This is a genomic window from Spiroplasma sp. TIUS-1, assembly GCF_010365785.1.
GTDB lineage: Bacteria > Bacillota_I > Bacilli_A > Mycoplasmatales > Mycoplasmataceae > TIUS-1.
The window spans coordinates 1-57671 of record NZ_CP048387.1 but is presented as its reverse complement, the minus strand read 5'-3'; the positions used below and the strand labels follow the sequence as shown (position 1 = coordinate 57671).

The window sequence follows — 57671 nt, the reverse complement described above, 5'->3', positions numbered from 1 at the left end:
ACCTCATCAATTGATGAAGCAAACATAAAGTGAGATTCAGCAATGTGATCTACTTCTCCTAAAATAATTGATTTAAATGATCTAACATTATCTGAACTTGAAACATATGCCCCTGGTCTACCTGTGAACTTTTCCCCAACAGTAAATAGCTGTGACATAAAGTTTCTTAAACGACGAGCTCTGTTAACGATTGTCTTATCTTCATCAGATAATTCATCCATACCAAGAATGGCAATAATAGATTGTAGTTCTTTATATTTTTGTAATGTCTCTTGAACTTTAACAGCTGTATCATAATGTTCTTGTCCAACAATTTTTGGGTCAAGCATTCTTGATGATGAGTTTAATGGATCAATAGCTGGATAGATTCCTAAAGCAGCAATTGAACGATCAAGAACAATTTTTGCATCCAAGTGCGCAAATGTTGTTGCAGGAGCTGGATCAGTTAAATCATCAGCTGGAACATAAACTGCTTGAACTGAAGTAATAGAACCTTTTTTAGTAGAAGTAATTCTTTCTTGTAAAGCTCCCATCTCAGTTGCAAGTGTTGGTTGATAACCAGCAGCTGAAGGTAGTCTTCCTAATAAAGCAGATACTTCAGAACCAGCTTGAGTAAAACGGAAAATGTTATCTACAAATAATAGTACGTCTTGATTTTTTTCATCACGGAAATATTCGGCAATAGTTAAACCTGTCAAAGCAACTCTCATACGAGCTCCTGGAGGTTCGTTCATTTGTCCAAACACTAACGAAGTTTTATCTAAAACTCCAGCTTCTTTCATTTCAAAATATAGATCGTTCCCTTCACGAGTTCTTTCTCCAACTCCAGCAAATACTGAAATCCCTCCATGAGCTTTGGCAATGTTATTAATTAATTCTTGAACTAGAACTGTTTTACCAACTCCAGCTCCTCCGAATAATCCAATTTTTCCACCTTTTGCAAATGGTGTAATTAAGTCTACGACTTTAATTCCAGTTTCTAAAATATCTGTAGTTGTAGATAAATCTTTATAACTTGGAGCTTCTCTATGTATAGGCATAACTTTTTCACCAGTTAATTCTGGTAGCCCATCGATTGGTGCTCCCAATACGTTGAACATTCTACCTAAAACTTTTTCACCGACAGGGACACTAATTGCATGACCTGTGGCGATTGCCTCAGTTCCTCTTGAAAGACCTTCTGTTGAACCCATAGCAATTGTTCTAACTAGGTTATCACCTATGTGTTGAACTATTTCTAGGACTTCTGTTTTTCCTTGTAATTGAATTTCAATTGTTGAATAAATTCCAGGCAATTCACTTGTCTCAAATCTAACATCAACAACAGATCCCATAACTTGGACGATTGTACCTTTTAAATTCATAATGAGTCCCTCCTATTGTTGAGCTGTCGAACCTGCGACAATCTCTGTAATTTCTTGCGTAATGTTTTCTTGACGTTTTCTATTAAATTGACTTTTCAATTCCTCTACTAAGTCTTTTCCATTTTTTGATGCATTATCCATAGCTTGTCTACGACTTGCTTGTTCTGATAATTGTGATTCCATAATTGAACCAAAAATTATTGTACTCAAATAAAAACTAATTGAGCTTTTTAATATTTCTGAAGCACTTGGTTCAAAAATAACCTCTGAATTGCTACTTGGTTTTTTAAGTTTTACAATTGGAAGAATGTCTAAAACAGTTTCTTCAAACGTAACGTTGTTTATAAATTTTGTATATATAATTTTAATTGATTGGATTGTTTCATTGTTATATGCAGAAATTAAATCTGCTGTTAAACCATCTGTAACATCTTGGATTGTGAATTTTTCATCAACAGAAAGAAACTCATTCACAATATTTAAATTTTCAGCTCTACAAAAATTTCTCATTTTGTTTCCGACAACTACAAAGTCGTCATTTTTATTAATGTGCTTTTTAGCTAACTTTATGGCGTTTGAATTATAACCACCACATAGTCCTAAATTTGAACCAACTAGAATTCATAATGTTTTTCCAGGCTTAAACCCTTCATCACACATGTATTGAGATTGGCTAGTATTTGCAATAATATCTACAAATAATTTATATGTATCGCGTATGTAATCTTGCATAGACAATACTCTATTACTTAATTTTTTGAATTTAGATGTTGCCACCATTTCCATAGCCTTAGTAATTTTATTTGTATCTTGAGTATTTGCAATTTGACTTTTTAGTTCACTTAAATTTGCCATTAGAATTTATCGTAATCTTCTATTTTTCCAAACTCTAAAGGATTGTAATCTGGAATAGATGTGATTATTTTTTTAACCAATTTTTTGATTTCTGTAATAGCTGCTTGTTTTGTACTATCGTTAAATGAATTAGATGCTCTAACTTCATCAGCGATTTTAATACCAGTTGGATCTTTTCTAAAGAATTTAATAATTGCTAGTTTTAATGTTTCTACTTTTTCAACAGGAATTCATTTAACTAATCTTTCATTAATAGCCATTAGTACAAAAGTTTGAATAACTTGATCTAATGTTTTACCTTCTGGTTGTCTTAAGATTTCAACAATTTTTTCTCCCTGAGATAAAATTGCTCTTGTGTTTTCATCTAGGTCACTTCCAAATTTTGAGAAAGCTTGTAGTTCATAGTATTGAGCTAATTCTAATTTCAGTGTTGAAGCAACTTGTTTCATTGCTTTAATTTGAGCTGATGAACCAACACGGCTAACACTTAAACCTGTATCAACAGCTGGTCTGATGTTTGAGTTAAATAGTTTTTCTGATAAGAATATTTGACCATCTGTAATTGAAATAACATTAGTTGGAATGTATGCAGAAATATCTCCTGCAAGTGTTTCAATAATCGGTAAAGCTGTGATTGATCCTCCACCAAATTCTTGAGTAACTCTAGCTGATCTTTCAAGTAATCTTGAGTGTAAATAGAATACATCCCCTGGGTATGCTTCACGCCCCGGTGGTCTTCTTAATAATAATGATAGAGTTCTATATGCTTGAGCATGCTTAGATAAATCATCATAGACAATCAATACATCTTGTCCACTGAACATTCATTCTTCAGCTATTGTTACTCCAGTATATGGAGTAATGTATTGAATCGGAGCTGATTCACTAGCTGAAGCAGTAACAATAACTGTATATTCAAGAGCTTCTGCTTTTCTTAATCTTTCTACAATTTGTGTAACTGTTGATTCTTTTTGACCAATCGCTACATAAACACATTTAACATTTTTACCTTTTTGGTTAATTATTGCATCAACTGCAATTGTTGTCTTACCAGTTTGACGGTCCCCGATAATTAATTCTCTTTGACCTTTTCCAATTGGTATCAGTGCATCAATGGATACAATTCCAGTTTCCATAGGCTGATCAACTGATTTACGAGACATAACTCCCGTTGCAATTCTTTCAACTGGTAAAGTTTTAGTTGCATTTATTTCACCTAATCCATCAATTGGGTGTCCTATACCGTTAACTACTCTTCCTAATAAAGCATCACCTACTACAGTTTTAACAACCTCTTTAGTACGCTTTACTTTATCACCTTGGACAATTTTTGATGTATCACCCATAATAACAACACCAACCGCTGACTCTTCTAGGTTCATAGCCATTCCAGCTACTCCTCCAGGAAACATCAACAACTCACCGTTCATTACATCTTCTAATCCAGAAACAGTTGCAACTCCATCACCAATTGATAGAACTACTCCTTCTTCTGATTTAATAACTTTTGAACCGTAGTTTTGAATTTGTTGTTTAATTACTTCAGATATTTGATTTAATTTAATACTCATAACTAACCTTCCATTTTTTTTATAGATTCTTTCAAATCTTCAAATCTTGATTTTAGTGATCCGTCGTAAACGACATCTCCCACTACCACCTTAATTCCAGCAATCAGACTTTCGTCAATTTCTTGAATGAAGTGTATTTTTTTGTTAAATTTGTTTTCCATCTTAGAGGTAATTTTATCAATCACATCTTTTGACAGCAATTTTGTAGAATATATTTGCCCAAAAGCAAAGTCTACATTTGTTGATAATAATTGTTTTTTTGTTAATTCAAATATTTCACGAGCTCCAACAAAAGCATCACATTCCACCATATATTTAATTGCATTAATTAAAATTGGGTCGATACCTATTGAACCAAAAGTGTCATGAATTAATCCATCGACATTATCTTTTGATAATTTATCAAGAGATAACAAAGTTGTTAAAGAGGGGTTGTGATTTAAACCATAACATATTGCATTTATTTGTTCTAGCATCTCTGATTGTTTGTTACTTTCAATAGATAACTGATAAATTGCATGTGCTCAGTTTTGAATTACTTTGTGTTTCAGCATACTAATCTAGATCTTTTAAAAACTCATTAATATATTGTTCATTATCTGATTCACTAACCTTAGCACCAATTAATTTTTTAGCAACTTCTAATGAGATGTCAATAACTTCTTGTTTCATAGTTTGTTTTGCTTCACGCTTTTGTCATTCAATATCATTTTCAGCTTTCATTTTTAATACCATAATTTCAGATTGGGCACTTTTTTGAATTAGTTCCTTTTCTTCATTGGCACCAACAATAGCATTTTGAATAATCAAGCTTGATTCTTCATGAGCTTTAGCTAATACTAATTTTGATTCAGTCTCATTTTCAGATGCAATAATTTGTTTTTCAACAGCTTCGTCTAAAAGTCTGTTAACCTCTTTTCTTCTATCGATGATCATTTTTTTAGCTGGCTTGTACATTAGTTTTGTAAGTATTATTACTATAACAATAGTTGCAACTATATGTGCAATAAAGTTTGGGATGTTCGGGAATAATGACTCAATGATATTTGGAAGACCTGGTAGTCCTCCTGATTCTTTTGCTTCTGCAAAAAACAATCCGCTATATTCCATAATTATCTATTTCTATACTACGAATAAAATTAAGATTGAAATAACCAATCCGTAGATAGCTCCTGATTCGGCAATTCCGGCGAATACCATCCCTGCTTTTGTAATTTGCCCATTTGCTTCTGGGTTTCTACCAATTGCTGTACATGCATTTGCCCCAATAATACCTTGACCTAAGGCTGCCCCTGTATAAGAAACAGCTGCAATTCCTGCTCCAAGGTATTTCATTCCTCAGTCTGTTACACCATCACCGCTTGCTCCTTCAGCAGCAGTTGCCATAAACATTGGCATGAATACGCTTCAAAATGAAGCATAGTTAATTAATAAATTTGAAAATACGTCTAGTATCATAATTTCTTCTCCTGTTGTTTGTAGTGGTTTATATTGTTTGTTCCATGTGAGCTAATCCTTTATCATCCACAGAAACGCTCTCTTCTTCTTCAACACTTTCACTTCAATAAGTTAATGTTAATGTTATAAATACAAATGATTGCAACCCACCCTCAAAAAAGTCTAGGTACAAGTGAATAAATGGTGTTATTAATACTGAACCAATATTTAGACCTGCCAATAAGTATTCAGCTTTCATTTCACCATTTCAAATACTTTCAGCCGGATTTTCACCGCCTAAAAATAATGAGCCTTGAATTCCAATAATCATTCCATAGACCATACCAAGAATAATTGATCCCCCTAGTATATTTCCAAATAGACGAAATGATATAGAAATTAAAGGAACAAATTGTCCTATTAATTCCATTGGATTTATAAATTTTCTGAAAAATCTAAATCTTTGAACTTTTAATCCAAAGTAGTAAATTCCAAAGAATGTTACAAGTCCCATTGAAAGAGTTACAGTTAATGACGTAGTATGCGGTTCAAAACCTAGCAATGATAACATCGATCCTGTAAAGATATACATTACAATGTACATCGCATATGGTGTTAGTTTAGAATACTTTTTACCCATTGCATCAACAACCATTCCTTCCATTGATTTTACAAATGTCTCAACAATAACCAAAAAACCTGGCATTGGTTGATTTATATTGTAATTTCTAACTTTTACATTATAAACAATTGAAATTGTACAAATAATGATAGTAGTTAAAATAATCGATGTTAGCTGTGGTGTCAAATGCCAAAGAGTTTCTGACATATCTGCAAAAAACATTTTATCTCCTTGTATTTTTGTATTTGTTAAAAAAGATTAATCCATTTAAGAATAGAGAGTTTACTAAAACTCCAATCAGTATTCCGTAAGTACTGAATACTGATTCTATATATATACAAAATATAAACGGAACCAAATAAAGGCCATGAATTAGTATCATAAAGAATAAAAACAAATATATATTTGAATATAACTTTAAGCTTTTATCTTTAAACGTTTGTAAATAAAATACCACTAATATGAATGCTGAACCAACAATATATCCATATGTTCAGTTCATTCCAATTACCTTCGTGATAGATAATATAAACAAGATAACAAGCACGATCCCCATTACTGTAGAAGTCATAATTAGCTTCCCTCGTAATGCATTCATATGTCCCCCTTGATTACGCATGTGTATATATTACTCCTATTTATTTCTCGGTCAAGTTTTTTTAAATAAAAAAATAACACTCTAATGTGTTATTTTGTACCGAAAATTCTATCACCGGCATCTCCCATTCCTGGTTCGATATAGCCATGTTTATTTAATATTGGATCTTTACATGCTAAGAAAATATCAACATCAGGATGAGCTTTTTGAAGGGCATCTATTCCTTCCTGAACTCCAACAAGTCCAACAAATTTAATATTCTTTGCTCCCTTGCTCTTGATAATATCTATCGCCTTTACTGCACTTCCACCAGTTGCCAACATAGGATCAACAACAATTGTATATGAGGAATCAATATCGGCTGGAGCTTTTGCATAATACTCCACTGGCTTCATAGTTACTTCATCTCTATATAAACCAACATGGGCAATTTTTGCAGTTGGAATAATTTTTTGAATTCCATCAACCATTCCTAATCCAGCTCGAATAATAGGAACTAGAACAACTGGAGTTTCAATTGTGTATCCCTTTGCTTTTTTTACTGTGGGTGTTTTAATTGAAATTTCTTTTAACTTAACGTCTCTAAAAATTTCATAAACCATTAACATTCCTATTTCATTTAAATTTTCTCTAAAATCTTTTGAAGAAGTTTCCTTTCTTCTCATTCTAGATAGTTTATCCAAAATTAAAGGATGATCAAATATTGTGATAGCCATATTTCGTTTTCCTTCCTAGTATTTTAAATCTTTATAGATTGGGAAGTTTTTGCAAATTGCATAAACTTCTTTTTTAATTGAATCTCAGTTTTCTTGAGTTCTATCGCTCAATGCGCTTGTGATTCATTTTGCTAATAACGTAAATTCTTTTTTACCAAATCCACGTGTAGTCATTGCTGCAGTTCCTAAACGGATACCTGAAGTTTTAAAAGCTGATTCTGTATCAAACGGAATCATATTTTTGTTAGAAACAATACCTATATCATTTAATATTGTTTCAGCTTGTCGCCCAGTAATTCCAAACGATTTTTTAACATCAGCTATTAATAAATGATTATCGGTTCCACCTGTAATAATGTCTAATCCATTTTTTGCCAATTCTTCAGCAAATATAGAACAGTTATCAATTACATTTTTGATGTACAACTTAAATTCCGGTTTTGTTGCTTCAATGAAAGCTTGAGCTTTACCAGCAATTACATGTTCCAATGGTCCACCTTGAATTCCAGGAAAAACTGCTGAGTTTAATTGCTTTGCATATTTTTCTTTTGCAAGAATTAAACCTCCTCTTGCTCCGCGTAATGTTTTATGAGTTGTTGAAGTAACAACATCTGCATACTCAACTGGGTTTTGGTGTAAACCCACAGCTACCAATCCAGCAATGTGGGCCATGTCAACCATTAAAAGTGTATTGTACTTATCAGCTATTTCTCTAAATTTTTTAAAATCAATGGCACGTGGATAAGCACTGGCACCAGCAACAATTAGTTTTGGTTTTTCCTTAGCTACAATTTTTTCTATTTCATCATAATCTAATAAGTAAGTTTCTTTATTAACACCATAATGTGCAAATACATAATCTTTTCCAGAAAATGAAACACTTGAACCATGTGTCAAATGCCCTCCGGCATCTAGATCCATGGCTACAATTTTGTCGCCTGGTTTTAAGAATGCTTGGTAGATCGCCATATTTGCTTGACTACCTGAGTGAGGTTGTACATTTGCATATTCAGCTTTGAAAATTTCTTTTACAGTATCAATTGCTAACTGCTCAATTTGATCAACAAATTCACATCCTCCATAATATCTTTTAAATGGATATCCTTCAGCATATTTATTTGTAGCAATTGAACCAGTAGCTTCAAGTACTGCTTCGCTTACATAGTTTTCACTCGCTATTAATTCAATATGATTTTGTTGTCTTTCTAACTCTTTATTTAGTAATTCTTTAATTCTTTTATCCATTGTATTCGTTCAGAACTTTAATTCTGTCCTCGTGTCTTCCACCTTCAAATTTTGTATTTAAAAACTCATCTACAATTTCAGCAGCCTTTTCATTTGCAATAAACCTTGCTCCAAGTGCAATAACATTTGCGTCATTATGCTGTCTTGCTAAATGTGCTGATTGTATTTCATAAACAAGTGCTGCACGTACTCCATGAACTTTATTTGCTCCAATAGATATTCCGATACCAGAACCACAAATTGCAATCCCTAAACTTCCTTTATCTTTTGCAACCGCTTTTCCTAAAGCAATTCCATATTCAGCATAATTACTTGATTTACCATCAGTATTACCTAAATCAATTACTTCAATATTATTTTTTTCTAAGTGTGCTTTTAAAAACTTTTTCATTTCAACAGCTGTGTGGTCATTTCCAATATATACTTTCATTTTCTACCTCTTTAGTGCTCTGTTATATATTTTATCTACATTTCTTAAGAAATACTTGTTTGAGAATAAGTTTTCAAGTTCGACTTGATCTTTAATAAATTTTGCAATTCCTTTATCTTTTAAAACTTGTTTAAAGTCTAGATTATTCATTTGACATAATAACGTACATTCTTGAACAAAGTCATAAACCTCTTCTCTTGAAAAATTGTAATTTAAAACAATATGAGTCAAAACTCGTTGTGAAAAATAAATATTATTTTGATGTTTAATAGTTTCATCAATTCTTGAATAGTTAATTACAATATTCGATAATGTACTATTAAGTCTTTTCAATGAATAAGATAAAGCATTAAATATATCAGGAAACATAATTCTTTCATTTGACGAATGACTTATATCTCTTTCATGTCATAAAACGTTATTTTCATAAGCCATATTCACAAATGATTTAATATATCTTGATAACCCAGAAATATTTTCAGAACTAATTGGATTTTTCTTGTGTGGCATAGAAGAAGAACCTTTTTGATTTTTACCAAATCCTTCTAATATTTCACCCACTTCACTTCTTTGGAACAATCTAATTTCAACAGCTATCTTTTCAAGTGTTGATGCAATATTTCCGAATACTGAAATTAAGAAAGCATGTCTATCTCTTTGTGTAACTTGTGTTGAAAGAAAATCTACATTCAAATTCATTTTTTTAGCAACAAACTCTTCAATATCTAAATCTACATTTGCATAGTTTCCCATTGAACCTGAAATTTTAGTAACTTCTATTTGTTTTCTTGCTAAACCAAATCTTTCAACTTGTCTTTTAATCTCTTCAAATCATAACAAGAACTTCAATCCCAAACTTGTTGGTTCTCCAAAAATACCATGTGTTCTACCCATTATTAATGTATCTTTATTTTGTAAAGCTAGATTTTTTAATGTTATTAAAAGATTGTCCAAATCACTTTCTATGATTTCATTCGATTGTTGAATCATCTTATTTTGTGCAGTATCTACAACATCAGTTGAAGTAAGGCCTAAATGAATTCACTTCTTTTCATCTCCCAAACTTTCAGAAATCATTCTGGTAAAAGCTACCACATCATGTTTAGTGATTTCTTCAAGTTCCAACATTCTCTTTCTGTCAACAATACTTTTTTCTAATACTTTCTTCATATCTTGTTTAGGCACTACACCTTTTTTAGACCAAGCTTCAACAACACAAAGTTCAACCAATAATCACATATTAAGTTTATTATCTTCACTTCAAATTTTGTCTATTTCTTTAACTGTATATCTTTCAATCATTGCGTACCTCTAACTAAATAATATTTCTTTTAATTATTGTTTGTGTTCTATCTGGCCCAACTGAAAATCCAATCACTTCAATTCCACAAACAGCCTCTATTTTTTTTAAGTACTCAATAGCTGCTTTAGGTAATTCCTTGAAAGTTTTAACACCAGTAATATCTTCAGTTCAACCTTTCATAGTTTTATAAATAGGAATACATTTTTCATATTGAGAATTGGTTGATGGAATTATTGATGTTCTTTTACCATTCAACTCATACTCTGTACAAATTTTAATTTCTTCTAAACCAGTTAATACATCTAGTAATGTAATAAATGCATAATCAATTCCTGATGTTCTAATTGCATTTTTTAAAGCAACACAATCTAATCATCCAACTCTTCTTGGTCTACCAGTATTTGAACCATATTCATTACCTTTCTCACGAATGTAATCTCCAATTTTGTTGTCTTGTTCTGTAGGAATTGCTCCAGCTCCAACGCGAGTTGTATAAGCTTTAACTACACCCATAACATTGCTTATCATTTTATTAGGTAAACCTGAACCAGTTGATGCATTGTTTGCAGTTGTGTTTGATGAAGTCACAAATGGGTAAGTCCCGTGATCAATATCTAACATTACACCCTGAGCACCCTCAAATAAAACTTTTTTACCAGCTTTAATTTCATTGTATAAATATTCACCTGTATCGATTACATTAACTTTAATGATTTCAAATAATCTCATCAATTCTTTATATTCAACATCAACATCAATTTTTGGTGACTTATAGATTTTTGAAATATATTGATTTTTTTCTTCCATGAAAGAATAAAATCTTTCCTTAAAATTTGGTTCTGATAACTCTCCTAATCTTATTCCAATTCTTGAAACCTTATCTTGGTAAGTTGGTCCAATTCCACGTTTAGTTGTACCAATTTTATTGGCACCCTTTGCTTCTTCTTGAAGTCCATCAATTTCTTTGTGCACATCAAAAATAAGATGAGCTCTATCTGATATATACAATTCACCCAATTCTAAACCAGTTTCTTTAATTTTGTTATATTCATTAACTAAACTTTTTAGGTTAACAACACAACCATTTCCAATGACATTAACTATATCTTTGTTAAAAATTCCTGAAGGTATAATTGTGACTTTATGTTTTTGTCCATTAAACTTGATAACATGCCCTGCATTATCTCCACCTGCAAATCTTGCAACGATGTTAGCTTGTTGAGCAAAGTAATCGGTCATTTTACCTTTTCCTTCATCTCCTCATTGGGTACCTACTACGGTAAGTGTTTTAAATTTTTCCATTTTACTCCTCTTTGCTTCAATCATATTTATTGAATTTTTCTATATCAACAGATATAAGCGCTGGTAGATTTCTAAATTTTTGAGCATAGTCTAATCCATATCCCACAACAAATTCATTTGAAATTTTAAATCCAACTCAGTCAACATTAACTGCTATTTGTCTTCTTTCTTCTTTATCGAACATTGTCACTATTTTGATTGACTTTGCTCCTCTATTTTTTAAATGCCTACTTATGAATTCCAAAGTATATCCTGAATCAATGATGTCTTCAACAATTAAAACGTCTTTATTTTCTATGTTCTGGTTTATATCTAATAAAATTTGTGGTGTAGTTGATGACTTGTCACTGTTACCATAACTTGCAACAACCATATATTCAGTAGTTACACCAACAGACATATACTTCATTAAATTAGCCATAAAAGGAACACATCCTTTTAATAAACCAAGCATTACTATATTATTTATATTTTTTTTGTGATAAGAATCTGATATTGTTTTAGCCAGTTCTATACATTTATTGTCCAGTTGAGATTCAGTAAACATTACCTCTTTCATTACTGGGTGCAATACGATATTTTTTTCCATTTTTTGTCCCATTACTAATTTACTATACTTTTGCTTTAATATTTATAAAAATTTAAAATAAAAAAATCCCAAATGGGATTTTAATTATTATTCTACTTCGTTAACTTGAATGTTTATAACTTCATCTTTTAAAGGTATTAAACCTGTTCCTGCTGGAATCAAGTTACCCAACATAATGTTTTCTTTCAGACCTTCCAATTTGTCAACTTTTCCACGAATAACTGCTTTAGTTAACACTTTGGCTGTATCTTGGAATGATGCTGATGATAAGAATGAATCTGATTCAAGTGGAGCTTTTTTAATACCAAATACTTTTGGTTTTGCATTAGGGGGTTTAATACCCTTAATGATTGCTGCCTTAACTTCTGCTTTGAATGTATTAACAGATACTATCTCACCAGGTAATAATTTTGTACCACCGGCGTCTGTAATCTGAACTTTTGATAAGATTTGTTTTGTAATAATTTCGATATATTTATCTGAAATCTCAATACCTTGTAAGCGGTAAACTTTTTGTACTTCTTTTAAGATATAGTTTTGAACAGCATTAACTGTTGAAACTTCAAGAAGATCTTTAATATATATTGCACCCTCTGTTAGTTTTTGACCAGCCACAACTGTGTCACCTTTGGCAACACGCAGGATTGCTCCATATTGTGATTTGTGTTCTTTAATATCATTTTTAGATTTAACAACAATTGTAAATATTCCATCTTCAGATTCAATATCTGTAACAGTACCTTCTAGTTTTGAAATAACTGCTGCTGCACCTTTTGGTTTTGTAACGTCAAATAATTCTTTAATACGAGGAAGACCTTGAGTAATATCTGCTTCACCAGCAACCCCTCCTGTATGGAAAGTACGCATAGTTAGCTGAGTACCTGGTTCACCAATTGATTGAGCTGCAATAACTCCAACTGGTTCACCAATTGTAACAAGTTCTCCTGTCGCAAGGTTTAGACCATAACACATTTGACAAACACCACGTTTAGCGTCACATGTTAATACTGATCTAATTTGAGCAGTTTTTACACCTGCATCAACTATTTCTCTAGCTTTAGTTACATCAATGATGTTGTTTGCTTCTATTAAAACTTTTGAACCCGCTTTAATATCTTCGTGGGCATAACGTCCAACAAGTCTATCAAATAGAGGAACAATAATACTATTGTTTTTTGTATCAACAATATTTTTAACTGTAAATCCTTTTTTCGCGTGACAGTTATCAACTGTAACAACAACTTCTTGAGATACGTCAACAAGTCTACGTGTTAGGTAACCTGAATCGGCAGTTTTCAGCGCAATATCGGCCATACCTTTACGAGCCCCATGAGTTGAAATAAAGAACTCAGAAACTGTTAGTCCTTCACGGAATGAAGATTTAATTGGTATTTCTTTAATATCACCTTTAGGGTCATTCATCAATCCACGCATACCTACTAACTGTGTAAAGTTAGATACGTTACCACGAGCACCTGAATCAGCCATCACAAAGATTGGATTTTTAAGATCTTCACGTAAAACGTTACTTAAATCTTTTTGAATTACATCTTTAACTTTTGATCAAACATCAATTACACGACGTTTTTTCTCACGACGTGTCAACATTCCTAGAGAATAGTATTCTGTAATTTCTGCAACTTTTTTGTCAGCAATTTTAAATGCTTCGAATTTTTTGTCATACACAACTGCATCTCCAGCAGAGATTGTTGTACCTGATAATGTTGAGAATTTGAATCCTTGATCTTTCATGTTGTCTAACATCACTGAAGTTAATTCAGATCCATTTTCATTGAAGTATCTTAAAATGATTGCTGATAATTCTTTTTTCTTAATTTGTTGTTGAACTTCATATTTTTTAGAAATATATTCTGAAATGTTTGTTTCTTCAGAAACTAAGAATTTTTTAACTTCTTCTTCTGCACCATTAATGTTTCCATTTGAGATGTATGGGAATTTGTTTCCAAAAATTGAAATGTTGAAAATTAATTTTCCTACTGATGAAATTAAATATTTATTTTTATCTGCTTCATCTCAAACTTTGTTTGATAGTTCACTAACTGGGAATCCTACGATTGCGTGTAATGAAACTACTTTGTTTTCATATGCGTTTAATAATTCAGTATATGAACCAAATAACATACCTTCACCCTCAGAACCTTTTTCTTCAGTTGTAAGGAAGTAGTTACCTAAAATCATATCTTGAGTTGGAGTAACGATTGGCTTACCATCTTTTGGTCCAAGAATTGCTTTTGATCCCAACATTAATTCACGTGCTTCTCTTACTGCCATTTTTGAAATAGGTAAGTGTACAGCCATTTGGTCACCGTCAAAGTCGGCGTTAAAAGCAGTTGTAACTAATGGGTGAATACGTAAAGCTTTCCCTTTAACAATTGTTGGTTCGAATGCTTGAATACCAAGTCTGTGTAGAGTTGGAGCACGGTTAAGCATAACAGGTCTTTCTTTAACAGCTTCTTCTAAAACTTCTCAGATTCTTGGATCATTTTGTTGTATTAATTTTTCCGCCACTTTTACGTTTTCAGCGTAACCTTTTAATTGTAATAAATTAATTACAAATGGTTTGAATAATACAATAGCCATATCACGAGGAATTCCAGCTTGGTGCATTTTTAAGTCAGGCCCAACAGCAATAACTGAACGACCTGAGTAGTCAACACGTTTACCTAAAAGGTTTTGACGGAAACGACCTTGTTTACCTTTAAGGATTGATGTTAGAGATTTTAAAGGTCTCTTATCTTTACCAGTAACCGGTCTTGGTTTTCTTTCATTATCTAATAGAGCATCAACTGCTTCTTGTAACATACGTTTTTCATTGTTAACAATAATTCCTGGAGCACCCATTTCTTTAACTTTTTTTAGACGTTCATTTCTAATAATGATTCTTCTATATAAGTCATTGATTTCTGATGTTGTAAATCTTCCACCGTCCAATTGGATAATTGGTCTAATATCTGGAGGTATTACTGGAATTACACGTAAGATCATTCACTCTGGTTTTGTATTTGACTCATGTAATGAGAAAAGAGTTTCAAGTCTTTTTAATAATTTAGTTTGTTCTGTAATTAATGAAGTATCAGCAATTTTTGCACGTAATTCAGTAATTTCTTTTTCTAAATCAATTTTTTTCAATAGTTCTTCAATAGCTATTGCTCCTATACCAAATTTAATATCAGTATGTTTTGCAATAAATTCTGAAGCTTCATCCATTGAAAATGGAATTCCAGGTGTTCTTAAAATGTCTAATAATCTTAAACATTTTTTGTGTTGGAATTTTCCTTCTTCTAATTTAGTTTCAATACTTTCTAAAATTTTAATTAATTTTTCACGTGTTTTACCTGAATTAGCTGTACTTAAGTCTAGTACTTGTTTTTCTTTTAGAAAATCAGTACCACCAGCATCAAGAACAATGTGATTAACAAAGTAAACAACTTCTTCAACTTCTTTTGTTTTTAAATCAAGAATTGTTGCAAGTCTTGATGGGTTAATTTTTAACATTCAAATATGTGTAACTGGTTCTTCTAACTCAATGTGCCCCATTCTTTCACGACGCACAATTGCTTCAGTAATTTCAACACCACAACGTTCACAAATTTTTCCTTTATTTTTTACTTTTTTATATCTTCCACATGAACACTCATAGTTTTTAGTAGGTCCAAAAATTCTTTCATCAAATAATCCATTTTTCTCTGTTTTAAGTGATTTATAGTTAATTGTTTCTGGTTTAGTTACTTCACCACGAGATCAACTTCTGATTACATCAGGAGAGGCTAGCTCAATTTTTATGCTTTTTTTTCTGTCATCCATTTTAATCTATCCTCCTTCTTATATCTCAAGTGATTCATCAATATCACTATAATCTTCTGGTAAGTCGTCTTCAACTATTGAGTATTTTGTCTCAATAATATCTACATTATCAAATTCAGTTTCAATTGATTGTTCATCATATGCATTAATATTCATTTTTTCACCTGTTTTATCATCGAACATAAACATGTCAAACCCTAGTCCCATAATCTCTTTTGTTAGAACATTAAATGATTCTGGAATTCCTGGTTTTGGTATAGGTCTATTTCTTACAATAGCTTCATATGTTTTTGTACGTCCAATAATATCATCAGATTTAATTGTTAATATTTCTTGTAAAGTATGTGCTGCTCCATAAGCTTCTAAAGCTCAAACTTCCATCTCACCAAATCTTTGACCACCATTTTGTGCTTTACCACCTAATGGTTGTTGAGTAATTAATGAGTATGGACCAACGTTACGTGCATGCAGTTTATCGTCAACCATGTGAGATAGTTTCAACATGTACATTACACCAACTGAAATAGGCTTATCAAATTTTTCACCTGTACGACCGTCAATTAGTGGAACTTTTCCATAATCTGACATACCTGCTTCTTTCATAATTGCGTTAAGATCTGCATCTTTAACTCCTTCAAAAACTGGAGTTGAAATTTTGATTCCTAATTTTTTAGCTGCCATTCCTAAGTGTAATTCTAAGATTTGACCAATGTTCATACGTGAAGGAATACCTTGGGGGTTAAGCATAATGTCAACAGGTGTTCCATCTTCTAAGTGTGGCATATCTTCTAGCGGTAGCACTTTAGAGATAACCCCTTTGTTACCGTGGCGACCTGCCATTTTGTCACCTTCTTGAATTTTACGTTTTTGAACAATGTAAATTTTAATAATTTCTAATACATCTGAAGGTAATTCAAACCCATCAGCTTTTGAAAATCTCTTAACTGATTGAATAATTCCTTCTCCACCATTTGGTACTCGCAATGAATTATCTTTTACGTTTTTTAGTTTTTCACCAAAAATAGCATGTAACAATTTATCTTCTGGTGATAATTGTTGTTGCATTTTTGGAGTAACTTTACCAACCATAATGTCTCCTGGTTTAACTTCACTACCAACTGCGATAATTCCATCTTCATCAAGATTCTTTTTAGCTAATTCTGAAACGTTAGGAACTTCACGAGTAATTTCTTCAGGTCCTTGTTTTGTTTGTCTTCTTTCTATTGTATATTCGTCAATATGAATTGAAGTAAATACATCTTCTTTAACAACTCTTTCTGAAACAATAATAGCATCTTCATAGTTGTAACCATTTCAAGTTGTGAAGGCAACAACAACATTTTGCCCAAGAGCTAATTCACCTTTGTCAATTGAAGGACCATCGGCAATAACTTCATTCAACTCAATTTTTTGTCCAGTTTTTACAATTGGAGCATGAGTAATTGAAGTACCACTATTTGATCTTACATATGATGAAAGATTGTAAGTTTTAATTCCATCCTTACCTTCAATATCAATTCTTCTTGCATCTACATAAGTAACTGTTCCTGCTTCTAAAGAAACAAGTGAGTTTCCTGAGTCACGAGCAATTTCATGTTCAACACCAGTTCCAACAATTGGTGAATCTGGGTTAATTAAAGGCACTGCTTGACGTTGCATGTTGGCACCCATAAGCGCACGGTTAGCATCGTCATTTTCTAAGAATGGAATACATGATGTAGCGATTGAAACAATTTGTTTTGGAGAAACATCTATGTAATCAACTTGTAAAGGAGTGACAATTGCATCATCACCACGGTGACGTGCTACTAGGAATTCATCTAAAATTTTTCCATTATCATCTTTTGAAACATTTGCTTGAGCAACAAAGAATTGTTGTTCTTGATCAGCTGTTAAATATTCATAATCTTTTTCTTGGATTACACCTTTGATAACTTTTCTATATGGAGTTTCAATAAATCCATATTCATTAATTTTTGCGTAAACTGAAAGGTTATTAATCAATCCAATATTTGGTCCCTCAGGAGTTTCAATTGGACAAATTCTACCATAGTGAGAAGTATGAACGTCACGCACTTCAAGCGCTGCACGATCACGGCTTAATCCACCTGGCCCTAGAGCAGTTAATCTACGTTTATTTGTTAACTCAGCTAGTGGGTTGGTTTGATCCATAAATTGAGATAATTGAGATAAGTTAAAGAACTCTCCGATTACAGCTGTTAATGGTTTGTTATTAATAATATTTCCTGGTTTAACTTTATATAGGTTTGATGTAGAAATTTTTTCTTTAACATTTTTATCTATACGAACTAATCCAATTCTGAATTGGTTTTGTAATAATTCACCTATAGTTCTTACACGTCTGTTTCCCAAGTGATCAATATCATCAATATCACCAATATCGTGAACTAATCCAATTGCATATGACATTGTTGCTAAGATAGCAGGCACTGATAAAATAGTAGCTGATTTATCTGTAGTTTCAGGAATACCAATCATTACAATTGTTTCATTCATATTTGAGTCAGTAAACACTTTCACAGATTGAATTTTGTTTTTTGTTGACTGTAACTCAGGGTGGAATTTAATAGTTTTTTGCATAGCACCATTATTCAATGCTTCCACCACACTTGCTAAGTTTTCTTTTGTAATTTCTGTTTCTTTAGCAAGTACTACTTTGCCATCAACATCAATTAAGTCTTCAGCTAAAATTCTTCCTCTTAACCTTCTTTGTAAAGCAAGTTTTTGTTCAAGTTTAAATACACCTGTTTTTGTAAGATCATATTTTCTTCTTTCAAATAACAGAGAGTATATATATTTTGAAGCACCATCAGATGTTGCTGTTTCACCTTGTCTAATTTTTTTATAAATATCTTGAACTGCATTAGCTCAATCAGTTGTAACATCTCCTGAAATTAAATCAGTATTGTATGTATCAACTAAAATTGGATCTCTATCAAATAACTCAAGAACATATTCATTTGGCATACCCAATGAAGTTAATAAGTTTGTTGCTGTAGTAACACGAGATTTATCAATTTTTACATTGAATATTCTTTCAGCTTTTTTAATTTTTGATGAAGATTTTGGATCAATCTTAAATTCTAATCATGTCCCCATTGATGGAATGATATTTGCTTGATAAATAAATTCACCATTTTTTCTTTCAATTTCTTTTTTGAAGTATGAACCTGGAGATCTAACTAATTGAGAAACAATAACTTTTTCACTTCCGTTAATTACGAAAGTTCCACGTCTTGTCATTAATGGGAAATCACCGAAAAATACATCAGCAGTTCTTGTAATGTCCACGTTTGCATGGATGAATTCTTCGCTTTCTCCTGTAATTTCAACTTGAATTAAATCATTAGTTGTGTTTTCTTTTGTTTTACCCTTAATTCCGTAAAAATATAAATTTTCTTTTTGGTCCTTAAAAGTAACAGAAGTTGTAGATTCTGATCTTTCTTCTAATCAAGATTTCAATGCTGTTTTTTTATCACCTGAAATCATTTCTTTTTCAATTTCAACATTTTCCATTCTAATTGCTATTGATAGATTTGCATAGATTGGAGCTTCAAAGATTTTACCCTCTGCTTTAGCACGGGCCTCGTCCATTCTAGCTTCTCTAAATTCTCAACTATTTAAACTCAAAATAACATTTCCGTCATTAGATACTATTGGGAAGATTTCGTTGAAAACCTCATCAATACCATCTTGTTTGAATCATTTAAATGTTTCTGTTTGTAGCTCTATTAAGTTAGGAATTTCTAGGTTACCAGAAACTTTAGTATAGTCTCTGCGTTCAACTAGGTTGTTTATTTTTTTATTTCTGTATTTCATTTTAAATGCCCCTTATGAATTAATTAATTTTTATATCTAACATAGTCCAAAAATCATCCCCGAGGGATGTTTAATTTGGACTGAATATAAGAAATTATTTTAATTCAACAGTTGCACCTGCGTCCATTAATTGTTTTTTGATAGCTTCACCATCTTCTGGTTTTACTTTTTCTTTAATTGCTACTGGTAATGTACCGTCTACTAATTTTTTAGCGTCCATTAATCCTAATCCTGTTAATTCTTTAACGATTTTGATTACTGAAACTTTATTTCCACCTGGTGATGTTAACATAACGTTTACTTCTGTTGGTCCTGATGCAGCTTCTGCTACTGGTGCAGCTGATCCTACTGATGCTATAACTCCGAAGTGATCTTCGATACCTTTTACTAATTCATTTAATTCTTTCATTGTCATTGTTTCTAATGTACTAATTATGTCTGCCATTTTAACTACTGCCATATATTTATTTCCTTTTTTTCCTTATTTTAAATTTAATTTTGTTTGTTAAATTTCTTTTGATTATCAATTCTTGGTTTGTGCTATTAATACCGTTGAATTTTTATTTCTTATTCAGTTTTTGTATTTGCTACTGCTTCAATTGCTGCCATTGTTTTTCTCAATGGATACAATAATGAAGAAGCAAACATTGAGTATAGTTCTTCTTTTGAAGGTAGTGCAGCAACTTCTTTGATACCTACTGTATCTTTTACTTCACCATCAACAATACCTGCAACTAATTCAAGTTTTTTATATTTCTTTTTGAAGTTTGCAACTAATTTAGCTGCTGCTATGTTTTCTTCTGAGAAGATGTAAACATTTTGTTCAACTAAGAATTCGTCAAGACCTTTAATCTTTAGATCTTTAAGAGCTCTTTCAACAAGTGTACCTTTATAAACTTTAACTATAGCATTTTGCTTTTTAGCTTCAATTCTAAGTGCACTCATTTGAGCAACAGTCATAGTTTTGTAGTTTGCAACTACAAACCCTGCTGAATTTTTGATTCTATCAGCAATTTCTTTTATGACTTGCGCTTTTTTAGCATGAGCTGGTCTTTTTCCTGTCATTTCGTCTCCTTTATATAATGTTTGTTTTGTATTTATAATCAAAAGAAAATCTCGGTCGTCGACCGAGATTAAATAAAAATAAAACTAATTTTCTTAGTTGTTATTTTATCGTCATCCTCGGTAACAAATTAAGGGTTGCCCCTGTTACTTTCTTTGGTATGAATAGCAATATAATAATATTACATATATCAATTAAATACAACAAAAATCTTAAAGTTTTATTTTTCATCTATTTTGCATCAAGGATGTGTAGCCATCATGTTTTCATCAGCATCTGTACCACCCAAATGTTTAGGTTTAATGAAACTCTTATTTCAAGCCAATTCATGTGCCAATTTACTTTCTTCAAAAACAAAAACTTCTTTGTGCATTGTTTTACTACATAGATAACAAACCTTATGCATTGTGTCACAAGCTTCAGTTCCACACGTACATTGTTTTGCATTTCATCATGCTGTGAATTTCTTATTTTCACTTTTGTTTTTACTTTTTGACATTTCGTTATTTCCTTATTATATTTGTTTAATGTGTTTAAATCATTTTTTTGAAAACCATCTTTTTGTATATATTATAGACCTTGACATAGGATCTAACATTACACATAGATTAATTAAAATAACCCCTAATCCGAAATTACCTTTTACAGTTAAATTTATAATTCATGGTAAGGCTAACATTCCTATAACCATTGTGAAAATTGAAATAATTAATGGAGTTCATAAATCCCCAACTGATCAAAGTGATCTTAGTAAGGTCAAGTTAACCGTATCAAATAAACATTTTATAAACACAATTGCATACATGTAAAATCCATATTTAACTACATAACTATGATCACGTTTATATACATAAACTAATAGTCAATATATAGCAATAAACACAATTGTTGATAAAATTAGTTGTCCATAGATTGCAATTCTTCAACCATCAATTCCAGCTCGAAAAGCTCCTTCTCTATCATTCATTCCAATTTTCTTAGCAACTAAAATAGAAGTTACTGTTCCTGAAGCTTGCAAGAATACTGTTGCAAATTCATTAATGGTTAAAATTGTTGAATGAATCATATACAGTTTATTCAACTCTATATCTCCATTTGGTAGATAACTGGAATCTAAATTAGTAATTGCAGCATTAGTACCAAAGTTACAAAATTTTCATAATGCAATTTCTAATGTTATTGGTATTCCGATTTTGACAATATTTGAAACCAATCTCTTATCTATGCTATCTTTAAAACTGTATTTTTTCATATCAATTAACTTATGCGCAATTATATATGCATAAATCATTTGAAATAAGGCAGCAATTGGTATTCCAAGTGAGGCTCATATAGGTCTATTCTTAAATACAAATAATACAACTGAAACATAAATAACATCTAGTACACTGGCAAGTACAGCTCCTATTGCAATATGCTTTTGCTTCTTGATTGCTTGTAAACCTGAAATATAAACTTGTGCAACAGACATGATTAATAATTGACTGGCCATTAATCTAAAATAAGAGCTAGCAAACTCAAGTTGATTATAAACAACACCGTGAACTTCTTGAGTTAAATCTGCATCTTTAACCGCAAGTAAACTTAGAATTTGTGGGGCAAAGATTTCAACAAACAATAATACAGTCATCGTAACTGCAACATTAACAAGTAAGCCGTTTTTAATAACCTTACCAAGTTCGTTTTCACGCCCTTGTCCTGTAAAGTTACTTCCTACAACAAGAGCACCAGAAGCCACTAATGAGGGTATGAATTGAATTGTAGTAAATAGAATAGTTGCCTTAACTATTAGACTTTGAAACTCTTCTCCCGCATACAATACAAAAACAAACATATTAACTTGTGCTATTACTGCAGCAAAAAATAACTGAAAGAATATGTGCCCAGTCATGCTTATTATTTCTTGTCAGTTATTTGGAAAGAATACCTTTCTCAATTCAAATTTATTTTGCTTTTCCATATAAATATTTTATTTTAATTAATTAAATAAAGAATAAAAAAGTTGCCTTGTGACAACTTTATTAGTTTTGATCAAATGCTACTTTTATTCCAGGTCCCATTGTTGATGAGATTGAAATATTTTGAATGTAAGCACCCTTAACCGCAACTGGTTTTGCTCTTTTAATTACATCAAAAAGTGCGTTGAAGTTTTTAGTAATATCTTCATTTGAAAATGAAACCTTACCTAAAATTGAGTGAATGTTACCTTCTTTATCTGTACGGTATTCAACTTTACCTTTTTTAATTTCATTAATTGCGTTAGCAACGTTTGGTGTAACTGTTCCAGTTTTAGGGTTAGGCATTAAACCTTTTGGTCCTAAAAGTTTACCAATTTTACCAAGTTGAGCCATAACTTCAGGAGTAGCTACAATAACATCGAATTCGAATCAATTTTCTTTTGAGATTCTATCAATCATCTCTTCACCACCAACAAAGTCTGCTCCAGCTGCTTTAGCTTCTGCTTCCTTTGTTTTTGTAATAACTAAAACCTTTTGTGATTTTCCTGTTCCACCTGGTAATACCATAGCCCCACGAATTTGTTGATCAGCATGTCTTGGGTCAACATTTAAGTTGAACGCAACATCAATTGTTCCATCAAATTTAGTAATTGATGTTTGTTTTACTAAACTAATAGCTTCTGATAATGAGTATTGTTTTTGAGAGTCAAATTTAGCTTTTGCTGCTTTTAATTTTTTAGATGTGTATGCCATTATGCTTTACCTACCTTTGGTTCATATCCTAATTTAACACCCATATTTTTACATGTACCCTCGATAATACGCATTGCAGCATCGATACTATCTGTATTTAAGTCAACCAATTTATACTCAGCAATTGCTCTAACTTGTTCTTCAGAAATTGTTGCTACAGTTTCTGTACCTGATTTTGAAGCACCTTTTTTAATATTAAGTGCTTGTTTAATTTTAAAAGCTGCAGGTGCAGTTTTTAATTCAAAGTCGAATGATTTGTCATCATACGCTGTAATGATAACTGGAACTACTTCTCCAGCTCTTTCTTTTGTTGCATCGTTAAATGCTTTTGTGAATTGAGGCATGTTAATTCCAAGTGACGCTAATTCAGCACCTGGTTTCGCTTGCATTGCCATAAATTCTAATTTCGCTATACGTTTTACTTTTGCCACGATAAACCTCCATTGTTTATTGCTGTGATCCAAACGGCGGTAACTCTTTAAGGTCGTTACCTACCTTTCACAATTCTTTAACCTAGAATAAATAATATCATATTTCCTAAATAAAAAAATAGTCCTAAGACTATAATGATTTAATAAATTAATGTTATGTGGTTTCTTCAATTAATGCGTGTTGTTGTTTTTCTTCAGCACTAATCACTCGATAAATATTATTCTCATATTTTTCAAATTCAATTAGTTCTTCACTAGATAATTTATCAATAGCTTTTTTATTATAAACAAAATGCAAAATCAAACATAAAGTTAAAATACTAATAAAAGTAACTATTTGAATAACAGATGAATAAATCTTTTGAATATTAGCATTCTTGTCAAAGAATACACCAAATACATCTTTACAATAGTTTCCAAGAACAAACAAAAGTAACATCACAACAATTGCTCAAATAATATATTCTACAATTCGTACTTTTATGTTCTTTTTAATTCCATGGAATATTGCAGCTGAAACTACTAATCCATACATCAAGACAAAGAACAATGATGTAATTTGGACAATTGAGGTGAAATCAAATGGCGATGGTTTACCAGTAGCACCCTGAATAATATCTGGAATTACTAAGAATACAAATGAAAAGGCTAAGTTTAAAATTAATAAACCAACTAAGCAATATCTTGCAATGTTTTTATCGTTTAAAGTTCCCAGTTTTTTTGGTAAATATTTTTGAGCAACCAAAGGTTCTGTTGCGTTAGATCCGTAAAAAGCAATTTGAGTTAATGAATTAAAACGGTTTATTATCATGTAAAACAAAATAATTGGAATTCCAAAACCGATTGCCAAGTTTTTATCAATACGCTTGAATATCTCCATATTTGGTGTTCCACCAAATTCAGATACTAATGAAAATAAAATTAATAGTGAAAACGTAATAAAGAATACGGCTGATAGAATAATTGAAATAAAAATTATCTTTGGAAGATTTTTATCACGATTTTTAATTGCACGACCAGTATTGATAAATGTCTCAAACCCACCAAAACTAAAAAATAATGCTAAGAATGCTACCTGAAATGAACTATAGTTAATTTCAGATTTAATAGGTCCTCTTTCACTATAACTACCACCAAAAATTATAATTAATGCACCAATTGCAATTAATGCAGTAATAAATCAAGATAAGTAAGCTATTAAAGTTGACACTTTTTTCAGTTTATTAACACCATTAAATGCTACAAGTGCAGCACATGTTGCTAATATAATTCCAAAAACATCATAAAATAATGTTGATCAATTATTCAAAAAATTAAAGATATATTTATCACCAATTGTTGTTTCAATAAATGATTGTCTTATAGATACAATCATTGACATGAATAATAGTGATATTACAAATATAGAACATGCACTATAAATAAGTCCTGCAAATTTTCCAAATGCTGTTCTTACATATTGTGCACCACCACCATTTGCTGTAGGGTGAATTTTTAGCAATTTAATAAATGCTCAAGCAGTCGCTAAAACAACTACTGCTAAAAGAGCGATAATTCAAATAATATGGAATCCAATGTGATTTCCACTATTATTTTCGCCCTCACCATTGAAGGCACCAAAGTTCATAATGAATGTTATACCAGCAATCATGCTAAATAACATTCAAACACCATTTCAAACACCAATTTGATTTGATTCTTTTTTTGTCTTCATTTTATTTATCTCCTATCAATTTATTATATATATATTTGTGTACTAATTATAAGTTTTATACTTTGTATTATTTTATTTTTTAACTCTTTAATCTTAACTTGTTGAAGCGAATTACGCTCCTATTTTTACAATTAATTTTAATTCAAATTAGCATATAAAACACAGCCATTTTCCCTAAAACTTTTATATAAAAAAGTAACAGAACTGTTACTTTTTTATGCAATAGACTATAACTTGTAAGCCAACTCTAAAGATGCAAATTCGACTTCTGATGGGGTAACCCTACCAAACATTTCAATTTCAACAATTGCAACACCCTTGTCTAAATCCATTTCAGTAACTTGACCTTCCATTCCTTCAAACGGTCCATTTTTAATCAATACAATATCTTTAACTTTAAAGTCAGCAGTATGTTGAACTTTTTCTTTTTTAGCAACTACTTTACCTTTGCTTGAAGTATTTGATGATATAGACTCCTCTTTTTCAGCAGCCTTAGATTTCATATTCAACATACGGGCAATTTCTTCAGCAGTAATTGGGAAAGGTTTAACTCCTTTTCCTGATGATCCAATAAACCCTGTAACACCATTAGTATTACGAATTGTAAATCATGTTTCGTCTGTCATTAGCATGTTGATAAAAATATATCCAGGGAATTTATTTTTATCAACAACTTTTTTGTTTTTATCAAAAACTGAATGTTTAGAAACTCTAACATTAAAGATTGTTGAGCTCAAGTTGTTTGTTGTAATTTTTTGTTTGATATCACTTGCAACTTTATCTTCGTGACCTGAGTAACAGTTAACAACAAATCATTGTCCTTTAAAAGATTCTAATTCTTCTAATAATTCTAAATTTAATTTTTCCATATGGTTCCTCTATTTAATAATGTGTAATTCACGGAACAATGATACTAAACCTAAATCTAAGGCATAGAATACTAATGCTGCCACCGTAATAAAAATTAATACTGTAACGAACTTTTTACCAAGTTCTTTTCTTGTTGGGGTTTTTAATTTATTTGCTTCTTTTAATAATTTGATTGGAAATTCTTTAAAATGAACTTTTCTACCCTCACTTTTGTGAAGTTTCTTAATTTCATGTTCTTCGATAATTGTATCTTTATTAGCTTCGATGTCTTCATAACCACCAAGTAGTTGTGCTTTCATTGCTAAGCGCTCTTCATTTCTTTTTTTCTTTGCTTCACGCTTTTCTATTTTTGCAGCTATCTTAACCGCTTTTTTTTCTTCTCTATTCACTATCTTGATTCCTTATGCAATGTATGTTGATTACAAGTTTGGCAAAACTTTTTGATTGCTAATCTATCCTTTTGTGAAATTGAACTCTTTGTAAAAGAGTAATTTCTAGACAAACAATCTTCACAAATTAACAATATCTTTTTCTTTGATCTAATCATTATTTTCTCCAAATAAAAAAGCAATATTTCTATTGCTTGTATGTCAATAGTATAACATAGTTAAACTTTATTAATTCAACATTGTTTTATAGCTATTGATAAAATTATTATATCTTTTGTTAATCACTGTGTTAGATAAGTTCATAATTTTAGAAACTTCTGTTTTATTATGACCACTTAAAATCAATTCTATTGTCTTTTTTTCTGAGTCGGAATCTAATCCATCTAAATAATATTCACAATATAATTTAAAACTTATATCTTCAATACCACTTTCAAGAACAACAGAATTATATAAACACAAATCATTATTGTAAATTATTTCTGTGACTGGAACTTTACCGCGTCCCTTGACAGATCTAATTCTATCAAAGATTCTTCTTTTGAATGTTATTGAAACAATTTTTTTCATTTCATTGAACTCTAATCTTCCGTACTTATCGTGATAAGTATTTATTGATTGTCAACAAATAAAGTACATGTCTTCTTTGTCTAAACCAATTGATGAAAATGATTTGGCTGCCTTCCAAGTCATCTTGGTTAATAACTCGGCCAGCTCATGTATTTGTTGTTTTTCTAAATATTCACAAGATTGATATATTAATACTAAATAATTATTATCCACGCCCTTTATTTAAAGAGTGCAATATAATTCCTGTAGCAACAGATACGTTTAGTGAATCAATTATATTTTTAGTTTTAATTTTGAATTTGTAATCTGAGATATTTTGAATTTTTTGTCCCACGCCTTCTCCTTCGTTTCCAATTATTATTACAGATTTAGTATCAAATTTTATTTCATCAATTTCAACAGAATCATCTGTTAAAGCTGAGCAATAAACTCAATAGCCTCCTTTTTTCAATTGTTCAATTGCATTAGATAAGTTTGAAACTCGTGCAATCTTTGTTTTAAACAAAGTACCTGCTGATGTTTTAAAAACAGTTGCATTCACTGCAACCTGACTATGGTCTAACATCAATATTAAATCTACACCAAATAATGCAGCACTTCTGATAATAGCCCCAAAGTTATGTGGATCCTGAATTTTATCCAAACAAAGTATTGTTTTATATTTGTCGGGATTTTTTGAAATATCTCCAAAGTGTGTGTATTGAAATTCCTTAACTTCACAAATAACACCTTGGTGATTTTCAAGAGTAATATCATCCATCTTTCTTCTAGGTAATTTCGATACATAAATTTTAAGGCTACTTAAAATTTCTTCTTCTTGCTTTGTTAGAACAATTGATTCTTGAATAAAAAGTGATTTAACAATTTTAGGATTATTCATCAAAATATTGAATACAGGTTTTCTTCCATATAAAAAATCTTTCATTATAGTACTCCTAGTTCAATTAATTCACTTCTTATTTCATCTGCTTTATTAAATTGTTTTTCGTTTATGTATTTTTTTCAATTTTTTAAAAGTGTAATTTCTTTTTCATTGATATTTGATAATTTAAATTTTATTCCTAATACTTCTAATATTTTTATTAATTGTAAATACAGATTACTAAATTCTTTTTTTGATATTTGAGAATTAATTTCTTTAACAATTTTATCGACAAGAGTTATTACTTGTCCTGTATTTAGATTATCGTTCATGTAACTATCAAACTCTTCTAAATAATTTAAATTGAATTCCTTTATTAATTCAAGTTTGCTATTAATAAGTGATTGTTTAATTGTATTCGTAACTTTTGATATTCATTTATTTGCATCTTCAATATCCTTATCAGTAATTGATAATGGGTTTGAGTAATTTATTTTTAGCATTAATAATCTTAAAATATTTGGAGAATTAACTTTAAGAAAATCTCTAAGATTCACAATGTTCCCAAGTGACTTCGACATTTTCTCTTTATTAACATTTAATGACCCGTTATGCATTCAAATTTTTGAAAGTTCAGTTTTGTATAAACTATAAAATTGAATGCGCTCATTTTCATGATGAGGGAATTTTAAATCAATCCCCCCAACATGTAAATCTAAACTCTTTTTAAAGTATTTGTCAATCAAAGCAACACATTCAGTATGTCAGCCCGGTCTACCCTTTCCAAATTGTGAATCTCAATTCAACCCAATTGATGTTGACTTTCATAGTGCAAAATCTAATGGATCATTTTTTTCATTAGAAATTTCTTCTGATATTAATTGATCAATTTTTTGTTTTGAAATATACCCATAAGTATTTAGATTGTTTTTCAAATCAAAATAAACACTTCCATTTTTCACATATGCTTTTTTAGCATCCACTAACTTTTTTATAAATATCTCTATTGTTGAAATTTCTTCAGAAACTTTCACAAATCTATTTGGCATGATTATATTCATTCCTTCTAAATCTTCAATAAATTCGTCTGTGTACTTTTTTGTTATTTCTGATTCGGTAGTATTTTCAGAAATTGCTTTATTAATAATTTTGTCATCAATATCTGTAATGTTCATCATATACTCAACATCAATATTTTTATAAGATAAAAATCTTACCAACGTATCGGTAAGCAATATTGGTCTTGCATTTCCTATGTGAATGTTTGAATAAACAGTTGGTCCGCAAGTATATATTTTTACTGACTTGTTGTTTAAGTCAATTTTTTTATTTGAAATTGAATCTAAAATTTTCACAATACCTAGAAGTCCCTTTTTATTAGTGGTCCTATTATTTTATAGGTTGTGAATAAAACCGCAGTATTAAATATAATTTTAAATGGTGCTTGAATTAATCTACTTATCACCATTGCAGAATAACCATCATCTCCAACACCAAATAAGGCTGCTTCTCCCCAGGAGCTGACGAGTATGGTTAGAGCAAATTCTGTAGAAATTGTCAACAATAAAATTGGAACTAGAACTGTCAAAGTTTTTGTTTTCTTTTTAATATGTAATACAAAAACAATACTTCAAGTAATTACTGCAACAGCTGCCAACATAACACCAAACATAATAGCAAAGTATTTCGCTTCAATTTCTCATTTTAATATTTTAATTGGAATAGCAACTTCAACTCCATTAATACATTCAGTCCCTAGTGGTGCATTACCACCATATATTGACAAAATAAACACACCATAAATAAGTAAAAAAACATTAATTACTCCAAATGTAACTCAGTAGTTTCCTTTTGATGCTCTCATAAATGAAGAAGCTATTCCTCCAAAAAATCCATAACCCAACATAATAATTATGTAAGCTGGGTGAATATATGATGGAACAAAGAACATAACCAATAGTTCAGTTACTCCACCAATGATTAATCCAATCACTGGTCCAAAAATAAATCCTGACATCTTAACTAAAATACCCTCAACTGCTATTCTAATTGGAGGTAGAACAAAAATAGGAACTGTCATACATATAACAATAGTTACACTCACACTTACTGCTATAAGCATTGTCATACCAGTTATATTTTTTGTAGTAAATCTAACACCATGATATTTTTCCTTTAAAAAAACATATGATCCTCAGTTATATAAGATATAAAAAACTGCGACAATTCCAATAAAAATTGAAACAGCTATCGCCAAATTAGAACCTTGTAAAAGTTGGTGTTTTATATCTGTAAAAGTACTCATAACTTAAAGTTCCTTATTTTTATATTTTACTAAATAAACAGTAATAAATATGTGTAATATTTGTCAATTAAAATGAATGAAAAATCAAATGATCAACATTTGATTTTAAATAGTTTAAATAAGTGATATATCTGCTTTTTCAAAAATATTTTTTTTCTCAACTAAATTTTTGTACGTGCTCACATAAGAATATACTGATGGTAATCAAGTCATGATATAAGTTTTAGTTGTCTTCTTATCTTCATCATTAACTACAGTTTTACCAGCGATAACACTAGGTGATAAAACTAGTTCAGTATTTTTAATTTCTAATTCAATATCTATATCATTCTTTTGTTTACCGTTAAGATCTCCAAAACCAATTTTGGTTTTAAAGTCGCCAACTTTGGTATTTGTTGCTTGTAAAGCATCAAATAAATAGTTTTCAGGTTCATTTTCTTTAGTATCTTTTTTTATGAAGTTAAAATCAAATGAATCGTTAAATATTCTATCTTTAGCTTGCTCCTCTGTTATTTCCTTAATAATTACACCTGGATCAGGCATACCAGATGGTAAATTACCAATTATTGTGAACTCCATTTCTTTATAAAGTGAAGTGAATTTATCCTTTAATTTTTTAGCTTCATCTTCATTTTCGCCTCAAATATCTGAATCTCCAACAACCGCATCATAAGACATTGGACTGGCACTTTTTACAATTGGTTTTGAACCATTATTTTTATTGTCATACTCTTGAGTAATAACTGTAAATTTTAAATCTGTACCTTTGATTACATTTGGATTTGTTTCTTCATCAACACTTGTTTGACCTCAATTAAAATCAAATGATTTAATACCATCATTATTTATTGAATTTAATCTTTTATTTAAGTCCTCATATTTTTTATTTTTATATGTCAATTTATATAAATTTAAAAGCTCAGCATTTTCGCCTAAAGTCTCAAGAACTTTATTTGCAGTAACTTCATTAGTATATTTACGTTTATCAAATGTTAAAAGTTCTAAAATATTCATCATAAGATTTTGAGGTTGACCTCTTCAATCTTTAGTTTTGTCATAATTCTTACCATTAATAGTAAAATTAATTGAATTAGTTCTCATACCACATGAAACAACTGAAACAGCAGCAACTGACGTAGTTAATGTTATGGCACCAATTAATGATATTAGTTTTTTCATGTATATCTCCATTTGAATGTTAATTATATATTACATTTTTTTATTTTCAAACTTACCAAATGTTTTAATAAAGTCCAATGAAATTGTACCAATTGCGCCATTACGGTGTTTTGCAATAATCACATCTGTATTTGTACTTTCAAGTTCTTCTTTTTTGTAATAACCTTCACGATACAAGAACATAATGATGTCTGCATCTTGCTCAATAGCACCTGAATCTCTTAAATCGGACATCATAGGAGTTTTATCTTCCCTTTTTTCTACTGAACGAGAAAGTTGAGATAGACAGATAATTGGTATTTCTAATGTACGAGCAATTGTTTTAAGTTGTCTTGATATTTCCGAAACTTCTTGTTGACGTCCACTTGGGTTTGGATTGATTGAATTGATCAATTGCAGGTAGTCTATAAAAGCAATTTTAATATTGTTTTCATGTTTCATTTTTCTAAGCTTAGATTGAATTTGTAAAACATTAATTGAAGCAGTGTCATCAATGATAATATTTTGTTCACGTAAAATATCTGAAGCATCAGTAATGTTTGCTCAATTTACATTTCTTGCATTTCTAATTTGAGATCCATCAATTCCACCAACTGATGAAATCATTCTTTGAACTAACTGTTCTTTTGGCATTTCAAGTGAAAAAAATGCAACTCCACCTTTTTCTTTTCTCATTTTATCTGAAGCATTAAATGCCAAGTTAAGGGCAAATGCTGTTTTACCCATTGATGGCCTTGCAGCTAAAATAACTAAATCAGATTTTTGGAATCCATCAGTTATTTTATTCAATTCACTAAATCCAGTATCAACACCAGTAATTTTATTTGATGATCTCTCAGACAATTCCTGCATATGTTTAATAACATCCCCAAGAATATCTTTAACACTTTCAGGTTCATCTTTTTTTGATGTCATATTAATACCTAGAATTTTTTCTTGAGCACTCGCAATAATTTGATCAATGTATCCACCCTCATTTCTACTGTTTTTAATACTATCCAAAATTTTATCAAGCTGTCTACCTTTTGAATGCCTCATAACTACATCAAGTAAATCAGAGTACCCCTCATCAGTAAAAAATAAAGTAGTAATATCGTATATAGTTGGTCTCCCTCCAATTATTTCTAATTTTTTTTCAGTTTCTAAATAGTCTGAAATTTGAGTAGTTGATACAACTATATTTTTAGATACAAGGTGAGAAATGGCTTCAAAAATGATTGAATGTTTTTCAGTTGAAAAATCATTTTTGTTTAAATTGGATATGACTTCATATGCAACAGTTTCTGAGTTCATAGCCATTGCTAAAAGGTCAGCTTCTACACGCTCTAACATTTCTTGATTATTCATAACTATTTCCCCTCAATTGTTATTTTTAAATTAGCTTTTACCCCATGTGATAGTTTACAAATAATTGTATGCTCACCAAGTGATCTAAGATTTATATTCTCTACAAAAGATTTTTTTGTAAGTGTGATATTATGTTTTTGCATTTCATGAATCACGGCAGCACCATTAACAGAACCCTGTACTAACTTATTATTCATTCTTAAATATAACTTTATATTTAATGATTCAATTTTATTTTTTATTTCATTTGCTTTTTGTGTTTCAATATCGTTTTTTTTATCTTCTTCAATTTGATTTCTTTTTCTTTTTTCAATATTGAAATCATTTGCTTGAATTACCAAACCTTTTGGTATTAATTGATTTCTAGCATATCCATTTGATACTTCTTTTATTTCATTTTTCTTACCTACATTTTTAATGTCTGTTAGTAGAATTACTTTCATATAGAACCTCGAATTAATTATTCTTATTATAACAATAAGACCCTATATAAAGATAAATAAAAAAACGGATTTTATACCGTTCTATTATTTATTATTCAGTAATGAATGGTAATAATCCCATTATTCTTGCTCTTTTAACAGCAGTAGCTAATGCTCTTTGGTGTTTTGGTGATGTACCTGTAACACGTCTTGGTAACATTTGCCCTGTTTTAGAAATGAATCTTTTTAATAATTCAACATCTTTATAGTCAATGTAGTCAATATTGTTCTTTGCAAAAAAATTGACCTTTTTTCTTTTAATTACTTTTTTCATATTCTAGTCCTCTCATAAAATTGAATCATTGTTAACTTTTGGACTCTCTTCTTTTTCTTCAACCAAATCATAACCATAATTATTTAGTGATGATGTTTGATTAGTGCCTTTTACTTGAGATTGTGATCCTCCGCTTGATGATTCTAAGAATGTAATTTTAGCAATATTTACACTTGTGTATGTTGTATATTGCCCATTTTTATTTTCTGTTCTTACGTTGATTGATCCCTCAGCAGCAATTGGAGATCCTTTTTTTAAATATCTAGCCATGTTTTCAGCTTGTCTATTTCATGCAATACATGAAATAAACTGAGTTTGTCTTTCTCCACCGAAAAAATCATCTACAGCAAGTGTGAATTGTACATATGGTTTACCATTAGACGTTGTTTTAATTTCAATATCTTTAGTAATTCTTCCGATTAAATTAACTGAATTCATTTAACTACTTCTTAGGAGCTGGTTTAGGAGCTGCTGGTTTTGCTTCTGTAGGTTTTGTGTTTACAGTAGCTGTTCTTGGTGTATATGGTTTACCATCTTTGTTTGTTCCTGATTTATTGTAATCTGGTTTTGTTCATGGCTTTTTATTTGGGTCATATGATGGGTTTGGTGTTCCGTCAGCATTTGTTGCATTGAATCTGTTGAAACGTTCAACTTTCTTAGCATCATATGCTTTCTTCATATCATCCATCATTTTAGCAACATCAGTTTTTGACAACTTTGTTGTTTGAATGTAGTTTTGTTCACTTTCAGTATTAATTACCATTGTTCTAATAACATTTCTATCAATTCCAGCAATACGTTGGAACTCTAAAATATTTTCTGAACTTGTTTTAGTAATAAGTACTACGTATCTTCCTGCATCTTTTTTATTAATTAAGTACGCAAATTTTTTGATTCCTCAGTCTTCTGATTCAACAATTTTTCCTCCATCAACTAATAAAATATCTTCAAGTTTCTTTCTTAATTCTTCTACGTTAGGTGTGTTTTGGTCTAAAATGTACATTACTTCATATGTTCTTTTCATAACTTTCTCTCCTTATGGTCTGTGGCCTAAAGCGGCAAGGAGTTAACTACGTAAAATAATTAACTCTTAAAAAAGATTATACTATCAATTACACAAAAATATCAATGTTGTTTTTTTCACAATTCTCAATAAACTCTTCATCCCACAACGAAGCATGAACTTCAGCTATGTGTTCCTTTTCCAAAATTAACATAGAAATTGCATTTGTATATAATCCTGATGTTATTGTAATTGGCAGCTCGTTTTTCTTAATCAAGTGGTTGTAGTCAGTTTCAGATTTTCAACCTTCTCTTGAAATAATGTTTTGTTTTTTCAAAGCCTCTCTTCCAACTTGGTAACTTGCATAAGCAAGTGAAACAGAAGATTCAATAACATTGTTATAAACAAACAATTCGACATATGTGTCAAAATCAAAAACATCATTTGATTGTTGATCTAAATCTTTTGAAGCTGCTTGGTTCTTAATAAAATTAGTAAGAACAAATGAACCGTGTTCTTGCCCGAACTGATCAATTCTTTCTTTCATATTTAGTAGTGGATAAAGCTTTCTAAGTTGTGAATACTTAACAAATGTAATTGATTTAGAAAGGTGATTAGTTGATAATTCTTTATATTCATTAACAATTGTTTTATCAGCTTTTTTAATTATTCTATAAATTTCAGAAATTACAGTATTAACTTTTTCTACTGAATAATTTTCTTGTATCTGATCAAAACCAATTTCTTTATAAATAATTGATTTAGTACTTGATGGTTCTATATTTCTTCTAACACAGTTGAATTCTGTCAACACACCTTCTCCAATAGAAAAGTTGTTTTTATATAAAAAATATCTTCTTCATTTATTGTTTGAGATTAATAGTTCTCCAAAATTTTGTTTCAATTTAATGTCAAAATCAATGGCTCTTTGAGTTAATTTGTAATCATCATTTAGTCACAATTTTCTTTCAGTGACAAGACCACTATCAAATTGAGTTAAGTTAAACCTTTCAGTTAGAGAAGCAAATAAACTCACTTTAATTTGATTAAGTGAGTTTATTGTTTCTCTAACATTCAATTTTGAGGCATAGCCTATTTTGATTTTTTTCATTAATTAATCCTTGTTTTTTAATTGAGGAAAAAGTAGTACATCCTTAATAGAATCTCTTCCAGTTAACAACATTACTAGTCTATCAATACCAAGTCCAATACCAGCAGTTGGAGGCATACCATATTCAAGTGCCTCAACAAAATCAATATCCATATCAGTGGCTTCATCATTTCCTGCTGCCGCTTCCTTGATTTGATCTAAAAATCTATCATATTGATCAATTGGATTATTAAGTTCTGAAAATGCATTTGCATATTCTCTACCAACAATAAATAATTCAAATCTATCTGTAAATCTTGGATCTTGTTTATTTCTTTTAGAAAGTGGAGAAATTTCAACTGGGTGTCCTGTAATAAATGTGGGTTCTATAATTGTACTTTCAACAAATTCTTCAAAAAATAAGTTAATAATATGTCCAACACTTAGGTGGTGTTTTTCTACGTGAACTTTATGTTTTTTTGCAATTTTTAAAGCTTCTGCATGGCTCATTTCTTTTCAAAAATCTACTCCAGTAATTTCTTTAATAGCATCAACCATATGTCATTTTTTGAATGGTTTATTTAAATCAAGCTTGTTACCACCATATTCAATTTTGCATGTATTATTCACAGCCATACATGCCTTTCTAATTAGTTCTTCTGCAATTAGATACAAGAAATCAATATTCTCATATGCTACATATAATTCAATAGTTGTGAACTCTGGATTATGTCTTGTGCTGATACCTTCATTTCTAAATAATCTTCCAATTTCATATACTCCTTCAAAACCACCAACTATTAGTCTTTTTAAGTGTAATTCTGTAGCTATCCTTAAATAAAATTCAGAATCCAAAGCATTATAATGAGTTGAAAAAGGTGCAGCTGCTGCTCCCCCTCGCAAAGGGTTTAGAATTGGGGTTTCAACTTCAAAGTAACCTTTTTCATCTAGAGTATTTTGAATTGTTCTTATAATTTTTGTTCTACTTTTAAACGTTGACATTGTTTCTTCATTCATAATCAAATCAACATATCTTCTTCTATATTTTTCTTCGATATCTGTCAGACCATGAAATTTATCAGGAAGAGGTCTTAGAGCTTTTGTTAATAAAACATATGAACTAACACGCAAAGTTAATTCACCTGTTTTAGTTTTCATCATTGTTCCTTCAACACCTATTATGTCCCCAAGGTCAAGGTCTTTGAATAGTTCAAAAGCTTCTTCTCCAATAACATCTTGTCTTACATAAATTTGTATTTTTGAATCTTGATCTTGAATTGATACAAACGCAGCTTTACTTCCAGCCAATCTAAAAGCACGAATTCTTCCGGCAATTTTAAATGATTTTGTATTTGTTTCTAATTCCTCTTTTGAAAATTTTGAAAAGTCATTATTTAAATTAATGATTGTTGTGTTTCTGTCAAACTTATCTTCTAGAAATGGATCAACTTTTTTAGCTACCAAATCTTCATATTTTTTTCTTCTAACAAGTTCTTGCTCGCTAAATTTTCTTTGTGACATACTTACCCCTCAACATTTAAATTATACATATCTATTATTCTATTTATGTCATTTATCCCATTAATTTTTGATGCTTCTTCTTTCATCTGTTTACATATTTCTTTTTTAGGAAGAGTCCCTATATATCAAACAAATTGTTTTCTCATTTCTCTGTTTGCTAAATCTTCACCTTTATATTTGACAACTAGACTTCAATGTCTTCTAACAACTTGTGCTCATTCTTCAAAAGTTGGCCTTGCTAGTTTTTCTCCAGTAGCTAAATAATGATCTATTTGTCTAAATATTCAAGGGTTACCTTGAGCTCCACGAGATATCATAATTGCATCACAACCAGTTTGTTCAAACATATCTCTTGCAGATTCTTCGTCAGTAATATCACCATTTCCAATAACTGGAATTTTTAGTAACTCTTTTGCTTTTTTAATCCACGACCAATCTGCATTTCCTCGGTACATTTCTTCACGTGTTCTTCCATGTATAGCGATTGCTGACGCCCCATTTTCTTCTGCTATTTTTGCAGCCTCCAATATAGTTAGAGTCTTTGAATCTCAACCTAAACGCATTTTTACAGTCACTGGTTTAGTTGAATTTTCTACTGTTGCTTTAACTATTTCGCCTATTTTATTAACATCCCTTAAAAGTGAAGAACCTGATTTAGACTTTAAGGCAATTTTTGGGGCCGGGCACCCCATATTTATATCAATAGTTTGACATTCAGAATTTTCACTAACATATTTTGCAGCCTTAGCAAAGCTTTCTTTGTCTTCACCAAATATTTGTAATGCAGTAATAGATTCTTCAGGTGCTATGTAAGTCATCGACTCTGTTCTCAAATTTTTATGTTTTAAACCTTCAATGCTTACCATCTCTGTGTAAACCATTCCTGCTCCTAGTTCGCTACAAATAATACGAAATGCAGTGTCGCAAACTCCAGCCATTGGGCCTAAAATTGTTTTGCTTTTAACTTCAATATTTTTTATAAACATACAATTAGCCTACTTTCTTTCCATTCAAATAAAATTTCTCATTTATATCATAAAAAATTACGCCAACAGTTGTTCCTTCTTTTCCAAAAAACGATTTTAAATGGTCTGCAAAAATTTGTTGTTTATCTAATCTACTCATTCACTCAACATTAACAATAATAGAATATTCTCCATTACCTCTAACCACGTCTACATCTTGATTTATAAAAAATATATTTTCTTTTTTGGCTACAATCAATTCACAAATTTCGTCCACCTTTTTTGAATATTCTTCTATCTGTTTTTGGGTTGTACCACTGAATTTAATTATTGGCATAAAGCCTCCTTGTTATTTATATGATTATATGAAATCTATTTAAAAATTGATATGGTTTGCAGCTTTAACATGTTATTTGGTTTAAATTAACAAATAAAAACTCCTTTAATATTAAGGAGTTTTTTAATTACGATCAGTCAATATCAGCTGGTTTCATAGGTTTACTGTTCAGTTCATTTGATCCAATTCTACCGTTTGCAACGTGAATAATTTGATCTCCAATCTTAGCAATATTAGGGTTGTGAGTAACGATAATAACTGTTGTGTTAAACTTACGGTTAACATCAATTAGAATTTCTAATACTCTTTTACCCATTTCTTCATCAAGAGCACCTGTTGGTTCATCACCAAAAAGTATTTTGGGGTTTTTAGCAATTGCTCTAGCAATAGAAACACGTTGTTGTTGACCCCCAGACATTTGGTGTGGGTATTTGTCAATTTGCTCAGCCATACCAATAAGATCAAATATTTCTTCAATTTTGAATCCTTTATTTTTTCTCTTATTTAAGTTTTCACCTATTTCAGTATTTTCTCTTGCAGTAAGGTTTTGTAATAAATTATATTGTTGGAAAATAAAACCAACATTATCTCTACGGAATTTTGTTAGGTGTGAATCTTTTAATAATAATAAGTTATGACCTGAAACAAAGATGTCTCCCGCATCAACTTTATCCAATCCTGAAATCACGTTAAGTAATGTAGTTTTACCTGAACCTGATGGCCCAAGAATAATAACAACTTTTCCTTTTTTAATTTCTAAATCAATCCCTTTCAAAACCGGAGTTGTATTTGATTTATTTGAATAAGCTTTTCTTACATTCTTCAATTCAATAATATTTTCATCAGTGTTTGGTACTGTTTTAGTTGTTGAAATAATTGCACCATCTAACACTTCTTTTGAATATTTTTTGATTAATTTTGCATTTTGCTTTTGTAAACTCTTTAATTCTTTAACATCATCATAAGCATAATCAGTATATTCAATTTCTTTATAATCTCTTTCAACAGAAACTGTTTCAGTTTGCTCATTGTTAGTTGGGTTTTCAACTACTGAGTTATCTTTAGCAGTTTGTTCTAAATCTTTTTCTAACATATCTAAATCCTCGTTTTATTATTTTAATTAATTATATATTAATATCGCTTAATGATATTCTATATTTTTTACCGCAGAACTCACAAACAATTTCTGGTTCTTCTTTATTATCAATAATTTCTTGAATATCACTTGGTTGTAGTAACTCAATAAAAGAAAGTGATTTATCATAACTACACTTACATTTGTATTTTAAATCATCACTGACTCTTAAGATTTTTGATCCAGGAGCTATATCTTCAACTAAATTGTTGTAGTTCATTGTTTTAGCAAGAACCTCTTTCATGTAACGAGTGTTACCAATTTTTGTTTCAAGAAATGTCACATTTTCATTAGTAAATCCAGGTAACATATGAATCATAATTCCACATGATCTAATAACTTTGTTATCCTCATTAATTATTGTTGTTGTTGCAATTATGTTATTTATTTGTTCACTTTTTTTAGTAAAAATCATTGCGTTTGTATCGATATCGCTTCCCGATATTTCAATTGCAGACTCAGACAAAATAAGTCCCTCTCGTATCTTATATTGAGCTATTTGACCTTCTGTTCCCAACATTTGATCATAAATATCTTTTTTTAAATCTAGGGACGAAGGGTCTAATAAAATATTTTTTACTTTGCCTCTATAATGATTGTCATAAATATCTACACTTAACTGTTCCAATAAACCATCAGTAGTTAATTGAAATCTTGTTTCAAGTTGAGAATCTTTATTATTTAAATTAGTTAGTATCGATGTACAAATAAACTTACCCAACATAGTTGATGTCAAAAAATTTGTACTTTGCAAATCAATATTTTCTTGTAATGTATCTGTAATGTCTACTATTGCAATTGCAATATTTAAGTCATTATTAACAGCTCTTAATGTAATACTCATAAGTTTTATTATAAATAAAAAAAGTGATTTAACACCACTTTAATTAATCTACATCATCAGGTGATAATTCAATCAAATCACCATTTTTGATTTCTTCTTCTTTTTTACTTCTTGATTCTTTTTCTCTAACAACTTCTTCAGGAAGTTTCATATTTTTATCAATGTATTCAATTTGTTCTGAAGTAATTGTTTCTAAAACACGTAGTGATTCAGCAATCAATTCTAATTCAGGTTTATTTGCATTAATAACTTTGATTGCTTCTTGATAAGAATGCTTCAGAATTTTAGCTAACTCCTCATCAATTTTAGATGCAACTAAATCAGAGTAAGTTCCTTTCATATATCCTGCAGCTTCTTCTTGCATAGTTACAAATTTAGTTAGTCCTAAATCAGACATACCAAATTGTGTAATCATTCTACGAGCAATATTTGTAGCTTTATCCAAATCATCATGTGCACCTGTAGTAACTTTGTTTTTACCAAACATAATTTCTTCAGCAGCACGACCACCCATATAACCTATAATTGTTGCTTTTAAATCATCAATAGACGAGAAATTTGATTCATCTTTTGGAGTCATGATTGTATAACCACCAGCTGATCCACGGGGTATAATTGTAACTTTTTGCACTTTTGATGCTGATTCTAATTTCATACCAATCAATGCGTGTCCTGCTTCATGATAAGAAACAACGTCTTTATCATGAAGTGTCATAACTCTTGATTTTTTAGCAGGTCCACCAATAACTCTATCTATAGCTTCATCGATATCAGTTAATTCAATAATTTTTCTATCTCCTCTAACAACTAAGATAGCAGCCTCATTAAGAACATTTTCTAATTGAGCTCCTGAAAAACCTGGAGTTCTCTCAGCAATGTTTTTTCAATCAATTTTTGGAGATACTGATTTATTACGTGAATGCAGTTTTAAAATGTCTGCACGTTCTCTAATATCTGGTAATGAAATTTGAATTGTTCTATCGAAACGTCCTGGTCTTAACAACGCACTATCAAGTACGTCAGCACGGTTAGTAGCTGCCATAACAATAACACCTGAGTTAATTTCAAAACCATCCATTTCAACAAGCAATTGGTTAAGAGTTTGTTCTGTTGTTCCACCACCCATTGAAGAGTTTCTTTTTCTACCTACAGCATCAATTTCATCAATGAAAATAATACATGGAGCTGCTTTTTTAGCATCCCCAAATAAATCACGAACACGACTAGCACCTAGTCCTACAAACATTTCTTCAAATTCTGATCCAGCCATTGAGAAGAAGGCAACACCTGCCTCACCAGCAACAGCTTTAGCAAGAAGTGTTTTACCTGTCCCTGGAGGTCCTTCCATTAATACTCCCTTAGGTACACGAGCTCCATGAGCTGCATATTTTTCAGGTTTTTTTAAGTAGTCAACCAATTCAATCAATTCTGCTTTTTCTTCATTAATTCCAGCTATATCTGAAAATTTAACATTAGATTTTACTTGTCTTGGTTTTGATTTTTGACCACCAAGCATTCCACCTGCTCCACCTTTTGACATTGCAGAGAAAATTCATATATAGAAAGCAATTAGAATTAACATTGGTAAGAACGATGATATTAATCCAAGTCAAACACTTTGTTCTCTTATTTGAGTTATTGTTCCATCCAAGGCGTTTCTAATATTGTTGTATATTTCATCCCCCATAACATTACGACTCAATATGAATTTAAATTGAGCATATGAATTGCCTTGAATAAATTTACCAGTAATTATTGAGTCACCAGATGATAACTGTTCAATAATCATATTTTCAGGACGGATTTGACCTAGTTCAAACATTCTTAAAAATTCTTCTGGTGATAGATAATTAATTGTTCCAGCTTTTACAATAAAGATAATTGCGATTAATAATACTACTACTAAAGCAATAATTATCCCGACTCATATCGATCTTTTTCTTTTATTATTTTTCATTTATTTCTCCATTATCTTAGTTAGAAAATCATTTCACTTTTAATTATATATCATTCATATCTATATATTAATAACTAATTACTAACCATCTCTATTGATACTTGGTTTTTTTGTTTATTAATTATTAAGTGATCCGTAACAATCTTTAGATTTTTACTTGAGCCAAGTTGTTTTACTACCTCTTTAACAAACTTTTTTTTCTTTTTCATAATACTATTTGTAGAATCATTATTTTTGATTCAACAATAAACAAATCTATTAATTTCAAAATCGTCCATATCAACAAATATAGTTTTATCAAATGAATTTGACTTAAATAAATGCTCATATTTTTTGTTAAATTTATCAACTGTTTTATTTTCTAATTCGGCTTGGACTTTAAGATTATCTATCTCTTTATCGGTTAAAGTTTTTCTAATCTTATTTCTCAAATAAGATTCATCTTCATTTGTTGAGTCAACTGCGTATTTAACTCCATTTTTATTCAATTCATTTAATATAAAAGATTTTTTCAAATCTAATATTGGTCGCAATACCTGAACTCCATCATATTCACCAATGGGATTTATTCCATAATAAGTGACAATGCTTTTTCTTAAAGTTTGCATCAAAAAAGTTTCAGCATGGTCGTTTAAATTATGAGCAATCACTATTTTGCTAAAACCATTATTTCTAATTTCCTCAACAAAAAAATTGTATCTAATAAGTCTTGCTCATTCTTCAAAGTTTCCTTTTTCTTCTGAATAATAAACTGATTTAATTTTTATTTTTATATTATTTTTTTTGCAATAATCTTCAACAATAAATTGATCATAACTAGAATCATCTCTGAAGTTGTAATTAACATGACACACAATTATGTCCCCATAATTTTTATCAGTAAATATTTGATTCAATAAATACATTGAGTCAGGCCCACCGCTTACACCTATGACTAATTTAAATTCTTTTAAATCCATTTTTAATTTTCGAGCATTTTATTAACTTCTTCAGTAAAACTTTGATCATCGTTATGTACATATAATGGTTCCAAAATAGTCATACCTTCATTACCTCTGTTTTCTGCTTCAATTAATATTTTCTTAGCCTCGCCACCCTTCTTTGAATATATTATTCTTAATTTTTTAATTGTAAAATGATGCTTTCTTAATAGATAAAAAATTTCATCCATCCTAGAAGCAATGTGAACCATTATTAATTTACCTCTGTGTCTCAAACAAATAGCAGCAGAAGTTATAATTTCTTCTAAAGTAATCATTGTTTCATGTCTTGCATTAATTACTTCTTGAGAAATTTTTTTAAACTTACTTCCTTCTTCAACTTTAAAATATGGTGGATTTGAATATACAATATCAAATTCATTATTATTTTTTTTAGCAAATTCTTTTATGTCTTCATTAACAACAATAATTTGTTCTTCCAAACCATTGTTAGCGATACTTTCCTTAGCAATCTCAATAGCGTTAGCATTAATATCTACACCAACAATTTTGGCTTTTGTATACTGGGAAATAACTAAAGGAATAATTGCGTTATTAGTTCCAAAATCACATATCTTTTTAGTTCTAGACTTGATGTCTATAAATCTAGCCAGCAATATTGAGTCAATTGTAAAAACAAAATTTTGATTATCTTGTGTTAACTTTAAATCTTTATAACCAAGAACAAATGTTTCAAATTTCATTAAATTACCTCATATATTTTTACTATTAAATTTTCTAAAACCATATTTGTAAAACTGTTTACACGGAACTGTTCAATTGCCTCTAAAAAATCTTTGGCAATTTCTACATGGTTTACAAGAATTTCAAACTTATATGTTTCTTTAATAATATTGATTAACGTACTTGCATCAGTTTTCTTGTTTTTGTTTCCAAATAAAAATAATGCTTTTTTATCTTTTCTCCTTATTATATCAATAAGTTCATTTTCTTCAGATTCAATTTCTGCTTCAAATGGTATTGAATATTTAACACATCTTGACTTAATTGTAGTCATCACCTTAGAAGCATTAGTAGTTGTCAATATTGCATAAGTATTTGGAGACGGTTCTTCTAAAAATTTAAGTAGAGCATTAGATGAATCAACAGCTAACAATTCAGCAGCATGAATAATGTATACCTTAGTTTTATTTTCAACAATCAAGCTTGCTGAAAACTTTTCAATCATATTTTCAATTTGTGCTTTTTTAATTAAAACATTATCAACAATTTCAATTTTATTTACTATAGTGTTTTTAATTGAACCAACACAAAAATAACAATTATCACTTGGATTTGAATTATTTGGACAAATAATCATTCTAGCTATATCTGATACAAATGCTTTTATATTTTTACTGTTATTTGATTCAAACAAAATAGCATGATGTAGGTCATGCTTTGATATTTCATCTTCAATTTTTTTTGTCAAATCAAATCTATTCATTATTTTTTAAGTACCTTAACTAGTTCATTATACAAATTATTTGCAACAGACTCTTGATCTTGATCAGCATTTATAACTACAAATCTGCTTGAATATTTTTTAACTAATGCCAAGTATCCTTTGTATACTCTTTCTTGAAATTGTAAACCCTCCAGTTCAAGACGATCCAAATTACCGCGATTGTTTAAACGAGAGACAACCTTGTTTGGCGCAATATCAAAAAAGAATGTTTTAATTGGCATATTCGCCTCTAAAACTAAGGATTGGATTGAATCAATTTTATTAACATCTTGGTTTCGACCATATCCTTGATATGCTGTTGTTGAATCCATAAATCTATCACAAATTACGATTTTTCCGGCAGCAACGGCAGGAGCTATCTTTGTATCTACATGTTGCTTTCTAGCAGCAATATAAAGTAATGATTCTGTACCTGAAGTAATTTCTGGATTTTCTGTAGAAAGAATAAACTTTCTTAATTGTTCAGCAATTCTATCTCCGCCTGGTTCTCTAGTGAGAATTACATCATAACCTTCAGCAGTTAATCTATCTACCACTATTTTTGAAGCAGTTGTTTTACCACTGCCATCTATTCCCTCTAATGTAAAAAACATAAATCTCCTATTTTCTATTTTTAAATGCATCATTTAAAGTTGTTTCGTCAACATAATCCAATACATTACCAACAGGCATTCCCTTGGCAAGTTTAGTTACTTTAATTTTCTTTGTTGATAATCTTTTAATAATATAATTAGATGTTACTTCACCTTCAATTGTATAGTTGAAAGCCAATATAACCTCTTTAAAATTATTTACCCTACTTATCAAGGAATTAAAATCTAATGAATCAGGAAGAATGTTTTTTCTTAAATCAATTTCTCCACCCAATACATGTATTAATCCATCATATTTACTTTTAGATATTCTAAACCCATCAGCAATTGTAGCAACTACACACAATTTCGAATTGTTCCTATCATTTGCATCACAAAAAATGCATTTTTTATTTTCTCTAACAAAAAAGCATTTATCGCATAGTGATAAATCACTATTAATCATTGCAATAACTTCAGTTAGATCGTCTAATTTATCATTACTTATTAAGTCAAATAATATTTTTTCTGCTGTTTTAGTACTAATACCGTTAATACCTTTCAATTTTAAAATAATATCTTCTATCATTATTTAATCACCGTGTAATCATCATCCAAAAATAAATCTTTAGATTCCTTAGCCAGTGGTGGCTCACTCATATCCTTTATTTGCTCTTGTAGACTTTCATAAAAGTCATCTACATTTGGAATAACATATTCTTCAGGATGTTTAGCAGCTAAAACATATTCTTCTTTTAAAATCTTTGTTCTTTCTTTACTTACACTGTAAATAATTAACTCAGTATCTAATTTTTCAAATATATGCTTTCTAAAATCCAAATTGTTTATTTTATATTGTAAATAGTTACTTAATATTGGTGTATCCATTATCAAAACAATAGAAGTATCACTACCCGCTAAAACTTTTGCACCAAATAAAGGGACTAATTTTTTAGCTAGTGTTGGATCAAATTGAGGTGAACTAATATCAAATATTTGATTTATTAGTGTTTGAAATTTTAAACGTTTTACTTTGTCTGCGTTTAATAGCGTTGCAACTATTTCTGCATCATCTATTCATATAGTATCAATATCTTGATACTTTTTATCCAATGGTCCTTGATGCTTTAAATTCTCAAAATACGATAGATCATAAACAACTTTTTCATTAATTGGAATTGTCAATTCTGTATCTAAATCCATTGTATTAATAACACCAGTTTCTTCTTCTAGTAGTTTATCAATAGTTTTATCGGCAATTAATTCTTCAACAGACATGCCTTGATCAAGATTTAAGTCAGTAATTTCAATTGAAGGATTGATATTATCCAAAATACCTTCACCAAGAATATATTTCCCTATGTTCTCTGTAATTTTTGTTTTTTCTTTTAATTCATTTTTTTTGTCAGTTTCACCTAAAACACTAGGTTTTTCATCAACAATTTTCTCTTTTATTTCAATAGTTTTAGTACTTTCCTCTAACTTATTGAATTCAGTTTTAACTAATCTTTTTTCTTCTTTATTAAAAGGAGGTAATTCAGTTTTATTCATTTCAACTTCTTTATTTGTTATTTTGTTGCTCAAAACTACTTCAGAATTTACTACACTTATAAGTTTACTTACATTAATAACTTTTAATAAAGCAATTAACAGTAATTGACTGTCAATCGATGAACCCTTTGTAGATTCATACGCTTTAGCTATTTCATCTGATAAATCAAATAATAAGCTAATATCAAATTTTTTAAAACTATTTGCCTCTTCTAAAGTTATGCTGTAATTCTTTTTTAATTCACCAACCATTTTAAATTCAACAATTTCCTTAATTAAGTTAATGATATCAAGAGAAAGAGACTGAAAATCAATACCCTGTTGCTCTGAATTTTCAAAAAAACTAATAACATATTTAGCATCTCCACCAAGAACCTTGCTTATTAAAGCAATTTTTTCTTCCTTGGTTGCTATTGAAAACACATCCTTTAATACTGACTCAGTAACTTTGTTTGCATACGAACCAGCTTGTTCTAACGCGTTAATTGCATCTCTTAATGATCCTTCTGAAAGATAAAATATTTCATCCAAAGCCTTTTCTTCTACATCTATGCCTTCCAATTTGGCAATCTTACTTATTTGTTCTTTTAAATCAACTTTAGTTATACGGGCAAAATTAAAATTTTGACATCTTGAAATAATTGTCAAAGGTATTTTATGTAACTCTGTTGTAGCTAAAATAAATTGTACGTGTTGAGGTGGTTCTTCAAGTGTTTTTAATAATGAATTATAAGCTGATTTTGTTAACATATGAAATTCATCTATTATATAAACTTTATATTTAGACAAAATGGGCAAAGTAGATACATTAGCTCTAATATTTCTCATTTCATCAACACCATTATTAGAAGCAGCATCTAGTTCAAAGATATCTGGGTGAGAATTATTATTTGCTTGTATACAACTATTACATGTTTCACATGAAGCAGCATCTTTAGGGTTTTCACAGTTGATGACTTTAGCAAAAATCTTGGCAACTGATGTCTTACCGGTACCTCGCTGACCAGAAAAAATTAAAGCATGCGAAAACTTATTGTTTTTGATTTGCTCAATAAGTATCTTTTTAAGATTTGTATGACCTGCAACATCGTTAAATGTTTTGGGTCTGTAATATCTGTATAATGAATTTTTCTTTTGCATAATATCCCTCAATCAATTAAATATATTTTACTTTAAAGGCTCCTTGTTTACCTTAGTTTCTTAAAACAATTTTGTAATTTTTTGACATATAAGTCTATGTTTTTCTCATTTCTTAAGTGTATATATTCAATGTTTGGGCTTTCATAAGTATTAAACTTGTTTTCAACATAGTAAAAAACCTTTCTTATTTTAACTTGTTCTATAGCTCCAGTGCACATTGTGCAAGGCTTTAAAGTTGTATATAAAGTATATTCACTAAGATTCTGATAACTTATGTTACTAATTAACTCATTTATTACGTTAATTTCAGCATGTTCAGATATATTGTTATTTAGTTTTCTTGTATTATACGATTTAGCAACAATTTCACTATTGCTATTAACCAATAGCGCAGATACTGGTATATCTTGTGATTTATCGCAATTATCTAAAAGGTTATAAAGTTCTTTAAAGTAATCCATAGTTTTTCTTTCCAAATAAAAAAGTCAAAGTACAAGGCACGTTTCCTTAAGGCTGCTATCTTCCGATCCTGACCTGATTCAGCTGTTACCCCTACAATGACAAAATGATTTTAACATACTAACTAATAAAATAAAAAATGTTTCATGTGAAACATTTTAGTTATTTAATAAATTTTTCATTATTGAAATATGGTTTTAATACATCAGGTAGTACTAACTTTTCACCATCAAAGTAGTTTTCTAGTATTGCTGCAAATAACCTATCAATGGCAACACCTGATCCATTTAATGTGTGCACGTATTGAGCTTTACCTTCACTGTTTTTAAATTTGGTTTTCATATTCATAGCTTGAAAGTCACCACAATTAGAGCATGAAGAAATTTCACGATATTTGTTTTGTTCAGGGAATCAGACTTCTAAATCATATGTCTTTAATGAACTAAAACCAATATCTCCTGAACATAATTCAACTACACGGTAAGGTAGCTTGAAAAGTTTCAAAATTGCTTCTGCGTCTCCAACCATCAATTCAAGTTCTTTCATTGAGTCTTCTGGTCTAGTCATTTTAACTAACTCAACCTTGTTGAATTGATGTAATCTGATCATACCTTTAGTATCTCTACCGGCACTTCCAGATTCTTTTCTAAAGCACTGTGTGAATGCAGTTAATTTAATAGGTAGTAATTTTTCATCAATAAACTCATTTGCATATATGTTTGATAATGGAACTTCACTTGTTGGAATTAAATATTGCCCATTTTCTAATTTGTAAGCATCATCACCAAACTTAGGTAGTTGCCCTGTCCCGTACATGGCTTCAGGATTAACAATAACAGGAACAAACATTTCCCTGTATCCGTTATTTGTATGGTGATTAAGTAAAATATCAGCCAAAGCTCTAACCATTTTTGAACCTTTCCCAGTATATACTAAGAATCTTGATCCACTTAGTTTAGGACCTATACCAAAGTCAACTAAACCGAGTTTTGTTGCTATATCTCAATGAGGTGTTTCACGTGAAACATTTCCTTCTTCATTATATTTTCTTACTTCAATATTTTGTTCTTCATTGACTCCAATAGGGATATCCTTGTTTGGAATATTTGGTACTGAAATTAATTTTTCATTTAATGAAAATTCAATCTTTTTTAAAGTTCCTTCTAACGTACCAATAGTTTTAGAACTTTTTTCAACTTCAGATTTAACTTTATTTACTCCAGATACATCTTTATTTCTCATTAATTCAGAAATACTTTTAGTTAATTTATTTTTTTCTGATTTTAATGTTTCTAATTTAGAAATTGTCAGTTTGCGTTCTGCATTTTCTTTTAATATATCATTAATAATTTTCGTAAAATCAGCATTACGTTTGTTTAGTTGTTTAATAGCGTACTCTCTATTTTCTTCTAAAAATTTAATATCTAGCATAAAACTCCACTACACTTATAAGTGTTCTATATATAATTCATTCTTACTTATGATTATAGACATTAAAATAAGTAGTATAAAAAAATACGTTATTAACACGTATTTAATATTTATTATTATTTTAAGTTTCCAATTCATTATCTAGATCAGTAATATCTATTTCATCCATTTCTAGACCGTCAATCTCAGCAATTTCAATTGTGTCATCCACAACGATGTCTTCAATCAATGATTCTTGAATTCCATCTTTAATAGGCTTGTTTCATACAATACATGTTGAAGTAATAACTTCATCCGTATCTAAACCAATTCCTTTTACACCACTAGTATTTCTTGACTGAACATTTATTTCATCAAGTCCAATTTTTACAATTTTACCAATATTAGAGATCATAATTAATTCATCTGTTTCACGGACTGGTATCATTGTTGAAAAAAGACCAGTTTTATCGTTAATCTTCATTCCAGCAACACCTTTTGAACCTCTACCAATTTTAGAGTATTCAGAAATAAGTGTCTTTTTCATAATTCCACGTTCTGAAATCGTTAATATGAATTTATTTTTGTAATCTGAACATGCTCCAATAACAATATCATCTTCAACTAGGTTAATTGCTTTAACTCCACGTGACTTACGTGATAGTGATCTAAAGCTTTCTTGTCCAACTTTAACAATACGTCCATTTTTAGAACCTATAAGAACATTGTCTTTACCTGTAACTGGAACTACAGAGATAAGTTTATCTCCTTCATCCAGTGTAATAGCTATTTTACCTACACGATTAATTCTAGCAAAATCGCTTGTTTTAACGCGTTTAGCGATACCATTTTCAGTTAACATGAACAGATACTCAAATTTAGTTGTTTGTGTTTTAATAGGGATAATCGATGTAACTTTTTCACCTTTTTGAGTTTCAATAAAGTTAACAACCGGTAATCCACGTGAAGTACGAGTGAATTGAGTAATGTTATAAGCTTTTTCTCTAAATACACGGCCTTTATCAGTAAAGAACAAAATTTCATCTTTCATTCTACCTACACGAGACATAACAATGTGGTCTTCAGCAGAGGCGTTAATAATAACTCCTTTACCTCCACGTTTTTGACTCTTAAAGTCATCCAATGACAAACGACGGATGTAGTTATTTTTTGATAACGTAATCATAATTTGTGAGTCAGCAATTAATTCTTCATCAGCTATTTCAATAATCGATTCATCAATAATTTTTGTACGACGATCATCTCCATATTTATCGGAAATATCTTGTAATTGTTTAATAAGTGTTTCATTTTGCAAATCTTGTGAAGCAATTAATTTAACCAATTCATCCAATCTAGATTTGATTGCTTTAATTTCTTCTTCAATTTTTACTCGTTCAAGTCCAACTAATCTACCTAAACGCATATCTACAATAGCTTTAGATTGTTTAGCATCAAATCCATATTTAGATTCAAATTTAGAAAATACCTCTTCATTCGTTTTGGATTTTTTAATGATCTCAACTATTTCATCAATGTCTTCTAATGCTGTACTAATAGCAGTTAATATGTGCGATCTAGCTGCCAATTTTTCTTGTTCAAATATTGAACGCTTAACAATCATTTTAATTTGGTGTCTTACATAAAAGTTAATTATTTGTTTTAGATTTAAAACAACAGGAATACCATTATTTAATGCCAACATGTTAATTGAAAAATTTGATTGCAAGTTAGTAAATTTAAATAACTTTGTAATAATAATTTGAGTGTTAGTATGTTTAGCCAATTCTAAAACAATACGCATACCTTTATAGTTAGATTCATCACGAATATCAGTAATACCAACAATTTGTTTGTCTCTGTATAATTCAACAATTCTTTCAATTAATTTTGCTTTATTTGTTTGGTATGGAATTTCAGTAACAACAATTCTATCTTTTTCCTTGTCACCAGTTTCCACATCAATTTTTGCGCGAACAGTAATAGAACCATGACCTGTTAAATAGGCAGTTTCTGTACGAGAACCACTAGTCATTAATGCACCAGTTGGGAAGTCAGGACCTTTAATATGTTTTAAAAGATCTTGAATTGTCACATTGTTATTTCTAATAAATTCTATAATAGCTGCGTTTACTTCTCTTAAGTTATGAGGAGGAATATTTGTAGCCATTCCAACAGCAATACCTGTTGCTCCATTTACTAAAATATTAGGAAAGTAGCTTGTTAAATATTTAGGTTCAATTTCAGTTGCATCGTAGTTTTCTTGAAACTCAACTGTATTCATATCAATATCTTTTAACAACATTGATGATATTTTTGTAAGTCTTGCTTCTGTATAACGCATAGCAGCAGCTCCATCACCATCAATTGAACCAAAGTTACCATGACCATCAACTAGAGGATAACGATATGAAAAATCTTGAGCCATACGAACCATTGCATCATAAACAGAAGTATCACCATGTGGGTGATATTTACCAATTACTTCTCCAACAATACGAGCAGATTTTTTGTGTTGGCTATCTGCAGTAATTTTTAAATCATTCATAGCATAAATAATACGTCTGTGAACAGGTTTTAAACCATCACGCAAGTCTGGTAGGGCACGAGACACAATAACTGACATTGCATATTCAAGAAAACCTTTTTCTACTTCATCTTTAATGTCTGTTTCAATAATAGTTGTATTATCAATAAATTTATTTTCGTCAATTCTTTTCATTTTCTAATACTCCTTATTAAATATCTATGTTTTCTACAAATTGTGCGTTTTCAGTGATGAATTCTTTTCTAGCTTCAACACTTTCACCCATTAGGCTTGAAAAAACTTCATTTGCTAAGAATGCATCTTCAGCATTTATTCTTACCATTGTTCTTGTTTCAGGATCCATTGTTGTTTCTCACAACTGAATCGCGTCCATTTCACCAAGTCCTTTATAACGTTGAATTTGGTATCTTGAACCTGCATATTTATCTTTTTTAAATACTTCCAATTGAGCATCTGAATATGCATAATCAAATTTTGTTTTACCAGCCTCAATTTTATATAGTGGTGGTTGTGCAACATATACGTGCCCACCTAATATTAAATCTTTCATATAACGATAAAAGAATGTTAATAAAAGAATTTTAATATGTGCTCCATCAACATCGGCATCTGTCATAATAATGATTTTGTTGTATCTTAATTTTTCCATATTAGTATCATCTTTAGTTCCAACACCAACAGCCGCAATAATAGATTGTATTTCTTTATTTTCAAATGCTCTAGCTTGTTTAACTTTTTCAACATTAAGCACTTTACCACGTAGTGATAAAATTGCTTGATATTTTCTGTTACGTCCTGTTTTTGCAGAACCTCCAGCTGAATCTCCCTCAACTAAATACAATTCAGATTTTGTTGTATCTTTTGATTCACAATCAGCCAACTTACCTGGAAGTGAAAAAGTATCAATTGCAGATTTTCTACGTGTATCTTCTTTTGCACGTAAAGCAGCCTTTCTTGACTTTTGAGTTAAAAGAACTTTTTCAATAATCTTTTTAGCTTCAATAGGGTTCATTTGTAAATATTCTGTAATTTTATTTCCAACTATTTCATTAACAGCTTCTTTTGCATCTCTATTAGCTAATTTACCTTTTGTTTGACCTTCATAAATTGGATCAACGTGTTTTATTGAAATAACTACATTGATTCCTTCTTTTAAATCATCTCAATTAAATTTAGTTGGCTTAAAGTTTTTGATTGTTGTAGTGTACTGATTAATAACACGAACTAGTGCTTGTTTAAATCCCTCAACGTGTGATCCACCCTCAACAGTAGAAATGTTATTACAAAATGAAAAAACATTGTCGTCATACATTTGGTTATATTGCATAGCAACTTCAACTTCAATAATAGTTTCTTTACCATGTTCATTTGATTTGTAATCCTCTTCACAATAAAAAATTGATTCAGTTACTTTATCTTTACCTGAATTAATTTCTTTAATGTAATCTTTGATTCCATTTTCAAATTGATACTTAATATATTTGTCTGTTCTTTGATCATATAAATCAATTAATAAACCCTTAGTTAAAAAGGCAATTTGTTTAATTTTGTTATGAATAATTTTAAAGTCTCAATCTATAGTTTCTTTAAAAATTGATGGGTCAGGTTTAAATCTAATCACTGATCCATTTTCTGTAGAAACTCCCATTTCAACAATAGGTGTTGCTTTTGTACCACCATCATGGAAACGTTGGTGATACATTTTACCATTTCTGCTAATTACTGCATCAACATAAAGTGATAAAGCATTAACTACTGATGCACCAACACCATGTAGTCCTCCTGAAACTTTGTAAGCACTTTCATCAAATTTACCACCAGCATGTAATACTGTAAAAATAGTTTCTAAAGTTGTTTTACCTGTTTTTGGGTGAATGTCAATTGGAATACCACGTCCATTATCTTTAATAATAATTTCGTTATCGTTTGTAATAAAAATATTAATTTCATCACAAAAGTTTGCTAATGCCTCATCCACTGAGTTATCCAAAACTTCTCAAATTAAGTGGTGTAAACCATTTATATTTGTGTTTCCAATATACATCCCAGGACGTTTACGAACTGCTTCTAATCCTTCAAGAACTTGAATTTGACTAGAATCGTAATCACCAGCACCATCAATTTTTTTTATTTCTTTTGACATATATTTTCCTCACCTAGCAAAATTAATTTTAACACAAAATGACCTCATTTTTCTACTCACGCGCGTATATATATGAATATGAGGTAAATAAATATATTTATTTTTTATTAAAAAAATAAAACATGTACAAAATTGTACATGTTTCTTAATTTGTTGATAATGGTAAAACAATTTGATGTAAATTTGGATCTTCAATAGAACTTATAACAATAGGTCTTCTAAAATCTGTTAAATTAATTTCAATCTGATTTGTTTCAAAAACACGAATTGCATCTAATAAAAATTTTGAATTAAATGATATATTTTGTTGATCTAATCCCCTTAACTCAAAATCTGTAAAGTTTTCTGAAAAATTTCCAATTTCTTTAATACTTGATTTTATTGTTATATTTTTTTCATCGATAATAAAGTTTACAACTGTAATCTTTCCTTCATCATTTGGAATATCTGCTCTATGAATAACATGTAAAATATCTTTTGTTTTTGCAAATATTGTTGTGTCAAAATCTTTAGGAAATGCAGCATTAACATTTGGAAATTTTCCCTCAAGAAGGGTTGTTTGAAAAATTGCAGTTTTAGTAACAAATGAAACAGTTCCTTCATTAAAAATAATTTTTATTTCATCTAAGTCAGCTAACAATTTAACAACTTCGTTAGCACTCTTAAATGGAATATTAGCTTGCAATGAAGAATTTGAATTTTCATTAAGTTCAATAATATTTCTAGAAACACGATAATTGTCTGTTCCAAATAAATAAAGTTTATTTTGTTCAAGTTTTAGATTAATTCCACGTAATACAATTTTTTGATTATATTCACTAACTGAAATTATTGTTTTATTAATAGCTTTTCTAAGATCAGTAGCGTTAACAATAATTTCAGTTCCTTTTCTATTAAAACCAATTAATGGGTAATCCTCATAATCTAAAATGTTTAATGAAAACTCGTTATTTTTACCAGTAATAAAAACTGTGTTTTTTTCGAAGTTTGAAATTTTAATAATTTCATCATCCATTTTTTTTAAAATATCTAATACAAATTTACCCTTGATTAAAATATTTCCAACTTCTTTAATATTTAAATCATATTGATCAGTTTCAATTGTATCTTTAATTGAAACATTTTCATTTGAAGCTATTAAACAAATATTATCTACATTAACTTGAATTACTAATCCATGTAAGCTAGCAACATAACTTTTATGATCAATAATTCTAGTAACACGTTCTAAACTTTCAATTAGTTTTTTTCTATTAATTTTAAAATTCATTTTAAACCTCTATTCTTTTATTAAGATTATTAGATTGTTATTATGGTGATGTGTAAGTGCGTAACTATTCAGATTCTTTTATTTTCTTTTTAAGTATTTGAATTTCACGTTTGAATTCTTTTGATTCACCCATCTTCATTATAACCGTATTGATTGATGCACTTATAGTTGTTCTATTTTTTTTGAAAAAAATTTCAATATCGGTAGTTGATTTACCTAAAACTTCTTTAATTAAATAAATACAAACATTACGAGCATGAACTACTTTTTGGGTTCTGTTTTGTCCCTTTAAAATAGCTGATGATAAGTCATAATGTTTAGCTACTATTTCAATTATTTTATTTTGTGTAGTTTCTCCAAATATTTTTGTACCAGTTTGAGCAATTAATTCTTCGATGTCTTCTTCAGTAACTGTTTTATTTCAAAACTCAAGTTTCATAAATAAACCATTAATTTCTCTAACATCATTTTTAATTGAAGCTGAAATTTTAGTTAATAGTTCAGGACTTAGTTCCATAATATTATATTTTTTTGCATAAACTGAAATTAATTTTTTTGTTGTTTCAATATCTAAATTATCAATTTTAATAATTAATCCACTTGTAAACCTTGAAATAATTCTTCTGTCCAAACCAATTAATTGAGTTGGAGCATTATCAGAAGTAATTACTATTTGTTTACCATGTAATATTAAGTCATTAAATATGTCAAAAAAAATCTCACTCGTTTTTTCGCCACCTTTAAGCAATTGAATATCATCAATTAACAATACATCTAGTTCTTTTAATTCATGTTTAAAATCTTCAATAGACTCTTTTTTTAAATTACCATGAAAAACATCTTTTACTCTTTCTTTTATTTGGTTAACAGTAAAATATTTTACTTTGATATCTTCATATTGATCTTCAAATTTCATTTGAATAGATTCTAATAAATGTGTTTTTCCTAAACCAGAAGGTCCATAAATAAACAAAGGATTGTACTTTGTTCCAGGTTCATCAATAATTTTTGTTGAAGCTCGAAAAGCTTCTTCATTACATTTACCAACAACAAAATTATCAAAAGTTTTAGCGTTTAGTTTTTTAATATTAAGTTTAATTTTTTTTGTTTTTTTACTTTTCTCTTCAATTTTTTGTAATTCTTCAGCGGATACAAAAACCACTTCAATTTCTTTGTTTAATAGTTTATTTAAAAAATTCACAATGTCTTTTTTGATTTTTGATAATTCTAATAATTCAAATTTGCTTTTACCACAAATGTAAATAATATTATTAATTTCGCTAATAGTTATTTTTTTAAGATGAGTATTATATAACTCAGGATCAACAAGGTCTGATTCTTTTAATCAGGCTTTTAATTCGGCTAAAATAGATGTTTTATTCAT

The 57671-nt window shown here is 29.8% G+C and carries 55 protein-coding genes, 1 other RNA gene and 1 other annotated feature (1 of these 57 running past the window's edge); all 56 genes read right to left on the bottom strand.

All coding sequences use genetic code 4. From position 1 onward, the window contains the following. A protein-coding gene (gene atpD / locus STIUS_RS00280; RefSeq protein ID WP_162649275.1) for a F0F1 ATP synthase subunit beta crosses the window boundary here: on the bottom strand, window positions 1–1364 show its 5' portion. Its footprint begins 37 nt before the window's first position; only the first 1364 of its 1401 coding nucleotides appear in the window; it begins with the start codon at window positions 1362–1364; the stop codon falls past the left edge of the window. Window positions 1365–1376: 12 nt separating this feature from the next. Then, complete coding sequence (atpG, locus tag STIUS_RS00275; RefSeq protein ID WP_162649274.1) at window positions 1377–2219, bottom strand: ATP synthase F1 subunit gamma; 843 nt, start codon at window positions 2217–2219, stop codon at window positions 1377–1379. Then, the gene (gene atpA / locus STIUS_RS00270; protein ID WP_162649272.1) at window positions 2219–3790 is read right to left on the bottom strand and encodes a F0F1 ATP synthase subunit alpha; all 1572 of its coding nucleotides are present in this window, start codon (window positions 3788–3790) and stop codon (window positions 2219–2221) included. Before atpA ends, atpG begins: the two co-directional genes overlap by 1 nt. 2 nt (window positions 3791–3792) lie before the next feature. Next, a complete protein-coding gene (gene atpH / locus STIUS_RS00265; protein WP_162649270.1) occupies window positions 3793–4344 on the bottom strand; it encodes an ATP synthase F1 subunit delta in 552 nt (183 codons plus the stop codon). A gap of 1 nt (window position 4345) precedes the next feature. Further along, window positions 4346–4900 (bottom strand): ATP synthase F0 subunit B, encoded by a 555-nt coding sequence (locus STIUS_RS00260; RefSeq protein WP_162649268.1) that lies wholly within the window; start codon window positions 4898–4900, stop codon window positions 4346–4348. 12 nt (window positions 4901–4912) lie between these two features. Beyond that, a complete protein-coding gene (locus tag STIUS_RS00255) occupies window positions 4913–5248 on the bottom strand; it encodes a F0F1 ATP synthase subunit C (protein WP_162649267.1) in 336 nt (111 codons plus the stop codon). A gap of 28 nt (window positions 5249–5276) precedes the next feature. Then, on the bottom strand, window positions 5277–6071 hold the full coding sequence (locus tag STIUS_RS00250) for a F0F1 ATP synthase subunit A (protein WP_162649266.1): 795 nt from the start codon (window positions 6069–6071) through the stop codon (window positions 5277–5279). A 1-nt stretch (window position 6072) separates the two neighbouring features. Continuing rightward, window positions 6073–6468, bottom strand: a complete 396-nt coding sequence (locus STIUS_RS00245) for an MG406 family protein (protein WP_162649265.1) — start codon at window positions 6466–6468, stop codon at window positions 6073–6075. 68 nt (window positions 6469–6536) lie between these two features. Next, entirely contained in the window at window positions 6537–7163 is a 627-nt protein-coding gene (gene upp / locus STIUS_RS00240; protein WP_162649264.1) for a uracil phosphoribosyltransferase, read from the bottom strand. A 15-nt stretch (window positions 7164–7178) separates the two neighbouring features. After that, complete coding sequence (gene glyA / locus STIUS_RS00235) at window positions 7179–8408, bottom strand: serine hydroxymethyltransferase (protein WP_162649263.1); 1230 nt, start codon at window positions 8406–8408, stop codon at window positions 7179–7181. After that, entirely contained in the window at window positions 8401–8838 is a 438-nt protein-coding gene (gene rpiB / locus STIUS_RS00230) for a ribose 5-phosphate isomerase B (protein ID WP_162649262.1), read from the bottom strand. The genes glyA and rpiB overlap by 8 nt, the downstream gene beginning before the upstream one ends. Window positions 8839–8841: 3 nt before the next feature. After that, window positions 8842–10140 (bottom strand): adenylosuccinate lyase, encoded by a 1299-nt coding sequence (gene purB, locus STIUS_RS00225; RefSeq protein WP_162649261.1) that lies wholly within the window; start codon window positions 10138–10140, stop codon window positions 8842–8844. Between the two features lie 13 nt (window positions 10141–10153). Next, window positions 10154–11443: an adenylosuccinate synthase gene (locus STIUS_RS00220; RefSeq protein ID WP_162649260.1), complete on the bottom strand. Its 1290-nt coding sequence runs from the start codon at window positions 11441–11443 to the stop codon at window positions 10154–10156. 1 nt (window position 11444) lies between these two features. Then, window positions 11445–12032, bottom strand: a complete 588-nt coding sequence (hpt, locus tag STIUS_RS00215; RefSeq protein WP_162649259.1) for a hypoxanthine phosphoribosyltransferase — start codon at window positions 12030–12032, stop codon at window positions 11445–11447. Between the two features lie 87 nt (window positions 12033–12119). Next, a complete protein-coding gene (rpoC, locus tag STIUS_RS00210; RefSeq protein ID WP_162649258.1) occupies window positions 12120–15857 on the bottom strand; it encodes a DNA-directed RNA polymerase subunit beta' in 3738 nt (1245 codons plus the stop codon). 18 nt (window positions 15858–15875) lie between these two features. Continuing rightward, window positions 15876–19697, bottom strand: a complete 3822-nt coding sequence (locus tag STIUS_RS00205; RefSeq protein ID WP_162649257.1) for a DNA-directed RNA polymerase subunit beta — start codon at window positions 19695–19697, stop codon at window positions 15876–15878. A gap of 94 nt (window positions 19698–19791) precedes the next feature. Continuing rightward, window positions 19792–20157, bottom strand: a complete 366-nt coding sequence (gene rplL, locus STIUS_RS00200) for a 50S ribosomal protein L7/L12 (protein WP_162649256.1) — start codon at window positions 20155–20157, stop codon at window positions 19792–19794. A gap of 107 nt (window positions 20158–20264) precedes the next feature. Continuing rightward, complete coding sequence (gene rplJ / locus STIUS_RS00195) at window positions 20265–20762, bottom strand: 50S ribosomal protein L10 (protein WP_162649255.1); 498 nt, start codon at window positions 20760–20762, stop codon at window positions 20265–20267. 34 nt (window positions 20763–20796) lie between these two features. Continuing rightward, window positions 20797–20937 (bottom strand) — a sequence feature (ribosomal protein L10 leader region). A gap of 43 nt (window positions 20938–20980) precedes the next feature. Next, the gene (locus STIUS_RS00190; protein WP_162649254.1) at window positions 20981–21259 is read right to left on the bottom strand and encodes a hypothetical protein; all 279 of its coding nucleotides are present in this window, start codon (window positions 21257–21259) and stop codon (window positions 20981–20983) included. Window positions 21260–21274: 15 nt separating this feature from the next. Beyond that, window positions 21275–22720, bottom strand: a complete 1446-nt coding sequence (locus tag STIUS_RS00185; protein ID WP_162649253.1) for an MATE family efflux transporter — start codon at window positions 22718–22720, stop codon at window positions 21275–21277. A gap of 61 nt (window positions 22721–22781) precedes the next feature. Continuing rightward, window positions 22782–23471, bottom strand: coding sequence for a 50S ribosomal protein L1 (rplA, locus tag STIUS_RS00180; RefSeq protein ID WP_162649252.1), 690 nt, complete (start codon window positions 23469–23471; stop codon window positions 22782–22784). Continuing rightward, a complete protein-coding gene (rplK, locus tag STIUS_RS00175; RefSeq protein ID WP_203234704.1) occupies window positions 23471–23902 on the bottom strand; it encodes a 50S ribosomal protein L11 in 432 nt (143 codons plus the stop codon). The genes rplA and rplK overlap by 1 nt, the downstream gene beginning before the upstream one ends. A 154-nt stretch (window positions 23903–24056) precedes the next feature. After that, window positions 24057–25616, bottom strand: a complete 1560-nt coding sequence (locus tag STIUS_RS00170) for an APC family permease (RefSeq protein ID WP_162649251.1) — start codon at window positions 25614–25616, stop codon at window positions 24057–24059. A 227-nt stretch (window positions 25617–25843) separates the two neighbouring features. Next, the gene (gene nusG, locus STIUS_RS00165; RefSeq protein WP_162649250.1) at window positions 25844–26485 is read right to left on the bottom strand and encodes a transcription termination/antitermination protein NusG; all 642 of its coding nucleotides are present in this window, start codon (window positions 26483–26485) and stop codon (window positions 25844–25846) included. 9 nt (window positions 26486–26494) lie between these two features. Beyond that, window positions 26495–26875 (bottom strand): preprotein translocase subunit SecE, encoded by a 381-nt coding sequence (gene secE, locus STIUS_RS00160; RefSeq protein ID WP_162649249.1) that lies wholly within the window; start codon window positions 26873–26875, stop codon window positions 26495–26497. Continuing rightward, the gene (rpmG, locus tag STIUS_RS00155) at window positions 26875–27033 is read right to left on the bottom strand and encodes a 50S ribosomal protein L33 (protein WP_162649248.1); all 159 of its coding nucleotides are present in this window, start codon (window positions 27031–27033) and stop codon (window positions 26875–26877) included. The genes secE and rpmG overlap by 1 nt, the downstream gene beginning before the upstream one ends. A gap of 70 nt (window positions 27034–27103) precedes the next feature. Next, entirely contained in the window at window positions 27104–27658 is a 555-nt protein-coding gene (locus tag STIUS_RS00150) for a lipocalin/fatty-acid binding family protein (RefSeq protein ID WP_162649247.1), read from the bottom strand. Next, window positions 27651–28370 carry a 23S rRNA (guanosine(2251)-2'-O)-methyltransferase RlmB gene (gene rlmB / locus STIUS_RS00145; RefSeq protein WP_162649246.1) on the bottom strand — a complete coding sequence of 240 codons (720 nt, stop codon included), beginning with the start codon at window positions 28368–28370 and terminating at the stop codon, window positions 27651–27653. Before rlmB ends, STIUS_RS00150 begins: the two co-directional genes overlap by 8 nt. Then, on the bottom strand, window positions 28370–29662 hold the full coding sequence (cysS, locus tag STIUS_RS00140) for a cysteine--tRNA ligase (protein ID WP_162649245.1): 1293 nt from the start codon (window positions 29660–29662) through the stop codon (window positions 28370–28372). The genes rlmB and cysS overlap by 1 nt, the downstream gene beginning before the upstream one ends. Window positions 29663–29667: 5 nt before the next feature. Then, entirely contained in the window at window positions 29668–30612 is a 945-nt protein-coding gene (locus STIUS_RS00135; RefSeq protein WP_162649244.1) for a hypothetical protein, read from the bottom strand. Window positions 30613–30726: 114 nt separating this feature from the next. Then, complete coding sequence (locus STIUS_RS00130) at window positions 30727–31791, bottom strand: lipoprotein (RefSeq protein ID WP_162649243.1); 1065 nt, start codon at window positions 31789–31791, stop codon at window positions 30727–30729. A gap of 30 nt (window positions 31792–31821) precedes the next feature. After that, window positions 31822–33138, bottom strand: coding sequence for a replicative DNA helicase (gene dnaB / locus STIUS_RS00125; RefSeq protein ID WP_162649242.1), 1317 nt, complete (start codon window positions 33136–33138; stop codon window positions 31822–31824). Between the two features lie 2 nt (window positions 33139–33140). Next, window positions 33141–33581 carry a 50S ribosomal protein L9 gene (gene rplI, locus STIUS_RS00120; protein WP_162649241.1) on the bottom strand — a complete coding sequence of 147 codons (441 nt, stop codon included), beginning with the start codon at window positions 33579–33581 and terminating at the stop codon, window positions 33141–33143. A gap of 91 nt (window positions 33582–33672) precedes the next feature. Beyond that, the gene (gene rpsR, locus STIUS_RS00115) at window positions 33673–33894 is read right to left on the bottom strand and encodes a 30S ribosomal protein S18 (protein ID WP_162649240.1); all 222 of its coding nucleotides are present in this window, start codon (window positions 33892–33894) and stop codon (window positions 33673–33675) included. 3 nt (window positions 33895–33897) lie between these two features. Then, window positions 33898–34332 (bottom strand): single-stranded DNA-binding protein, encoded by a 435-nt coding sequence (locus tag STIUS_RS00110; protein ID WP_162649239.1) that lies wholly within the window; start codon window positions 34330–34332, stop codon window positions 33898–33900. Window positions 34333–34336: 4 nt separating this feature from the next. Beyond that, the gene (rpsF, locus tag STIUS_RS00105) at window positions 34337–34918 is read right to left on the bottom strand and encodes a 30S ribosomal protein S6 (RefSeq protein WP_162649238.1); all 582 of its coding nucleotides are present in this window, start codon (window positions 34916–34918) and stop codon (window positions 34337–34339) included. 88 nt (window positions 34919–35006) lie between these two features. Then, a complete protein-coding gene (locus STIUS_RS00100; RefSeq protein WP_162649237.1) occupies window positions 35007–36008 on the bottom strand; it encodes a hypothetical protein in 1002 nt (333 codons plus the stop codon). A gap of 3 nt (window positions 36009–36011) precedes the next feature. Continuing rightward, window positions 36012–37508: a lysine--tRNA ligase gene (lysS, locus tag STIUS_RS00095; RefSeq protein ID WP_162649236.1), complete on the bottom strand. Its 1497-nt coding sequence runs from the start codon at window positions 37506–37508 to the stop codon at window positions 36012–36014. Between the two features lie 2 nt (window positions 37509–37510). Continuing rightward, a complete protein-coding gene (gene dusB / locus STIUS_RS00090) occupies window positions 37511–38494 on the bottom strand; it encodes a tRNA dihydrouridine synthase DusB (protein WP_162649235.1) in 984 nt (327 codons plus the stop codon). 4 nt (window positions 38495–38498) lie between these two features. Further along, window positions 38499–38810 (bottom strand): DUF1904 family protein, encoded by a 312-nt coding sequence (locus STIUS_RS00085; protein ID WP_162649234.1) that lies wholly within the window; start codon window positions 38808–38810, stop codon window positions 38499–38501. Window positions 38811–38937: 127 nt separating this feature from the next. After that, window positions 38938–39903 (bottom strand): ABC transporter ATP-binding protein, encoded by a 966-nt coding sequence (locus STIUS_RS00080; RefSeq protein WP_162649233.1) that lies wholly within the window; start codon window positions 39901–39903, stop codon window positions 38938–38940. 31 nt (window positions 39904–39934) lie between these two features. After that, on the bottom strand, window positions 39935–40789 hold the full coding sequence (locus tag STIUS_RS00075) for an Hsp33 family molecular chaperone HslO (RefSeq protein WP_162649232.1): 855 nt from the start codon (window positions 40787–40789) through the stop codon (window positions 39935–39937). A 43-nt stretch (window positions 40790–40832) separates the two neighbouring features. Next, window positions 40833–42746 (bottom strand): ATP-dependent zinc metalloprotease FtsH, encoded by a 1914-nt coding sequence (ftsH, locus tag STIUS_RS00070; protein ID WP_162649231.1) that lies wholly within the window; start codon window positions 42744–42746, stop codon window positions 40833–40835. Between the two features lie 74 nt (window positions 42747–42820). Next, a complete protein-coding gene (tilS, locus tag STIUS_RS00065; protein WP_162649230.1) occupies window positions 42821–43705 on the bottom strand; it encodes a tRNA lysidine(34) synthetase TilS in 885 nt (294 codons plus the stop codon). 2 nt (window positions 43706–43707) lie between these two features. Then, window positions 43708–44430, bottom strand: coding sequence for a tRNA1(Val) (adenine(37)-N6)-methyltransferase (locus STIUS_RS00060; protein WP_162649229.1), 723 nt, complete (start codon window positions 44428–44430; stop codon window positions 43708–43710). Beyond that, the gene (locus STIUS_RS00055; protein ID WP_162649228.1) at window positions 44430–45173 is read right to left on the bottom strand and encodes a DNA polymerase III subunit delta'; all 744 of its coding nucleotides are present in this window, start codon (window positions 45171–45173) and stop codon (window positions 44430–44432) included. Before STIUS_RS00055 ends, STIUS_RS00060 begins: the two co-directional genes overlap by 1 nt. After that, window positions 45173–45787, bottom strand: coding sequence for a dTMP kinase (gene tmk, locus STIUS_RS00050; RefSeq protein WP_162649227.1), 615 nt, complete (start codon window positions 45785–45787; stop codon window positions 45173–45175). Before tmk ends, STIUS_RS00055 begins: the two co-directional genes overlap by 1 nt. Window positions 45788–45794: 7 nt before the next feature. Further along, the gene (locus tag STIUS_RS00045) at window positions 45795–46355 is read right to left on the bottom strand and encodes a toprim domain-containing protein (protein ID WP_162649226.1); all 561 of its coding nucleotides are present in this window, start codon (window positions 46353–46355) and stop codon (window positions 45795–45797) included. After that, window positions 46355–48460, bottom strand: coding sequence for a DNA polymerase III subunit gamma/tau (gene dnaX, locus STIUS_RS00040; RefSeq protein ID WP_371807435.1), 2106 nt, complete (start codon window positions 48458–48460; stop codon window positions 46355–46357). The genes STIUS_RS00045 and dnaX overlap by 1 nt, the downstream gene beginning before the upstream one ends. Before the next feature lie 44 nt (window positions 48461–48504). Continuing rightward, on the bottom strand, window positions 48505–48918 hold the full coding sequence (locus STIUS_RS00035; RefSeq protein WP_162649224.1) for a nucleoside deaminase: 414 nt from the start codon (window positions 48916–48918) through the stop codon (window positions 48505–48507). Between the two features lie 17 nt (window positions 48919–48935). Continuing rightward, window positions 48936–49022: signal recognition particle sRNA small type (gene ffs, locus STIUS_RS00030), an RNA gene on the bottom strand. A 56-nt stretch (window positions 49023–49078) separates the two neighbouring features. Continuing rightward, on the bottom strand, window positions 49079–50347 hold the full coding sequence (gene serS / locus STIUS_RS00025; protein ID WP_162649223.1) for a serine--tRNA ligase: 1269 nt from the start codon (window positions 50345–50347) through the stop codon (window positions 49079–49081). A gap of 121 nt (window positions 50348–50468) precedes the next feature. After that, a complete protein-coding gene (gene gyrA, locus STIUS_RS00020) occupies window positions 50469–53048 on the bottom strand; it encodes a DNA gyrase subunit A (RefSeq protein ID WP_162649222.1) in 2580 nt (859 codons plus the stop codon). A gap of 16 nt (window positions 53049–53064) precedes the next feature. Continuing rightward, window positions 53065–55017 carry a DNA topoisomerase subunit B gene (locus tag STIUS_RS00015; RefSeq protein WP_162649221.1) on the bottom strand — a complete coding sequence of 651 codons (1953 nt, stop codon included), beginning with the start codon at window positions 55015–55017 and terminating at the stop codon, window positions 53065–53067. Window positions 55018–55162: 145 nt separating this feature from the next. Continuing rightward, window positions 55163–56287: a DNA polymerase III subunit beta gene (gene dnaN, locus STIUS_RS00010; protein WP_162649220.1), complete on the bottom strand. Its 1125-nt coding sequence runs from the start codon at window positions 56285–56287 to the stop codon at window positions 55163–55165. A gap of 64 nt (window positions 56288–56351) precedes the next feature. Beyond that, window positions 56352–57671 (bottom strand): DnaA ATPase domain-containing protein, encoded by a 1320-nt coding sequence (locus tag STIUS_RS00005; protein WP_203234703.1) that lies wholly within the window; start codon window positions 57669–57671, stop codon window positions 56352–56354.